Origin of the sequence: Planctellipticum variicoloris (assembly GCF_030622045.1) — a bacterium.
Classification (GTDB): Bacteria; Planctomycetota; Planctomycetia; order Planctomycetales; family Planctomycetaceae; genus Planctellipticum; species Planctellipticum variicoloris.
In genome coordinates this window covers 5,650,530-5,708,200 of the sequence record NZ_CP130886.1, presented here as the reverse complement: position 1 = coordinate 5,708,200, position 57,671 = coordinate 5,650,530, and the positions used below count along the sequence as shown (strand labels likewise).

The window sequence follows — 57,671 nt, the reverse complement described above, 5'->3', positions numbered from 1 at the left end:
GCTCGGCGGGCCAGCGGTCTTTTCGGTCCACACCGACCGAATCAGCGAATCCACCCGTAAGGATCTCGAGGCGATCGGCAGGCTTCTGGCTGGCCGGCAGAACAATATTGTCGTCAGCGGCCATACGTCTCGCGAACAATTGCCGGGGGATTCTCCGTTCAAGGATCCGTTTGAACTCAGCTTTGCCCGCGCCCGCAAATGCGCCCAGTTCCTGATGGATCAGGGGATTTCCCCCACGCGGATTCAGGTTGTCGCCATCGGCGACAGCGAGCCGAAAGTCATCAGCCGGCTTCCGGAGGCGCAGCAGCAGAATGATCGTGTTGACGTATTTGTCGTAGATACCTATACCACCGCAGATTCCAAGGGCAACAATCCAGACCAGTCGCCGGCAGCGCCGGCCGGCGCGGCCGCGTCGCCAGCCGAAAGACCGTGACCATGAAACTCGGCGGAAAGACGATTCTGATTGTCGCCCTGATCCCGGTCGCTATGCTGCTCTCCGCGGGACTGACTTACCTGATGGTCGCTCCAGCCGCGGGGGCCGCGGCGACGACGGAGGGGGATGATGCGGCGGGAAAGGAAGAGGAGGCCGTCGATGTTCCGTCCGACGCCACGGTGGAAGTCCTGATCGACAACTTCAACTGCACGAACAACCGGGCCGCCGCCGGCTCGACGATTCACGTGAGCTTCAAGGTCGTCTGCATCGTTCAGGATCGCCAGAATCTGGCCTTCGAGGAACTCGCCAACAAGACGCACAAGACCCGCACCCGGCAATCCATCGAACGAATCATCCGCAGCGCCGCGCTGGAAGATCTGCACGACCCGAATCTCAGCACAATCCGCAGACAGATTCGCGAGGAAGTCAACAAGGTGGTGGGCAAGAATTTCGTCGCGGATGTCGCAGTCAGCGATATTCGCCTCATCGAACAATAACACGGATCGGAATCCCCGGTGGCTGGCTCCGACGAACTGCTGACGCCCGAAGAAATCGAGGCGCTGATGTCCGCAGCGCGGGGTGAAGATCCGCCGCCGCCCGCCGCTGCGGCCCCGCCGGCCGCCGGCAAGTCCGACCTGCTCAATGCCGACGATATTTCGGCGCTCTTTCAGCAGACCCCGGCCGCTCCGCCGGCCAAATCGCCCGCGCCGCCGGTCGCCGCCCCGTCCGATCTGTTGAGCGCCGACGATATTTCTGCACTGTTTTCGGCCCCGGCCGCCCCGCCGCCGAAACCGGCCGCGAAGCCCGCGCCCCCCCGCAAGCCGCCGGCTCCCAGTCCCGCCGAAGCTTCGCTGCGGCAGGCCGAGCAGCACCTGGCGGCCGCGGTCGCTCCCGACGTCAGAGCCCCCCGCGGTCTGCCGCCGGAATTGGGCGAACCGCGGAAGTTCGAGTATGCCAGTTTCGACTCGTCGGACTCCCGGTCCGAAGCGGTCCGCCAGCTCGGTTCGCTGCAGGATGTCGAGCTCGATCTGCGCGTAGAACTGGGGCGGACGGAACTGCTGATTGAAGAAGTCATGAAACTCCGCGAAGGGTCGGTCGTCCCGCTCGACAAGCTTGCGGGCGACCCTGTGGACATCTTCGTCAACGGGCGGATGGTCGCCCGCGGCGAAGTTCTCGTCCTCAACGACAATTTCTGCGTCCGCGTGGCGGAGATTCTCACGCCGGAGATGTAGTGGAGGGAATAGCGAGTCGGGAATAGCGAATAGCCGGAGACTCCTGTTTGAGTTGCTGTTCCCTTTTTGCGGAATCAACAGCCCGCAATTCAGGTGCCCGGCTCCGGTCGCTGCAGCGCAGTTGCCGGGGTCTCTGCATTCGGGGGGGACGCCGGCGGATAGCGCTGGATGAATTCCCGAGCCACATCACCAGCGTCGAGAGTGAGGTGCGCCGTCTTTACTCCGTGGACGACACTCCGACATCTTCGAAGACCCTCACCCTGACCCTCTCCCACTGAAGACAGCGGGAGAGGGGACAAGATGAATTGACTCGCTGTTCCTGAATTGATGCCGGTGATTTAGTGGGAGAAAGAGGACGCGGAGCGTCCGAAGAGGCGTTCCCAGGCGGAGCCTGGGCTGCGCGAAATCGTCAATTGTTGGCGGTCCCGGTTGATCCGGCTTTTGTTCCTGGAAGGACGGGGAGGGCCTGGCGGCGCTGGGCTGTCAGCGACTTGCCTAAGTGGTCGTCGATCCACGCGAGCAGGTCGCGATGCCGCACGGCGTTCAGGGCTTCGCAGATCTTTTCCTCGCTGATCCGCACGACCGACGCGGCCATCCCCAGAATCAGTTTCGTAAAGCCGCCGCGGCTGTGCTGGCCCTGCAAACGCTTGCCCTTGCCGATCAGCGATTCCAGCACTTCGCTGCTGGCCGGCAGACTCTGTCCGGGGAGCACGCCGCTCGACTGCTCGCTCACGAACTCCACCAGCCGCGCCGCCGCACGCTCACCGGCAGGCGTTCGGGCCACCGTCTCCAGTTGCCGGCGCAGCGTCTCGCCGGCGGCGGCGTGGTAGCCCGCCACGCGCAGGAACTCCAGCATGTGGTCCTTGACCGCCTGCAAGTCGTTCCAGTCCACGAGCGCCTCCCGGAAGTCGCGGATCCAGCCGAACTTCTCCTCGAGCCGCGTCAGGTCGAGACCCGCGGGACGTTCGGCCGCGGGCGTGTCGATCAGCCGCAGCATGCGGGCGCCCCAGCCGATCAGCGGCCCCAAGTTCAAGTAACGCCCTTTGACTTTCTGCGTGGGGGGAGCAAGGTGTCCGAGTTCCGTCTGCTTCACCCGTGGCTGCGTCTGCCCGCAGTGTTTGACGAACGCGATCCACCGCGGATCGGCGAGCAGTTCGTGCTTGAGCACGATCGCCGTCTTGTGGGCGATGTCGTGCAGCACCTGCGTCGTCGGGTGCTGTTCGCGGAAACGCTGAGCGCCGCCGAGAAGATCCGAACCCTCGTCGCTGAGGATGGCGGCCGGCACGCCGACCAGCCCGGCCGCAGCCGCGAGCTGCCGCTGGACGATCTCGCCGCTGGATTTTTCGACCGGCTGCAGCGCCAGCAGCGTCAGATCCTGGTGCGTCAGCGGCGCCGTCAGCGCTTTCCACGCCGACAATCGCAGCCCCGCGATGACCAGACACTTCCGCGACCCCAGTTGCAGCGTGTGGTCGACGAGGAACACCCAGTCGGCGGCGAATTCCTTGGGCCGCCGCAACTCGTGCAGTCCCAGCCGCAGCAGCCACGCTTCCGCAGTATTGGCCGCAGGAGCCCCCCGGAACTGGGGCAGGCTGTCCCGCAGCAGTTCGACCACCGCCCGGCAGCCGCGAAAGCTGACCGCTCCGGCCAGACAGAACTGCAACGTCAGGCCGATGGCCGCTGCCGAATACGCATGATGGGCCGGTCGGACGGCGTCCGGGAGGGGGCCAGGGGCTGCGTCGGCGACCCGGTCAGCGCCCGGATTTTAAGGCGGCGATCTCACGTTCCAGGTCCGCCGCGCGGCGTTCGGCCGCGGCGGCCCGCGTGCGCCACATCGCGCGGCTCTTCTCGACGGCGCGGGTCTGGTTCTGCAGGAGCTTGCAGGTTCGCTTCCACTGGCCGGACTTCGCCTTCCACCGATTGCGACTCCGCTCGAAGAACCGCACCAACTTGCCCGCCGGCGACGAATACCGGGCGACGGCTGTTTCGCTGGTTTCGCAGGTCATGACGTTCCTCCTTGAACAAAAAGCCCAGTGGAACAAAAACGCGACGATTCGCCGAGGCCAATTGCCCCTGAAAACGACGGATTTCGCGCAGCCCAGGCGGAGCCTGGGAACGAGGGATTTCGACATCCGGCCGTGGAATTGTGACGTTTTTCGACGCTCATCGGTCTTTGGGCGGCTGACATCGCGGGCAGTAGAACGTCGAACGCTGCGCCTGAACGATGCGTTCGATCGCCGTTTTTCTGCAGGTTGCGCAGGGCTGTCCGGCTTTCATGTAGACGCGGTGGACGTTCTGGTAGCCCCCGGCTTTGTTGAGAGCGTTGCGGTACGTGCCGTCGCCGAGCGTGGAGCCTTCGTGCCGGATGGCGTCGTTGAGAACGTCCTGCGCGGCCTGATGCAAGCGACCAATTTCGCGGGCTGTGAGCTGGTTTGCGGGACGGGCGGGGCCGACTTTGGCGACGTGCAGGATCTCGCTGGCGTAGAGATTTCCGATCCCCGCCAGGCAGGTCTGATCGAGCAGGACGACTTTGATCGGCCGGGATGTCCTTTTGCAAAACCCCAGCCAGTGCGTCAGCGGGGCGGTCAGGGCGTCCGGTCCCAGCGAGCCGGCGAGTGCGGACTCCAGTTCTCCCCGTTCGAACAGCCGGACGGTTCCCAGCCCCCGACGGTCCCAGAACCAGAGGCGGTCGAATTCCCCCCGGCCGGCGAATTCCCATTCCAGGCGGAGGTGTTCGACGTCGGGGGGATCGGCCAGGACCATCAGGCCCGTCATTCGCGGCTCAATCGCCAGGCTCGCCCCATCCTGCAGGTCCAGCACGACCCGTTTTCCCAGCCGGCGGACCTCGGAAATGGTGTTTCCGGTCATTCGCCGGGTCAGTTCCGGAAGGTCTGGACGGAGCGAAAGGGGTTTGCAGCGGCAGCCGCAGTCGCGGAATCCGCGGATTTTCCGGCCGGTGACGTGTTGACGAATGCCGCGGACCATCGTTTCCACTTCGGGGAGCTCTGGCAATATTCCCTCCGGCGTCGTCTGGCGAAGATTTGCGGGTGGCGCGCGGCCGATGGGCCGACGCAACCCGTTGTTCGGGAAGGCATTCTAGCAGGTGTGACGTTTGTCGGGAGGCGGGAGGCCGGGCGTTTGGGGATCTGGGGCAATTCCAGGAAACTCCTTGACGCCAGCCCGACGCGAAGGCGATTCTATGGAGGAGATTCCCCTCGGAGCGTTCTGCGCCCGTACCAGTCGACTGGCAGCCTCAAAGGAGCAGCCACATGGTCCCTCGCGACCACAACTTGCCCATTCTGTCTAAGTTCCGCGCCACAGCCGGTCGCAAGTGGATTGCGGCGTCGCTGTTCGCAGTGGCCAGCTCGTCGGGAATGGAGTCCGTTCTGGCTGCGACGCCTTTGATCGATGACACGGTCGCGGCACACGCGGCGGCTGGCGAATTCGGCCTGGCGACCAACGTCGCCTTGTCGACACCCGATTCCGCCAAGCAGTCTCAGCTCCTGCAGATGATTGCCAGTCGGCAGGCCGGCGCCGGCGAACGCGATGCGGCATACGCCACAACGCGGCGGATGCCCCAGGCGGAAGAACGCGGCCGGGCGGCTCAGTCGCTGGGCGGCGGCGTGCAGGCGGACTTTACGTCGCTGATGACGCTGATTCAGGATAACACCAGCGGGATGTGGGAGCAGGTCGACGGCGAAGGGGGGACGATGACCCCGTTCATGACCGGCGTTCGCGTCGATCCCAAGGGCCTGCTGGCGAAAATCTCCGAGCAGGAAATGACCGGCGAGCTGGCCGCTCTGAGCGAGCGCGTCCGGGACGCCGCGATCAACGAAGATATGGCCCGGCCGAGCAAGTTGCGGCTGATTTCGTTGCGTCGGCTGGAACAGGCCGTCGCCGATTCGCTCGACCAGGGCCAGTCGGTGCCGGAGTCGATGGCCCGGATGGCCGGCCTGACCCGCGTGACGCACGTGTTCGTCGCCCAGGGCGAGAAGGACGTGATCCTTGGCGGTCCGGCCGAGGCGTGGCAGTACGACGAGAAAGGTCAGATTGTCGGCGTCGAATCGGGTCGCCCCGTGCTGAACCTCGACGACTTCGTCGTGGTGTTGCGGGCGTTCCTGCGAGGCCAGAATGACTTTGGCTGCTCGATCAACGTTCGCGAAGAGGGTGTGAAGGCTCTGTCGCAGTACGTCGAAGCGTCGCAGGCCAAGGGGCCGCTGGCTCCGGGGGCTCTGCGCGGCTGGACGAAGAATCTGCAGGATAAACTGGGTCGGCAGGACGTGGTGGTCTGGGGCATTCCGGCAGACAGCCGGGCGGCTCGCGTCATCGTCGAGGCCGACTACCGGATGAAGCTGATCGGCATCGACAAGCTCGACGCCGGCAAGGAAATCCCGAGCTACTTCGACCTGCTGACGCTTTCGCAGCAGAAGAACGTGTCGACGATGGACGCGTTGCGATGGTGGCTGACGATGAAGTACGACGCCGTGCTGCATTCGGCCGACCGGACGGCGTTTGAGATTCAGGGATCGTCGGTGCTGTGCCAGTCGGAGAACCAGCTTCTGACCGCCGAAGGGAAGCACTTGCCGACCGGCAAGTCGGAGGCGACGAACCGGCAGTTCGCGCAGAATTTCACGCAGCACTACAACAAGCTGGCGGCGCGGGACGTGGTCTTCGCGGATACTCAGAACGTGTTCGACCTGGCCCTCGTCGCCTCGCTGATCCACGAAGACAAGATCGCCACTCAGATCGGCTGGAACTTCGGCTCGCTCGGTCCGAATGGCGACTACCAGGCCGCGCACTACCCGGCCGCCCGCGAAATCGATTCGGTGGTCAATCACCGCGTCTACAACGGCAAAGACATCGTGGTCCAGGTGGCGGGCGGCGTGAGCGCCGATGTCCGCTCGGTCCTGAAGGACGCCGCGGTGAATCGCGAAGCTCCGGAGCTGGCGGCCAAGAAGGTCGCCGCGGCGGCTCCGCAGTTGCCGGTCGGTCGCTGGTGGTGGGACGCCAAGTAACCCCACGGCCCGAATCTGCCGAAATCTCCCTGCAGCCCGCGACTCCCCTTGGATTCGCGGGCTGCAGGCTTTGGATGGCCGCCCTCAACCCGAAACAGGCTGAAGACTTAGGCCGATGGGCCGACGTTGCCCCGTTTGGCGCGGGTTTGCTACACTTCGCCGACGTTTCCCGGAACCTCGCGCCCGCGCGGCGTGTCTGACGGGAATCTCAACCGATCCGTTCGACAGACTTGTCGCGAGTTTCAGTTTTATGGCGACTTTGACCCAGGCCGACCTGATTCCTTTGAACAGGGCCTTTGAAGAGAGTTCTCCCGGCGACCTGCTGCGCTGGGCCAAGGAGACGTTCGGCGATCGCGTGGCGACATTGTCGGCGATGCAGATGGCGGGGAGCGTGGTCTGCCACATGCTGCACTCGCTGGACCTGAATGTTCCGGTCCTGTTCGTCGACACGGGGGTTAACTTTCAGGAGACGCTGGAGACGCGCGACCGGATCGCCCGCGAATACGGCCTGCAGATCATCACGCTGATGCCGCGACTGACGATGGAAGAGCAGACCAAGCAGCTCGGCGTGCTGTACCTCGACCACGAAGGACAGAAGACCTGCTGCCACATGCGGAAGAACGAGCCGCTGCTGACGGCGAAGGGACGCTACGACGCGCTGATCGGCAGCCTGCGCCGCACGGACGGCGGCCGGCGGGACAGTTGCCCGATTCTGCATCTCGACGTCGAAATGAACTGCCTGCGGATCAATCCGCTGGCGAACTTTACGAACGAGCAGCTCGACGCCTACATCGCCGAGCACCATGTGATCGTCAACCCGCTGCATTATCAGGGGTTTACGACGATCGGCTGCAACCGCTGCACGACGCCGGTTCTGCCGACGGAGCCGAAGCGTGCGGGCCGGTGGCGGCATCTGGGTCCGTGGTCGGTCTACTGCGGCATCAACCCGACCGACCGCGAAGGGGGGGCCGGCATCGCCATCGACCTGCCGCAGGACACGATCGACAAGCTGCTGGGCCGGATGACGGATTTTGCGATTTAGTCGAGAGACGAGAGTCGAGAGTTGAGAGCCAGACAGGGGATGCTGGTCTGGCACCGGTGCCGTTTCCTGCGCTGCAATGTCGAAGGCGGGATGTCGACAGGGAGTTGAGTCTCGGGGGACGGCGTGGGGATGCAGCCCTGCCTGCAGATCTTTTCTCACTCGCCACTGACCACTTTTCACTCTTCTCTGCGAGCGTGGGGCTCGGGTGCAGTCGACCGCAGGTGGTCGAAGCTCGTCGCCGGGAGATCGCTGCATTTCACCTCCGGCGACCTTGTCCGTCCTCTCCGGCGTTGAGATGTCATACGGAATCGGGAGGGGGTCGACGGACCGTCGGCGGACGAGGACGTCCACCGTACGGGCCCGATCCCCGAAGCCCGCTGCTCCCCTCTTGATCGCCATCCCGCGTTCATCCATGCTCGTTGACGGCTTTTGCTGCCTGACGATCTGCCGGGACGCTGCGAGAGGGGGACGACGCGATGCTGAAGTGGGGATTGTTTCTGGCTGGGGTGCTGACCTGCACTGCGTTGCCGGCGGCCGAGCATAAGAACGTGGTCGTCTTTGTGGCGGACGATCTGGGGATGCAGCTCGGGTGCTACGGCGACGCTCAGGCGAAGACGCCGAACCTGGACCGACTGGCCCGCGAGGGGGTGCGGTTCGAACAGGCGCACTGCACGACGGCGAGCTGCAGCGCGAGCCGGTCGGTGATTTTGACCGGGCTCTACAATCACGCCACCGGGCACTACGGGCACGCCCACGCCGACGGGCACTTCAGCACGTACGAGAGCGTCCGCACGCTGCCGGTGCTGCTGAGCGAGGGGGGCTATCGAACCTGCTCGATCGGCAAGTATCACGTCGCCCCGGAGTACGTCTATCACTTTGACGCCTACCTCAATGAAGGGGTTTCGGGCGGACGGAACGGCGTGCGGATGGCGCAGAACGCCGGGGAGTGGATCAAGGAGGACGATTCGAAGCCGTTCTTCCTTTACGTCTGTTCGACCGATCCCCACCGGGCGGGGGCGTCGAGCTTTGCGAACGAGAAGGATTATCCGGGGCATACGCCGGTGAAGTTCGAGGCGAAGTCGCTGACGCCGCCGAACTGGCTGCCGGATCAGCCGGAGGTCCGCCGGGAGATGGCGGAGTTCTACGAAGCGATCGCCCGGCTCGATCAGGGGGTGGGGGCGCTGATGACCGTGCTGGAGGAGACGGGTCATGCGGACGACACGCTGGTGCTGTTTCTGAGCGATAACGGCCCTCCCTTCCCCGGCGCGAAGACCAATCATTATGAGCCGGGCTCGCGGCTGCCGCTGATCGTCCGCAAGCCGGGACTGAAGCAGGCGGGAGCGACGACGCAGGCCCGCGTGACGTGGGCCGATCTGACGCCGACGATTCTCGACTGGTGCGAAGTCCAGCCCGGTCCGGGCGTGCCGCTGCGACCGTCGGAGAACACGGGGGAGCGGAAGACCGCCGGCAAGCAGCAGTACCGGAATCATGGGAAGTCGTTTCTGAAGGTGCTCGACGATCCGGGGACGGACGCGTTCGACGAGATTTTCCTGTCGCACACGTTCCACGAAGTGCAGATGTATTACCCGATGCGGACGGTGATCAGCGGGCGGTACAAATACATCTACAACGTGGCCCACCAGTTGCCGTATCCGTTTGCGAGCGACCTTTACGCCAGCCCGACCTGGCAGGGGGTGCTGGCCCGCGAGGACGACCAGCAGATGTACGGCCGGCGGACGGTGCAGCAGTACGTCTTCCGGGCGCAGCACGAGCTGTACGACCTGGTTTCCGATCCCGACGAGATTCACAACCTGGCCGGGGAGCCGGAACAGGCCGAGCGGCTGAAGGGGCTGCAGGAGAAGCTGCAGCGGTGGCAGAAGGGGACGGGGGATCCGTGGGTGACGAAGTGGGTGTATGAGTGAGGGGGAGAATAGCGAGAAGCGAATAGGGAATAGCGAATAGTTGGAGTCTGCGGGGCTGCTTACGAATCCGTTCCGGGCTTCAACGATGGTGGATTTTGATTCTTACCGACCGGATCATGAGGAGCTGCAGCTTGTCGGCTTGTGGGGAGCGCCGTTTCTGTTTCCGCCGATCGCGACGCTGATTTATGCGGCGACCGCCCGCGAGCTTGGCCCGATTGCGCTGATCTTCGCAATGACGATCGTGATCGACGCCCTGGGGCTGTTCATTCCGCTGATGATCGCGGGGTGGTGGTGCGGGCGGTGGTCGGATCGGCTGACGGAGCGGCTGCGGGTGTCGCCGTACTGGGTGCTGCTGGCGCTGGTGGTGCTGCTGGATGCGGGGGTGGCGGTGGGGCCGTGGTGGGTGGTTCAGGTTCATGATCTGCTGTGGTAGCGGCAGGGTCAGTCGCATTGAGGGGTGACTGGTCACAAATCTTTCCCGCGACGCTAGAATTCGGTTTTCGCAGTACGTTGAGGATGGACTCGGATGCTGATCGCGGATCGCACATTTGTACCGGACGAGTTTCTGCCGGACGAGCTCCGCGTGATCGAGAATCCGCAGACGGCGCTGCCGGCCATCGCCAAAGATCCCGGGTTGATGCGGCTGATTGAGGATTCCGTCCGGGGGATACCGACCCGCCACGATCTCTTCCGGGCCGACGCTCGCGAGCTGACATTGCCGTCGGAATCGGTGCATCTGGTCGTCACATCTCCTCCCTATTGGACACTCAAGGAGTATCGTGATTCGTCCGGACAGATGGGACATATTGCCGACTATGAGGAGTTCCTGAGTGAACTCGATCGCGTCTGGCAGGTCTGCTTTGATGCGCTCGTCCCGGGTGGCCGACTTGTCTGCGTGGTCGGCGACGTGTGCCTGTCGCGTCGCAAGAACAACGGTCGGCACATGGTGATGCCGCTGCATGCGTCGATTCAGGAACACTGCCGGGCGATTGGCTACGACAATCTTTCGCCGATCATCTGGCATAAGATCGCCAACGCGGTCTACGAAGCCGAAGGGAATGGCGGGGGATTTCTGGGGAAGCCGTACGAGCCGAACGCCGTCATCAAGAATGATATCGAGTTCATCCTGATGGAACGGAAGCCGGGCGGCTACCGACAGCCGACAGTGGCGACGCGAGTGCTGAGTCTCATTTCAGAAGCGAACCATCGCGAGTGGTTCCAGCAGATCTGGACCGGGCTGACTGGGGCTTCGACACGCAATCACCCGGCCCCCTATCCGGTCGAATTGGCCGAGCGGCTGGTGAGGATGTTCAGCTTTGTGGGGGATACGGTGCTCGATCCGTTCCTCGGGACTGGGAGCACGACGATGGCTGCAATGCGGAACGGCCGGAACTCAATCGGCAGCGAAATCGATTCGACTTACCTGGCGCAGGCCCGCAAGCGGATCAATGCCGCGACGGATATCTTTACCTCGGTGACGGTCAACGTGCATGGATAATCTCGATCAACGCGTCAGCAAGGCGATCCGCCACTTCTGGTTGACGCGAGGCAGCCAGGCAAAGCGTCAAGGAACCGCTTCCGGACTGCGCGACGCCGGGCTGCGGACCGCCGTGACCGGCGGCAAGCATCTGGATGGATTCGTCGTGCTATGTCGCACGCTGCTACTGGAGGCGGGACTTACAGACGCCGAAGTCTTTTGGCAGAGCCGGTTGGAGCTGCCCGGATACTTTCGGGCGGAGAAGAACTGGGATCTGCTGGCGGTTGTCGACGGAAAGCTGCTGGCCGTGGTCGAGTTCAAGGCCCAGGTTGGTCCATCATTCGGGAACAACTTCAACAATCGAGCTGAAGAGGCGGTGGGCAATGCCACGGATTTATGGGCAGCCTATCGCGAGGGGGCCTTCCAGCCATCGCAACGTCCCTGGCTCGGGTATGTCTTCCTGCTGGAGGACTGCCTGAAATCGCAGACACCCGTCAAGATGAAGATGCCTCACTTTCCGGTCTTCCCGGAGTTCCGCGAGGCGTCCTATGTCCAGCGCTACCAGATCCTGCTGACGAAGCTCCTCCGGGAACGCCTTTACGACGGGACCAGCCTGATTCTTTCGACTGAGGCCGGCGGGAAGAAGGGTGAGTTCTCCTGTCCATCGGAGGAGCTCAGCTTCCGGGCCTTCGCCGCGGGACTGTCGGCTCATGCGGCGACATACGCGCGGTTGAGGTCGTAGCGAACGCGCATGAGCGGTCGGCGGCTGCCCCATCGCCGCCGAATCCGGTATCCACGCCCAACCCAGCTCTGAGTCGGCACGAACCGGCTGTGCCGGGTAAAGTGTTGTGGAACTTTTCTTTCGAATGTTGAACGAGATTCTCCGCATGCTGCATCGCGATTGCCGGGTGATGATCCGCGTGGCGGCGCTGCTGGTGTGCTGCGAGCCGCTGATGGCTCAATACGATCCGACGGGGCCGGAACCTGTCGGAAAACTGCGGGGGGCGTTGGTTCTGCATGGAGGCGGACCGGTTTCGGAGGAGGTCCGCGAGACGTTTGTGGAGCTTGCCGGCGGAACGAAGGCGAAAATTTCTGTCGTGGTCGCCGACGACGGCGACGGGCAAGCCATCGAATGGAAGGTTGCAAAGCCGGGATCGATGGAAGTCGTGCGCGTGGCTCTTCCGGCCGGAATTGTGCAATCGGAGATGGTCGCGTCATTGGCTGAGGCGACCGGAGTGTGGTTCCAGAATGCGAACCCATCTGCCCTCTTGGCCGGTTCTGGCGGCCGGGACATGGAAGCTGCCGTTCGCGATGTCATCCAGCGCGGCGGCGTTGTCGGCGGCACGTCGACGGGAATTGCCTTGTCCCGTTTTGTCTCGCGGGAAGACGGCGACGATCGGCAGGGACTGGACCTGCTGCCGGGAGCGATCGTCGCCCCCCAATTCCTGGAACAGAACTCGCGGGACCGGCTGGTGCAGATCGTAACAGCTCAACCGGATCGAGTCGGTTTCGGGATTCCGGAGGAGACGGCCCTGATTCTTCGCGGGCGGAAATTGGGGGTGATCGGCAAATCGGAAGTCATGGTCATCCTCGCCGCGTCGTCACAGCGACCCGTGCGAATCGATCGACTCGCGGCCGGACAAGAGGCCGATCTGGTGGCTCTCAGCCGGGCGGCTCGGGCGCGTTCACGGTCGCCGTTTCCGCCGGCTGATCCCGCGCCTCCGCAGGTGCAGAGCGGGTCGCTGGTCATTGTCGGCGGCGGCGGGATGCCGTCCGGTCTGGTGAAACGCTTCATCGAACTGGCCGGCGGTCCGGATGCACCGCTGGTTGTAGTTCCCTGCACGGAGCAGGAAGTCGTGCTCAGCGACAGTTTTGTGGAGACGCTTCGGGACGCCGGCGCCACCGACGTCTCGCTCCTGCATACCAAGGATCGCCGGAAGGCTTCGAGCGACTACGATTTCCTGGCGCCGCTGAAGCGGGCGCGGGGCATCTGGTTCGGCGGCGGTCGGCAGTGGAATCTGGTCGATTCTTACCAGAACACGACGGCCCACAAGCTGATGCACGACGTGCTGGCCCGCGGCGGGGTGATCGGGGGTTCGTCGGCGGGGGCGTCGATTCAGGGGGACTATCTGCCGCGCGGCAATCCGCTGGGAAATCGCGACATCATGGCGGAAGGCTACGAACAGGGGCTGGGGTTCCTGACGGGGGTCGCCATCGATCAGCACTTCACGCAGCGGGGTCGGTTCGCGGACATGTCGTCACTGATCAAGACGTATCCGCAACTGCTCGGCATCGGGATCGACGAGGGGACGGCGCTCATTGTTCGTCGGCACGAGGCTGAAGTCGTCGGCAAAGGAAATGTCGCGTTCTACGATGCCCGTCGTCAGGACGCCGACGATGATAAAGACTACGTTTCGGTCGGAGCGGGACAGCGATTTGATCTCAGGTCCCGTCGCGTGGTAGAGGCGGTCAGGGAATAGGGAGTCGTGAATCGCCAGAGAAGAGAGCGGATCGCCCGAAACGCCGGTGTCTGTCTCTGTTCTGGCTCTCGACACTCGACTCTGGTCTCTCGACTTCCCCTACAACCTCCCGCTGCGAAAGATGCCGTAGACGAGCCACATTGCCAGCAGGCTCGACAGCAGGTAGATCGGCACGCTGACCCAGAAGGTGTTGGTTCCCGCCGGGATGAGAATCGCGGAGGCCAGGATCAGCGCGGCGACGACCATCCCCACCACGAGCCGGTTACTGGCCCGTTCGAGTTCGAGGATCAGATAATCCAGCCCGCGGTGATCCAGGTGGACCTGCAGGTCGTCGTTGGCCAGTTTCTTGAGGGTCTTGCCCAGATGGACCGGCAGGTCGTGCAGCGAGCCTGCCAGCATGCGGACGTCGCGGAAGACCCGCTCGGCCATCTTCCGCGGCTGATAACGGTCCTTGACCAGCTTTTCCACGAAGGGCTGCAGATACCCGGCCAGATTGAACTCCGGGTCGAGGCTGGCCCCGATTCCTTCCAGCGTCACCAGCGCCCGGATCAGGAGCATCAGGCTGCCGGGGCAGCGGATGTGGTGCGTCGACATGATGCCCACAAAATCCGACAGCAGCCGGCTGACGTCGATCCGTTCGAGCTCGACGCCGTAATAGTTGGCGATGAAGTCCCGCATGTCGATTTTGAGGAGCCCCATATCGATTTCGCCGCGCGGCTCTCCGAGATGCAGCACCACGTCGACGGCGGCATCGGCGTTCTGGTTGGCGATGGCCTGGAGCAGGTCGACGAGCTGTTCGCGGGTTTCTTCGTCCAGCATGCCGATCATGCCGTAGTCCAGCAGGCAGACCCGGCCGTTTGGCAGAATCCGGATATTGCCGGGATGGGGATCGCCATGAAACATGCCGAACTCGAAGGCCTGCTTCATGAAGATCCGGGCGCCGTCGCCGGCGATCTCGGCCGGCGATCTCGGCAGCTTCAAGAGAGCGGCGCGATCGTTGATATTGGCTCCTTCGACGAATTCCATCGTCAGGACCGCCTCGGTCGTCAGGTCCCAGTAGACTCGCGGGACGTACAGAATGTCGTTGTCCTGGAACAGCCGGGAGAACTCTTCCATCGTCCGCCCTTCGCGGGCGAAGTTCATCTCCCGACGGATCGTGCGGGCGAAGTGATTGACCAGCCCGATCGGGTCGAAGATGCGCGATTCCGGAACGTGCCGATCGAGCAGCAGCGCCAGCTCCTGCATCAGGCTGATATCGCGTTCCACGTCCCGGACCACGTCGGGCCGGCGGATCTTGATCGCCAGCGGCGTGCCGTCGAAGTGCCGCGCCCGGTGGACCTGACCGAGCGAACCTGCCGCCAGCGGCTCGGTTTCAAACTCGGCGAACAGCGTGGACGGAGACTTTTCGAACTCGTGCTGCAGGACCTGCACGGCCTTTTGAGGACCGAAGGGGGGAACGCTCTCCTGCAGTTTTTTCAGTTCGGTCAGCATGTCGGGAGGGACGACGTCCGGGCGGGTGCTCATCACCTGGCCGAATTTGATGAATGTCGGTCCGAGCGCCTCGAGCGTCAGCCGGATCCGCTCCACGGTCTTCAGTCGCGGGGTCGGGGCTTCTTTGCGGCGAAACAGGAAGCACCGCCAGCGTTTCCAGGCTGAGCGAAGGCCGATCCGGTCGACGACGTCGCCGAAACCGTGATTGAGCAGTACGGTGACGATCTGTCGCGTTCGACCGATGTTGCGCAGCAGCCGGAACGGGTGGCTTTCCAAGACTCTTTCTCCACAGATGTTGACTGACGAATTCTACAGGAGACGGAGACTCCTCGCATCGCCTGCCAGGAACTGTCTCTCTGCGGTTGCCGGACGCATTGCAACTCTGCGACACTGGGGTAGAACGCTCTTGTGTCCCAGCAGGAGACCAAAGCGATGTCCACGAAATTTGCCATCAATCTGCCCGTCGTCACGCCGGTTGCAGAATCCGCCGGCGCGGAGACTCCGGAATCCGCCGAGCGGACCGAGTTCCCGGTCACCGGGATGACCTGCGCCGGCTGCGCCGCGCGGATCGAGGGGGCGCTGCGGGCTCAGCCCGGCGTGATCAACGCGGGGGTGAACTTCGCCACCTCCCGCGCCACCGTGGCCTTTGACGGCAGCCGCACCAGCGTCGGTCGGCTCGCCGGGGCAGTGGAGGGCCTGGGATACGGCGTCGTCCTGCCCGTCTCCGCCGAGGACAGCGACCTGTCCCCGGAGGAACAACAGGAGCAGGCAGAGGCCGCCCTTGCAGACGACCTCTGGCGCAGGTTCCTGGTCTCCGCAATCTGCGCAGCGCCGGTCATGGTGATCGCCATGTCGCACGGCCTGATCCCGGCGTTCAACCATCCCGCCTTCGCATGGCTGCAGCTTGTTCTCAGCCTCCCGGTCATTCTCTACGGCGGCTGGCCCATTTTTCGCTCGGCCGGGCTCGCCCTGCGGCACGGCGGCTCCGACATGAATGTCCTGGTGGCCCTTGGCACGATGACCGCGTTCCTCTGGTCCACGGCCGTGCTGCTGGCGCCTTCGCTTGCCGGGGCCGCACACGCCGGACATGGCGCGGAGGCCCCCGTCTACTTCGAAGCCGCCGCCGCGATCATCACGCTGATCCTCCTGGGACGTTTGCTCGAATCGCGGGCGAAACACCGCGCCGGCGACGCCATCCGCAAACTCCTCGGCCTGCAGCCCCGCACGGCACGCATCATCCGTGACGGCGTCGAACAGGACTGCCCGATTCGCGACGTCCGCGTCGGAGACATTGTCGTCGTCCGCCCCGGCGAGAAGGTCCCGGTCGATGGCGTGGTCATTTCCGGATCGTCCAGCCTCGACGAGTCGATGCTGACGGGAGAAAGCCTGCCGGTCGCCAAGCAGATCGATGCCCGCGTTTATGCCGGCACGATCAACGGGACCGGCGCGTTTCAATTCGCCGCGGAACGCGTCGGCCGCGACACCGTGCTGCAGCAGATCGTCCAACAGGTCCGCGACGCCCAGGGGTCGAAGGCTCCGATCGCCCGGCTGGCCGACGTTGTGGCGGGAGTGTTTACGCCGATCGTGCTGGTCCTCGCCCTTGTGACCGGCATCGCCTGGCTGATTCTGGGACCGTCCGGACAGCAGGTCTCGTTCGCCATTCACACGCTGGTTGCCGTGCTGATCATCGCCTGCCCCTGCGCGCTGGGCCTCGCCACGCCGACCGCGATCCTGGTGGGAACCGGCCGTGGCGCGGAACTGGGGGTGCTGTTCAAGAGCGGCGCCGCCCTCGAACACGCCCATCGCCTGACCACGATCATCCTCGATAAGACCGGCACGATCACCACCGGCCAGCCGACCGTGACCGACATTGTTCCTGTCGGCAGCGTCAGCGAATCCGAGCTGCTGCGGCTGGCGGCCTCGGCGGAGCAGCTCAGCGAACACCCGCTCGGCGCCACCATCGTCGCCGCGGCCCGCCAGCGCTCGCTGGAGCTCACCGCGCCCGCCGATTTCCAGTCGCTCACTGGCCGTGGGATTTCCGCCCGCGTCGAGGGCCGTGAGATCCTGATCGGCAACGTCGCGCTGCTGAGAGAACGCTCAGTCGAGTCTTCCGAGCTGGTGAACCAGGCCGAACGTCTCGCCGCCGAAGGCAAGACGCCAATGTTCGTCGCCATTGACGGACAGCCCGCCGGCCTGATCGCTGTCGCTGATCCTCCCCGTCCGGAAGCGGCCGAGGTCATTCAGCAGCTCAAAGCACTGGGAATCGTTCCGGTCATGCTGACCGGCGACAACTCGCGGACCGCTCAGGCCGTTGCCGCACAGGTCGGCATCGAACGGGTGATCGCCGAGGTCCTCCCCGCGCAGAAAGCTGACGAGGTCCGCCGGCTCAAGCAGACCGGGCAGACGGTCGGCATGGTCGGCGACGGCATCAATGACGCCCCCGCACTGGCCAGCGCCGACGTCGGCCTGGCGATGGGTTCCGGGACCGATGTGGCCATGGCCGCCGCGGATATCACCCTTGTCGGCGGACGCCTGGAATCCCTGTTGACGGCGCTCCGGCTGTCGCGGGCGACGCTGAGCATCATCCGCCAGAATCTGTTCTGGGCCTTCGGTTACAACGTGGTGGCGATTCCAATCGCAGCCGGCGCACTCTACCCGCTGACCGGCTGGCTCCTCTCGCCAATGCTCGCCAGCGCGGCGATGGCGTTCTCCAGCGTGTCGGTCGTCCTCAACAGCCTGCGGCTCCGACGAGCGGAATGACTCACTCCGTCCGGCCGAGAACTCGCTCGACTCCCTGAGTAACCAGCAATTGCGCCACCGTGACGCCCAGTTGTGCGGGGGCGCTGACGAGTCCGCTGGCCGCCGCCGTCCAGCGGTGGCTGCCATCCAGCGGCAGCACGACCGCCTCCAGAAACAGCCGATCTCCTTCGATCCGCGTGCTGACTCCCAGCGGCGCATGGCAGCCGGCCCGCAGCGTGGCCAGCAGGCTCCGTTCCGCCAGCACGCGAGTCAGCGTCGCGCAATCCGTCAATTTTTCCAGCAGCCCCCGCAGTTCGACGTCGTCGGTGCGGCATTCCACGCCGATCGCCCCCTGACCGACCGCCGGATACATCGCCGGCGGCTGCAGCACGGCGGAGATCCGCCCGCTCCAGCCCAGTCGCGTCAGCCCTGCGGCGGCGAGAATCAGCGCCTCGTAGTCGCCGGCGTCGAGCTTCTTCAATCGCGTGTCGACGTTCCCCCGCACTTCCGACAGCACCAGATCGGGCCGCAGCATTTTGAGCTGGGCCTGCCGCCGCGGACTGCCGGTCCCGACCCTGGCGCCTTGAGGCAGGGCATCCAGCGTCGGCGCCAGCGACGAGCCTTGCGGCAGGATCAGGGAATCGAACTCCGGCGCGCGCGGCGGAACCGCCCCCAGTGAGAGCCCCTCAATGACATCCGTCGGCAGATCCTTCAGGCTGTGCACCGCCAGGTCGGCCCGGCCGTCGAGAATGGCCGCCTGCACTTCCCGCGTGAAGACGCCGAAGCTTCCCAGCGCCCGCAATGTTTCCGTCTGGACTCGGTCGCCGGTCGTGGAAACTTCGACCAAGACCACTTCCCGGTCCGGAACGACCTGCCGCAACAGATCGGCAATGTAGTTCGACTGCCAGAGGGCAAGCTGACTGGCGCGGGTGGCGATGCGAAGCGGGGCGGGACTCATCAACGGCTCGACGACGAAGTGACCGGAAACGGACGGTTTGACCGTCAGGAATTTATAGCCTGCACAGTAACGTCAGCCCCGCCGGGAGGAAACCGCATCAGGCATGTCGCCCCAGCCCGCGGGCGATCGCCGCCACGAAAACCCGACGGACCCCGGCGTCTTTCAGGGCGCGGGCGGCCGCCTGAGCGGTCGAACCGGTCGTTAGAATGTCATCCACCAGCAGAACCGTTCGCCCTGCAATATGGGCCGGCTGGCGGCAGCGAAAGGTCCCCCGCTGCTGCTGCCGACGGACCGTCGGCGACGCTCCGGCCTGCCGCGGCGTCCGGCGGATCTTGGCCAGCGCCGTGCTGCGAACGGGAATCTGCAGGTGTGCGGCCAGCCTGCGGGCGATCGTCTCCGGGGCTGAGTGCGGCTGCTGGTACCGGCGCGTCCAGTGGGGCGGGACAGGAATCACACAGGAGAACCCGATCTCCCGCATCTGGGCTCCACTCCGTTCCCAGACGAGATCCGCCAGCACGCGGGCCATCGGTTCGCCCCACGCGGACTTGGCCCGCAGACACGCTTCCCGCAGCTTCCCCTCATAGACGTTGAGACGATAGACAGCTTCGAATACAAACCGGTCATCCCGGCAATATGGGCAGCCGCTCGACGTGTCGGCGAACGGTCCCGCCGGAGCGCCGCACCGCTGGCAGTCCTGCAGCACGGGCGGCGCCAGTTCGGCCCGGCACTCCGCACAGAGGGAGGTCGTCCACCAGTCCGTTTTACGCCGCGACGACGGCAGATCGCACAGGCACAGAACGCAGGCCGGCGGATAGACGAAGTCGACGGCGGAATCCCAGACGCTTCGGGCGGGCCGCCAGAGCGAATGGGCCGTACGGGAGAGTATCGCAGGCATGCTGCCTCCGAAAATCCGGGGGACTCGCGTTACCGCCAGGAAATCACCCGCTAGGATACCGGCTCGTCGGACCGGTCAGTAGAGGCAGGTTCGAACACAGTCTTGAACGGGTGGCCGGGGCTGGAGCGTCTTCGCGAAGCCCCGGAGCGCCGAACCGGGGCTTCCCTGCGGTCTGGCCCGACGTCCAAAGTTTCAGTCTCAATCAGGTCGATAGCGCCGCATGTCGGATTCGGTCATTATTGTTGGCGGCGGTCTCGCCGGTCTGGCCGCCGCGGCGGGTCTCGCCGTGCATGGCGTGCAGTCCGTGGTGCTCGAATCTCGCCCGCGGCTGGGTGGGCGGGCCAGTTCGTTTCAGGATGCGGGCTCGGGAGAGTTCGTCGACAACTGCCAGCACGTGGCGATGGGCTGCTGCACGAACTTTCTGCACTTCTGCCGGCTGACCGGCCTGGCGCCGTACTTCCGGGCGGCGGAGTGTCTGCACTTCATCGGTCCCGACGGCCGGGACCACCGTTTTGCGGCCGATCGCCTGCCGGCGCCGCTCCATCTGGCGCGGGCGTTCGCCGGGCTGTCCTATCTGGGCTGGAGCGACAAACTGGCACTGGCGCTGGGCCTGCGCGCCCTGGCCGACCCGGCGGCCGGCGTGGAACGTGGCGAGACTTTCGCCGCGTGGCTGGAGCGTCATCGACAGCCGCCGCGGGCCGTGCGTCGTTTCTGGGAAGTCGTGCTGGTCAGCGCCCTGAGCGAAACGCTGGACCGGATCAGCGTGCCGATTGCGCGAAAGGTCTTTGTCGACTCGTTCCTGACCAACGCCAACGGCTGGACGGTCGAGATTCCGACGGTCCCGCTCGACGACCTCTATTCGGGGCCGCTGCTGCAGTGGCTGATCGGACAGGGGGTGGAAGTCCGGGTCTCGACCGGCGTGGAGCGCGTACATGTGGCAGACGACGGGACGCCGTCCGTGGAGCTGCGCTCGGGGGAGAGACTCGTCGCGAAGGACGCGATCGTGGCCGTTCCGTTCTTTCGCGTGCTCGATCTGCTGCCGCCGGTTCTGGCCGACGATCCCGCGATCCGCGGCGTTTCCGAACTGGAAGCCGCTCCGATCACCAGCGTGCATCTGTGGTTTGACCGTCCGGTCACCGATCTGCCGCATGCAGTCTTCGTCGACCGCCTGGTTCAATGGGTTTTTCAGCGGGAACGCCTGGCCGTCGAGGGGTCTCCCAGGAGCTGGTACTGCCAGGTGGTGATCAGCGCCAGCCGGATGTTGGCCGGGCAATCCCAGGCTGATGTTCTCCGGCAAGTCCTCGCAGAACTGTCTCAGGTCTGGCCGGCGGTCGCACAGGCGGCGCTGCTCCATAGCCGGCAGGTCACCGAACGGCGGGCGGTTTTCTCGCCGCTGCCGGGGAGCGAAGCCCTGCGGCCTGCGCAGCAGACGCTCGTTCCCGGCATCCAGCTTTCCGGGGATTGGACGCAGACCGGCTGGCCTGCGACGATGGAGGGGGCTGTTCGCAGCGGTTATCTGGCGGCGGAGAATATTCTTCGTCGTCGCGGTCAGTCTGACTTGCTCCTGCAGCCCGATCTCCCCGTTTCGCCTCTGTCCCGCGCCCTGCTGCCAATTTGCGACCCCGACCTGGCGGATAAGAGATCCTGAATGACTTCGGACATCGGCGACGAGTCGGCCCATCACAACGCCCTGCCGACGGCTTCGATTGTCGCACTTCAGCAGCGCGCGCGGCTGTTGCGAACTGTCCGGCAGTTCTTCGACGATCGCGGTTACTGGGAACTGGAAACGCCGCTTCTGTCGCATGACATCGTGGTCGATGCCTGGCTGGAACCGTTCGTCGCCGACTGGCTGCCGGAGCCTCAACGGTGGGCCGCGGGCGGTCAGCCCCTCTACCTGCAGACCTCGCCCGAGTTCGCCATGAAGCGGGTTCTGGCCGCCGGGGCGACGGCGGTCTGGCAGATCTGCAAGGCCTTCCGCAACGGCGAAGTCGGCCGGAGGCACAATCCCGAATTCACCATGCTGGAGTGGTACCGTGTTGGCGACGACCACCACGCCCAGATGCAGGTGACCGAAGACCTGGTGCGGAGCGTCCTGCAGGCGGGCGTTTCCGTTCGAAACGGATCGGAGTCGACGGCCGTTCGACAGGGCTGCGAGCCCGCCCCCTACGAACGTCTGACGTACGACCAGGCATTTCTGCGACACGCCGGTCGAACCGTCCTCGACGCCGCGCAGACGGATCTGGCTGCCTTGGCACTCAGACGCGGTCTCGTTCCGCCCCCCGGTCTGGCGGACGACGATCGCGACGGCTGGCTCAATTTTCTGCTGGCGGAGCTGGTCGAGCCGCAACTGGGACGCGACCGGCCGACGTTTCTGCTCGACTACCCGGCGTCGCAGGCCGCACTGGCGAAGACGCGTTGCGACGTTCCCGGCGGACCGGCCGTCGCCGAACGGTTCGAGCTGTACGTCGACGGCATCGAACTGTGCAATGGCTACCACGAGCTGACCGACGCCGGCATTCTGCGGCAGCGAATCGACGAGCAGTCGGCGCTGCGGTTCGCCGCGGGATTGAGGCCGCTTCCGCGGGAGAGCCGGCTCCTGGACGTGATGGAAGCCGGGCTGCCGGAATCGTCGGGCGTGGCGCTGGGGCTCGATCGACTGTTCATGCTCGCGCTGGGCTGCACGTCGATCGACGAGGTCCTCGCGTTTCCGCTGGCCCGGGCCTGACGCCTGACTCGCTAGAAATCAAGGCGGGGACGCCTGGTTCTCCGAACCCTGCGTCCCCGCCCGACATCAGAGCAGGCAGCGGTCTCTCAGGTCGCCCACGCGCTCGTGAACTCCGATGATCAAGAAGTGGGCGGCGCGAGGTCGCCCACCCTGGCCCGGAACATCGAAGTCCATCGAGTTCCGCAGTGCATTGGCCGTGCCGCCAATTCCTTCCCAATGTTCGCGGCGATCGCCTGGGAGGATGTAACGTGCTTTTCAGAAACGACTTGCGACTCTCGCGAAATCCTTGTTCGCGGAGTAGCGTTTGCCAGACGACGTTCAGACATCGCATGCGGCGCGCCAGCGGAATTGGACAAATCGGTCTGTCCGCCCGATTCAGCGCCGCCGCCACGTCGAGTCGAAAGACCTCCGGCGACGGTTCACTGTGACGGGGCCAATTGCCGCGAGACGCAATCGCGGGATATGATTGCTGTGTGGTCGCCTCGTCGCAGAGGCGAGCGACCCCCCGTCCGTCGGCTACCTCGCCGGACGCCCCGGCTCTTCAGGATTTCCCGACTGATGGCTTCTTCCGATTCTGGATCCAGTTCGTCTGCCCCGCCCGAACCGCCGCGCAAACCTGCACCCCGCAAGCCGGAACGCGGTCCGGCGAGCAATGTGTTCTGGTTCCTGATGATCGGAATTGTGATCTCGGCTCTGGTGTTCTCCTTCGGGGGGCGCAACCGGAACGGGCAGGAATTGACCGTCAGCGAATTCAAGGACCAGATTCGCAACGGAACCCTGAACCCGACGAACGTCTACGAACTGGAAATCACTCCGGCCTCAATCACCTTCCAGGATCTGCCGCGACAGCCCTCCAATTCCAAGGCGACGCCGAAGACCTTCACCGTCCACACGGTGGGACTTCGCGATGAGTCCCAGAAGTCGATCATCGACCTGCTTGAGGCCAACAAGATCAACTACCGCGGCGCTTCGCAGCCGCCCGACTGGCAGCAGGTGGCTTATCTGCTGATCGTCCCGGTCATGTTCCTGGTCTTTTTCCTTTACATCTTCCGTCGGATGAGCGGGCCGGGGAGTGCAATGTCCTTCGGCCGCAGCCGAGGGCGGATGTATGCCCAGGAAGACCTCGGCGTGACCTTCGCCGACGTCGCCGGCATCGACGAACCGCTGGAAGAGCTGCGGGAAATTGTCGAGTTCCTCCGCAACCCGGCAAAATACCAGGCGCTCGGCGGACGAATTCCTCACGGCGTCCTCCTCGTCGGCCCTCCCGGGACCGGCAAGACGCTGCTCGCAAAAGCTGTCGCGGGCGAAGCGGGCGTGCCGTTCTTCAGCCTGTCCGGCTCGGACTTCGTCGAGCTGTTCGTCGGCGTGGGCGCCTCCCGCGTGCGGGATCTGTTCGCTCAGGCCGTGCAGAAGGCCCCCAGCATCATCTTCATCGACGAAATGGACGCCATCGGCAAACGCCGGGGCGAAGGCGGTCCCGGCGGCCACGACGAACGGGATCAGACCCTCAATGCCCTGCTGGTCGAGATGGACGGGTTCTCCTCCGAGCAGAGCGTGATCGTCATGGCGGCGACCAACCGTCCCGACACGCTCGACCCCGCCCTGATGCGGCCGGGCCGGTTCGATCGCCACGTCGTCGTCGATCGTCCCGATATCAAAGGCCGCGAAGCGATTCTTGTCGTACATGCCCGCCGGGTGAAACTCGATGACGGGGTGAACCTCAAGCACCTGGCCCGGTTGACCCCCGGCTTCGTCGGGGCCGACCTGGCGAACCTCGTCAACGAAGCCGCCCTGCTCGCCGCCCGCAAGAATAAAACCAGCGTCACCGCGGTCGAGTTCGAAGAGGGAATCGAACGCGTGGTCGCCGGCCTCGAAAAAACCACCCGGATCATTCCCGACGAAGAGAAGCAGCGGGTCGCGTACCACGAGATCGGCCACGCGCTCGTCGCCTGCACGCTCCCCAATGTCGACCCGGTCCACAAGGTCTCGATCATCCCCCGCGGGATCGGCGCTCTGGGCTACACCATGCAGCGCCCCGAGGAAGACCGGCAGCTTATCACCAAGACCGAACTGCAGAACCGGATCTGCGTCCTGATGGGAGGCATCGCCGCCGAGGACATCATCTACCAGGAAGGCTCGACCGGTCCGTCCAACGACCTGCAGCGGGCCACCGATCTGGCCCGGCGAATGGTCACCGAGTTCGGCATGAGCCCCAAGCTCGGCCGGGTCCACTACAGCGAAATTGTGCGCTCGCCGTTCCTGGGTGGAGCGAACTCCACCGGCGATCATCAGCACAGCGAGGAGACGATTCGCGAGATCGATCTGGAAGTCCGCCGGATCATCGATCAGGCCTACACCACGGCTCATGAAATCCTGCTTTCCCGCAAGCACGTCGTCGAGCACCTGACGCGGGATCTGCTGGAAAAGGAAGTCATGAACGCCGACCAGATCGCGGCGATCCTCAACCAGTACCGGACCGGACCGCAACTGAAGCCCGGCACGTTTGTTCCGGGGAAGACCGTGGAGGAGACCGTCATCGATCGCGACGCCCCTCCGCTGGGCGAAGTCGTTCAGGGGGGCTGAACCCGCCGATTGTTCCGGATCGGCAGTGGTGCGATGCCCCTTGAACGGGCACAATTCCTGAGAACGCACGCGTCGCCCGCGGTCTGCGAGGCGACCGGCTGCCACACTCGGGGATGCTCATCATGTTGCGCTGGTGCCTGGTCTTCACCCTGTTCGCCGTTGGCGCCGCCCGCGATCTCCACGCGGCGGAACGGCTCAACGTCCTGTTCCTGATCGCCGACGACCTGAACTGTGACTTGCAGTGCTACGGTCATCCCGTCGTCAAGACGCCTCACATCGACGCTCTGGCGAAGCGCGGCGTACGGTTCGAACAAGCCTACTGCCAGTTCCCCCTCTGCAGTCCGAGCCGGAGCTCGTTCCTGACCGGGCGGCGTCCCAACGCCACGCAGATTCACACCAATCCGGGAGGGGCGCGGTTCTCCACCCAATACCGCCCCACGCCCCACTTCCGCGACTTCATCCCCGACACCGTCACCCTCCCCGAACTGTTCAAGAACAACGGCTACTTCTCGGCACGCGTCGGCAAGCTGTATCACTACGGCGTCCCGGGTCAGATCGGCACCAGCGGACTCGACGACGACAAGTCCTGGAACTTCGTCGTGAATCCCGCCGGCCGCGACAAAGCCGAGGAAAACAAGATCTTCACGCTCACTCCCGGCAGCTACGGCGGCACGCTGAGCTGGCTCGCCGCGGAAGGCGCCGACGAAGAGCAGACCGACGGACTGGCGGCGACCGCGGCGGAAAGCCTGCTGGAAGAGCACAAGGATCAGCCGTTCTTTCTGGCGGTCGGCTTCTATCGGCCGCATACGCCCTACGTCGCGCCGAAATCCTATTTCAAAGGCTACCCCACGTCCGGCATCACGCTGCCCGAACTTTCGGCGGACGACAAAGAACGGGTGCCGCCGCTGGCCTACGCCAGCGCGAAGAAAGACCAGGAAGCGCTGTCCGACGATCTGCGTCGCGAGGCGATCCAGGCGTACTGGGCCTCGATCTCATTTATGGACGCTCAGGTCGGTCGCGTTGTCGCCACTCTCGACCGGCTCGGGCTGGCCGACAAGACCGTGATCGTGATGACCAGCGACCACGGTTATCACATGTACCAGCACGGCCTCTGGCAGAAAATGAGCCTGTTCGAAAACTCGGCCCACGTCCCCCTGATCATCGCCGCCCCCGGCGCTGCGGCGAACGGCAAGTCGACGCCGGCTCTCGCCGAACTGGTCGACCTCTACCCGACGCTCGCAGACTTGTGCGGCCTGAAGGCGCCCGACTATCTCGACGGAGTCAGCCTCCGCCCCGTACTGCAGGACGCGCAGGCCACCGTCAAACCGGCCGCATACACACAAGTGCGACGCGGTAAGGTCGACGGCTACAGCGTCCGCACTCCCCGCTGGAGGTTCACAAGCTGGGACGCCGGCAGGAAGGGAGAACAGCTCTACGACCTGCAGGCCGATCCGCAGGAGGCCCGCAATCTCATTAACGACCCAGCTCACAAGGACACGGTCGCGGAGCTGCGAAAATCGATCGCCGACTATGCAGCGAGTGCAAATCCCGAGGACAGAAAGCAACGCTGAGCAATTCGCGATCACCGTCTGCTCATCGGCGGCAGCCGCTCGAGAAACGCGTCAAACGCCACCCGGTATTCTTCGGGTTGCGGATCGTTGTGGTGACCGCCGGGAACGCGAAAGAAGGTCTTCTCGCCCGGCGCCGCTTCGTAGAGCTGCTGCCCGTGCGCAAACGGAATGACTTCGTCCGCGTCGCCGTGACTGATCAGCACCGGCCCCGGGTAGTTGCGGATCTTTTCCAGCGAATTCATCCGGAACGTCATCATTGAGCCGGTTGGCAGCCAGGAAAAATGGTGCTTGGCTGCCGCCGGCAACGAGGTAAACGTGCTCGCCAGCACCAGCCCCCGGGCCCCGTCCTGGGCCAGGTCGACCGCCACCCCTCCGCCGAGCGAGACGCCCATCAGCGTCACGTCGGACTCCGCCACGCCCGCCCGTCGGGCGAGCCAGGTCCGTGCGGCGCGGGCATCCTGCAAAATCCCCGCCTCGGACGGCTTCCCCTCGCTCCGACCGTAACCGCGATAGTCGAAGGCCAGGACCGCCAGACCATGCCGCTGATTCAGAATCTGCAGCGTCTCGGCGAGACCGGAGATATTCCCCGCGTTTCCGTGGCAGAGCAGCGCCACGCCACGCGGTTCGGGATGATCGACATACCAGCCGTGCAGGCGGGTTCCGTCGGCGGCCGTGAACCAGGCATCTTCGGGAGTCAAACCGTCGGGCTCCCATTCTCCCTGGGGCCAGGCCGCGGGATGGAACAGCAGGCTTCGCTCGACGGGACGGAGTGGCGACAGCGGACCCAGCGAGGCGCAGCCGGCGACTACGAGGCAGCACACAATCAGCGGCTTTGCGGCTTCGCGAGACATGGGAATTCCTGCAACCCCTGAACAGGTCGGTGAATTACTCCCTAAGGCGGCGATCCGTCAATCCCGCGTCGGTTTGGCGGGTCCACGAAAAAACCCCGGCAGGTCGGGGGCTGCCGGGGTTGTCATAATCGCGTTGTGAACCGCGAGGCTGTGTCTGGCTTAGTAACGGCCACCGCCGCCACCGCCGCCATATCCACCGCCGCCGCCACCGTAGCCGCCGCCACCACCACCGCCGTAGCCGCCGCCACCACCGCGGGAACCGCCGCGGGATCCTCCGCCGCCACCACCGCCGTATCCACCGCCACCGCCGCCGCTGCGTTCTTCACGCGGACGAGCTTCATTGACGGTCAGCGTGCGTCCCTGAAAGGGAGCGCCATTCAGTCCTTCAACAGCCTGCTCGGCCCCGTCCGACATTTCGACGAAACCAAATCCCCGTGACCGGCCGGTTTCGCGATCCGACACCACCTGGGCGCGGGTCACGGTCCCGAACGCGGAGAACGCTTCGCGAAGGTCATCCGCGGTCGTCTGGTAGGGGAGGTTTCCGACATAAAGATTCTTAGCCATAGTCATCCTTCTGCGAGCCGAAGCGGCTCCGAGAGAAACCGATGCAATCGAAAGGCTGCCCTGGAACGGGCGTGGAAGAGGGGACCGACCGCAAACCAGACCGTCTCGCGATTCTCACTATTTCCGGTCTCCGCACCCCGACGGCGGCTGACCTCGACGTTTGAATTCCCGACGCATTCCGCCACACCTGCACTCCCCCTCAGGGAGGGCCGCCCAGCACGATCGGGCTGCCGATGAGTGTTGTGTGAGTTCCGTTCGTCGTCTTCCGGGTGGTTCCGCCTATGCCAAACCACTTGACGACGGTTATCGCACGAACACCAGCAAGATTAAAGCCTTTTTTATGGATTTCCAGAAGAATTTCTGAACTCCGTTTCCCACTCCTGGGAACCCGGCTTTTCGTGCGTTACAGCCTGCCAGACAGGGGTTTTCTGCAATCGACGACGCCCGTTTCACACCTCGGAAATCACGCGCACGGTCCCTCCCAGACACCGCTCGATTCCCGTCAGTGTCCCGACGCGCAACGCGCCCATTTCGTCGATGCCGGCGCAGACCCCCTCAATTACCCGGTCACCTGCCGTCACTTGGATTCGCCGCCCGGTCAGAACACAGTGGCGACTCCACTCGACCGGCCAGTCGATGTCCCCGACCGCCAGCCGCTGACACATTCGATCCAACGCCTGAAGGACACGCGTCAGAATCACCTCTCGGGCTGTCGCCCCCCCCGACTCGTCACACAGGCTTGTCGCGAGAATCCGAATCGCGTCCGGCGCACCCGTCAACGAATTATTCACATTCAGGCCGATTCCGATCACCAGCCGGTCCGCAACGCGATCGCTCGGCTCCAGCAGAATCCCCCCGAGCTTCCGTCCCCGGCAGAACACGTCGTTCGGCCACTTGACCCCCACGGGCAGGCCGGGAAACAGTTCTCCCAGCGCCTCGCAGACGGCGACGCCTGTCGCCAGGGAGACTTGCGGCCAGGCGGCCTCCGGCAATCCCCAGGCACTGGGGGCCAGCAGAACGGAAAACGTCAGCGAGCCCTCACTCGACCACCACGCATTCGTTCCCCGCCCTCGCCCGGCCGTCTGCCGATCCGCCCAGAAGAGTCGCGGCAACTGGTCGGCGGCGACGTCCGCCGCCTGCTGCAGCGCCAGCGTATTCGTCGACACGACCTCCGGCAGCCACTCGACCGACCGCAGACACGTCTGTTCGACGAGATCATTGAGAGCGGACTCGTGCTCCGCGGGGCTGCCAGTCATCGTATGTTCCGCCCCGACTTCCGGGGCTTCGCGAACACGCTCCAGCCCCGGCCACCCGACTGCACGAATCCCGTTCTCACGGCCAGTCCATCAGGCATACGTAATGAGCAGATCGCCGGCGCTGACCTGCGTGCCGGCTTTGACCAGCACCTTGTCGATTCGCCCGTCCCGTTCCGCCTGGACGTTGGTCGCCATCTTCATCGCTTCCAGCGTCAGCAGCTTCTGCCCCTTCACGACCGCAGCGCCCGCCTGAACTCCGATCGTCACCACCATCCCCGGCATGCTGGCCCCGACGTGATTCGGGTTCCCCGGATCCGCCTTCAGATTCGACGGCCCCGTCGCCTCCAGCGACTTGTCGACGACGGTCACGTCGCGCGGCTGCCCGTTCAGCTCGAAAAAGACCGTCCGCTTGCCGTCCGAATGCGGATCGCCCAGCGTCAGGAACTTCACGATCAGCGTCTTGCCCGGCTCGATCTCGATCGAGATCTCTTCCCCGGGCTCCTGCCCGTAGAAGAAGACCGGCGTCGGCAGACCGCTCGTGTCGGAGTACTTGTGCGTGTGGGCGGCGTACTCTTCGTAGACCTTGGGATACAGCAGCCAGGTCACCACGTCGCGGTGTTCGGGTTCCCGCTTGAGAATCCCCTTCACCTTGTCTTTCGCAGCGGCAAAGTCGGCCGCCGGCAGGCTCGCTCCCGGCCGGCCCTTGACCGGCTTCAGGTCCCCCAGAATCCGCTTCTGCACCTTCTTCGGGAACCCCCCCGGCGGTTGCCCCATCCGGCCGCCGATCAGGTCGATGACCGACTCGGGGAAGGCCAGTTCGCGGCTCTCGTCCAGAATGTCGGCCGAGGTGTAATTGTTGGCGACCATGAACAGGGCCATGTCCCCCACGGACTTCGAACTGGGAGTCACCTTCACGATGTCGCCGAAGAGCTGATTGACCTCGGCATAGACCTGGCAGACCTCGGGCCAGCGCTCGGCGAGTCCCAGAGCCTTGGCCTGCTGATACAGGTTCGTGTATTGCCCCCCCGGCATCTCGTGCTGGTACAGGTCGCCCGTCGCCGGCAACATGACGGTCTCGAACGGCAGGTAATAGTTCCGGACCGCTTCCCAGTAGCGGGCGGCCGCATCCAGCTTGCTCGTTTCCAGCCCGGTGTGTCGGCGGGAGAAGCGCAGCGCTTCGACGATGGCGTTCAGATTGGGCTGCGAGGTGCCCCCCGACATCGGCGCCATGGCGGCGTCGGCGATGTCGAGGCCGGCCTCGCTCCCCATCAGGATCGACGCCCCCTGAATCCCCGCCGTGTCGTGCGTGTGGAAGTGGATCGGAATCCCGATTTCCTGCTTGAGCGTCTTGACCAGCAGTTCGGCGGCCTGGGGCTTGCACAGGCCGGCCATGTCCTTGATGGCCAGGATGTGCGCCCCCATCTTCTCCAGCTCTTTCGCCAGCTCGACGTAGTACTTCAGGTCGTACTTCGGACGCTCGGGATTGAGAATATCCCCTGTGTAGCAGATCGCCGCTTCGCAGATGCCCCCCGCCTTCTGCACGGCTTCCATCGCGACCTTCATGTTCGGCGCCCAGTTGAGCGAATCGAACACGCGGAAAATGTCCATCCCCGCCTGGGCTGCCTCTTTGACGAACTCGCGGACGATGTTGTCCGGATAGTTCGTATAGCCGACCGCATTCGACGCCCGCAGCAGCATCTGGAACAGGATGTTGGGGATCTTGCTCCGCATGTCCGCCAGCCGCTGCCAGGGACACTCTTTCAGAAACCGCAGCGAGGTGTCGAACGTGGCTCCGCCCCACATTTCCAGCGAAAAGAGCTGCGCACAGTCGCGGGCGTAGTAATCGGCAATCTGCAGCAGATCGTGCGTCCGGAAGCGGGTCGCCAGCAGCGACTGGTGTGCATCGCGGAACGTGGTGTCCGTGATCAGCAATTGCCGCTGCTTCAGAATCCACTGCTGGAATTTTTCGATTCCCAGTTCTTTGAACTTATCGCGGCTGCCGGCGGGCGGAGCGACGTTCAGATCGACGTCGGGAACCGGGGCGGGGGCGCGGTTGATCTTCGCCACCAGGGCCGCGGGAGTCGCCTTGGCGCCGTTGACGATCGTTTCGCCCAGGAACGTCAGCACCTTCGTCGCCCGGTCCTTGCGGGGGGCAAACTGGAACAGGGACGGCGTTTCATCAATGAACCGCGTGGTGAAGCCCCCCGACAGGAAGCGCGGGTGCGTCATCACCTTCACAAGGAACGGAATGTTGGTCTTCACACCCCGGATGCGGAACTCCTGCAGGCAGCGTTCCATCCGCCCGGCGGCGTCCTGAAACCGCCGGCCGCGGACCGAGACCTTCACCAGCAGCGAGTCGTAGAAGGGATTGACCACCGCCCCGGAGAATGCACTTCCCGAGTCGAGCCGGACTCCCACTCCTCCGCTCGATCGGTAATGCGACAGCCGTCCGTAGTCGGGCATGAAGTTGTTGGCGGGATCTTCCGTCGTCACCCGGCACTGGATGGCGAACCCGTTCGTGCGGATGGCGGACTGGTCGGCGAGATCGATCTCCGGATCGCTCAGCGGCGTCCCCTGGGCGATCAGAATCTGCGACTTCACGATATCGATGCCGGTCACTTCCTCCGTGACCGTATGCTCGACCTGAATCCGCGGATTCACTTCGATGAAGTAGAACTTGTGTTCGTCGGTGTCGTAGAGGAACTCGACCGTTCCGGCGTTCTGATAGCTGACCGCCTTGCCGATCTTCAGGGCCGACTCGCAGATTTCGTTGCGGATTTCGGGCTCCAGGAATGGAGCCGGAGCGATCTCCACGACCTTCTGGTGCCGCCGCTGAACGGAGCAGTCGCGCTCGAACAGGTGAACCAGGTGCCCGTGCTGGTCGCCCAGCAACTGCACCTCAATGTGCCGCGGACGGGGAATGAACTTCTCGACGAAGATGTCCGGGCTCCCGAACGCCGTCAGGGACTCCCGCTGGGCCTGCTCGAACAGCCCGGCGAATTCCTTCTGGGTCTGGACGACGCGCATGCCGCGTCCGCCCCCGCCCTTGGCCGCTTTCAGAATGATCGGATAGCCCAGCGAGGCCGCCAGTTTCTCGCCATCCTTGATGCTGGCGATCGGCGAGGAGCTGCCTCCCAGGACCGGGACGCCCGCCTTCCGGGCGATCTCGCGGGCGGTGATCTTGTCGCCGAGCTGATCGAGTACGCGGGCGCTGGGGCCGACGAACGTGATTCCGGCGTCGACGCAGGCCTGCGCCAGGGCGGGGTTCTCCGAGAGAAAACCATAGCCGGGATGAATCGCGTCCGCGCCGCACTGCTGGGCGATCCGGATGATCGCGGGGATGTCGAGGTACGCCCGGATCGGCTCGCCCGGCTTGCCGATGACATAGGCCTCGTCCGCCTTGAACCGGTGCAGGGCGTAGCGGTCTTCGAACGTATAGATCGCCACCGTCCGCACCCCCAGCTCGTGGGCGCTCCGGCAGACGCGAATGGCAATCTCACTCCGATTGGCGACGAGCAGCTTCTGAATGCGTGGCATGGGTGTCGTTCGGCAGGGGGAGCAGGCGAATTCGAGCATCCCCGTCACAGCCGGGGACGCCGTACCATACCCCACCCCTTCACCGCCCCGCAAATGTGCCCGAACGCCGAATTGTCGGCCGGCCGGGCAATCCGCAATTCCGGCAGGGTCACTCGTTGCCGACCGCCGGGGTGGATTCCAGAATGTCCTGGGAAACCTGGTCAGCCGTCGCCTCGAAGTCCGCCGGCGATTCCATCGTCCGGACAACCGTCCCTCGACCGGTCAGCGCGACTTTTTGGCCGGTGCGCCGGTAGACGGCGTCCTGAATACCGGCCGCGTTCCGCTGGTCGGGCTCAAGCTGCAGTTGCACCAGTTCTCGGGGCGCTCCTCCCGAGTTGCCGTAGTGCTCGGGCGGCAGGTAGATCGTTCCGGACGAAAAGTCGACCGCGAAGGCGATCACCCCCGGAATCAGAAAAAAGAGGCAGCCCAGCCCGTCCAGCAGCACGATCGACGGGTCGATCCGACCGGAATTCGGCTGTCCCCTGCGTTCCGGATGCAGCAGATAGCCGCAGCCGGTGGCAGGAATTCCGACAGCCAGAACCAGCGCGAACAGAACCCCGTTCCGCCAGACTCGTCGATCCCGCATGCGCTGCCTTCCTGAAGAAATCGCAATGGGCTGCCGTTCCCAGACGATCTGCAGGGGCCCGCGACGTCGCTCTGACGACGTCCCGTCAGTCGGTGGAATCTCCCCGGAGTCTCCGGGGAGGCGGCACGGTAGTGAATCGCCGCCCGACGCTCAATGGCAGTCTATGGAGGATGTTGTGTGCCAATGAAGTTCCCGACGTATTGCAGTTCCAGAGACGCCGGCCCCCTCGATCCACTTCGTTCCGGCTCTCGACTCTGGACTCTCGTCTCTCGACTCCTCCGTTCGACTGCTCTTGTCCGGCTCCGATTCCGAGTGCTAACATCCGGCCGTGTCTGCAGTTCCGAAGGCAAGGATGCTTCCATGACGCGCGGCGGCCGTTTCTCCTTCGGGATTGCGGCAGAGGACTTGCGTTCGCTCTCTCCCCGGCGGATTTGCCTGATCAAGCCCAGCGCGCTGGGTGACATCGTGCAGACCCTGCCGTTGCTCCCCGTCCTGCGCGCAGCATTTCCACGAGCCGAAGTCACCTGGGTCATCAACCGGGAGCTGCGCGGCCTCGTCGATGGTCACCCCGATCTGGCGGGCGTCATTCCGTTTCATCGTCGGGGGACCGCCCGAGACTGGTTGACTCTCTTCGGCAGCTTGGCTCGCAGCCGGTTTGATCTCGTCCTCGACCTGCAGGGACTGCTGCGAACCGCCGTGATGACCGCTGTTACCGGCGCCCCGATCCGCGTCGGCCTGCAAACCGCGCGCGAAGGCGCCCACCTGACCGTCAACTGCACAATCCCCGACACAACACGCCAGGTTCCCGCCCATGCCCGCAACTGGCGTCTGGCCGAGGTGCTTGGTCTGGGCGATCATCCCCGACAGACAATCATCGCGACTTCCGCGGACGACGACGCCTGGGCCAGTCAGCAGCTCGGGGGCTTGCCGCGCCCCCTGCTGGCGTTTCATCCCGGCGCCCGCTGGGAAACGAAGCGCTGGCCGGTGGAACGCTTTGCCGCCGTGGCGGCCAGGGCCATGCAGTCCTGGGGAGCCGGAGTCGTCATTCTGGGGAGCCCGGCTGAACGACCGGACGCCGAATTGCTGCAGCAGCAGATCGCGGGACTCGTCCCGCGCGGCCTCGTTCGCAACCTGACCGGTTCGTCGACGCTGAAACAACTGTCCGCATTGCTGAGCCGGGTGGATGTTGCCGTCAGCAACGACTCGGGACCGATGCATCTGGCCGCCGGGCTGGGGACTCCCACGCTCGGCATTTTCACCTGTACCAGCGCGGTCCAGTCAGGGCCTCCCGGACCAGCGCACGAACTGGTTTCAACAACCGTCGACTGCGCCGCCAGTTATCGCAAGACCTGTCCGCACCACGGGGCGCGGAAGCATTGCTGCCACGCCGAACTCGACGTGGAGCGGGTCTGGCGCGGACTGCAGAGACTTATCGAACGGAATGCCCTGGCTCCGTTCCGTTCAACGCGGGCCGCTTGAGCGGGCGATCTGATCCATCGGGCGCGGCGCCGGCGTAATCAGATAGGCGGAAAGCCGCCGGCCGTACGAACTTGCCGGGTCGGCGACCTGCCTCACCTGCCAGCCGCTCCCCGTTTCCGCCTGAATGTTGATTTCCCGCCGAGTCCATTCGACGACGAGATAACGGGCCTCTTCGCTGGAGTCCCGCGCATTCAGGTGCTGGGTCAGTCCCGGATCCCAGCCCTCGGTGACAACCAGTTCCGCAGCCGGCCAGCAGCTTCGCAGCAGCAGACGAAGCTGGACCGGCGGAGGGGCCTGGGGAGAAATGACCGAAATCCGCTGCACTTGCGGCAGATCCGCCAGCCTCTGGCGAAATCGCGGCAGGCGTTCGGAACCGGGCTCCCGCCGGAGTGCGGTGCGGATGCACTCGACGGACTGACCGACCAGCGTGCAGAACAGGATCGCCATCAACAGCGGGCGGACCTGCGGCTCCTGCCAGGGGCGGTCGTTCGAGAAGGGCCGAGTCGCCAGAGCCCCGCCGATCAGAATCCCGGCGAAGACGACGCCCCCGACCAGCGCGACCAGCCACCACCGATCGGTCCACGACAGAGTCAGCAGACCCGCCGTGATGGCGATCGCCGTCGCCACTCCCCCCGCCGTCGCCTGGCGGTCGAGGACGGCTTCAACGCCTACTCCCGCAAGAATCATGAGCGGAATAATCGTCAGCGGTTCGACGAGTCCCGCGCTCAGCGGAATCGACGCGCCGACGCCGGCCATCCAGAGGCGGATTGCGACCGCCACGACGCCCCAGATCAGGGCCAGGTGATACAGCTCGCGCCGCGATTCGTGTCCCTTCCGCCGCCAGTCGGAACTGATCTGCCAGAAGCCGAGAACCGCCCAGCCGGCGACCCAGGTCTGCAGAATCAGCCAATGGTCGAGTCGCCCGCGCGCCGACAGCATCGCTTCCTTCAAGTACAAGGAGATCGACCGTCCGGGGGGCGTTGTCGGGAGTCCGGTCCACCAGCTCTGCTGGAACGACCAGCCGTACTGCTCGGACATCATCAGGCTCCACCAGCTCGCCACCGGAACTCCGGTGATCACCAGCAGCAGCCAGCTCCGAAACTGCCTCTGAAAAGAGGCTCGGGGGCTTCGTCCGGAGATCGGCACGGCGGTCGTGCGCTGTCGAACCCACGGAAAGACGACCGCATGAATCAGCAGGATCCCCGCCAGAATGATCGCCAGCGGACCGGCCGCCAGCATGCACAGACCCCACGACAGCCCGGCCCCCAGCAGCGACCACGAGACGATGCCGAACGGGATCTGCAGATGCCGCAGGAACAGCCAGACCGTCAGACAGGCCGTGAGAGTTCCCAGAGCATCCGGCGATGCGGAGCGGACTTGCGTCAGAACCTGCGGATGCAGACAGAATCCCAGCGCCGCCAGAAACGCGAGCCGGTGACCGGCGAGCTGGCTGATCATCCGGTACAGACACCAGACGGCCAGCGCGGACCAGAGATAGGAGGGGAGAAACGGAGCGACGCGGCGAGTTGCCCCCAGAGACTCCATGCTGGTCGCCACCAGCCACGCCTGCAGCGGCGGTTGAAACAGCAGCGACTGGCCGGCCTCGCCGAATCCCGGTCGCAGCGCGTCGTCGATGTCGTGACTGGCGAGCACGTCCAGCGCCCGCAGCCCCCACAAGGCGCTGCGCGTATCGGGAACGCATTCCGCCAGCGCGAGCAGACCCGGCAGCGTCGCCCCTAGCAGCAGCAGCGGTCGCAGCATGGCCGACCGTCGCAAGACGACGAACAGCGGCTCCGGTCGCGGCGCCGCCAGCGCGAGCAGGCGCTGGTCGCCCGCCAGTTCGAGGGATGGTCGCGGGACCGATGAAGGCGAGGCGCCGGCCGAATCTTCGGGCTTCGGCCTGCTCAACTCCGGCGAGCCGTCCGTCACGTCTGATCCCCGGCAGGTTGCGACCGTTTCCAGGCAATCACATCATCGAGGATATCGCTGAGCGACCGGCTGGGCTGCATTCCCAGCGTGGTTCGCAGCCGGGTCAGATCGGGGACCCGCTGGCGAACATCCTCGAAGCCTTCGCCATACGCTTCGCGATAGGGAATGTACCGGATCGCCAGCCCCGGATGCACCTTCGCGATGATCTGCTCCGCCAGACCGCGGATCGTCACCAGTTCGTCGCTGCCGATGTTGAAGACTTCCCCGTGCGCCGCCGACGACTCCGTCAGCCGAAACACGCATTCCACGACTTCCTGGACATGCCCGAAACAGCGGGTCTGACCGCCGTCGTCGTAGACTTCCAGCGGCCGGCCTGCCAGCGCCTGGTCGACGAAGCGGGGGATCACCATCCCGTAATGTCCGACCTGCCGCGGCCCGACGACGTTGAAGAATCGCCCGATCACAACCGGCAACTGAAACTTGCGGTGATAGGCCAGCGCCAGAAACTCGTCGATCGCCTTCGAGCACCCGTAAGCCCAGCGGGCTCGCGTGGTTGCTCCGAAATGCAGATCGTCTTCTTCCGTCCAGCGTTCCTTGGGGTTTTTACCGTAGACTTCGCTGGTCGAGGCCAGGAAAACTCGCTGGCGCCCCTGGACCGCCTGCCGCAGCAGCAGCTCGGTGGGATAAATATTGGTTTCGATGGTCCGGACCGGGTCGTCCGCCACCAGCTTCACGCCGACCGCGGCGGCGAGATGATAAATCACTTCGCTCCCCGCCATGACTTCCGTCAGCAGGAGCGGGTCGGTGATCGACCCGACGCGCAGGCGAAAGGCGGGATGGTTTGCGACCGCCGCCAGATTCTCGCGGGAACCGGTCGACAGGTCGTCGAGAACGGTGACCTCGTGGCCGAGATCCAGCAGTCGTTCGGTCAAGTGACTCCCGATAAAACCGGCGCCGCCGGTCACCAGACACCGAGCCATCCGCTCCGTCCCTCTCGTCGCCAAGGCCTGGGGGCGGTCGAAATGACGCCCACCCGGGTTCCGCGCAGGCGGGACCACCTCGGACGGCCAGTACGATACCGCGCTGGCCGGGCGCGGAGTAGGGCGAACCTCCGTGCGGTGCCGAGGTTGGGTTTGCGACAAGCGACTGATCAGTTGCCGCCGATGCGATATTCCACCGGTATCGAGCTGCCCTTGGCCGCCCGTCGGATTCGCGTCACAATGGAAGACGCCGACCTGACCGCCGCGTTCCTCCCCGCTCCGTAACCCCGCTCTGCGACTGAATTCCTGCTCATGCAACGCACGCTGCTCAAGGCGAAAATCCACCGCGCCACGGTGACCGATGCCAACCTGGAATACGAGGGAAGCGTCACGATCGACAGCCGGCTCCTGGAACTGGCCGATATCGTCGAATTCGAGCAGGTGCATGTGTACAATATCACCAACGGCAACCGCCTGACCACCTACGCGATCTCGGGACCCGCCGGGTCGGGGACGATCTGCATCAACGGGGCCGGCGCCCATCTGGTCCGGCCGGGCCATCTCGTCATCATTTGCTCCTATGCGCAATTTGCCGAGTCGGAACGGTCCAGCCATCTCCCCCGCATCATCCATGTGGACGAGCGCAACCACCCGCGCGAGTGAGCCTTCCGTGATTGCGCGATAAGCTGCGTCCGCGCTGCGCCGGTTGACTTTCCACTCGGCCTGCTCTAGCTTGCCAGCACGTTCCGATGCGCGCTGCGGGCTACCTGCGGACAGCGTTCGGACTTTCGCCCATGACGCTGCTTCTGTCGAGTGAAAGGGTTTTCCCTATGGGACGTCCGGTTACGCTGTTCACCGGCCAATGGGCCGATCTCAAGCTGGAAGACCTCTGCAAGAAGGCGCGCGACTTCGGCTACGATGGCCTCGAACTCGCCTGCTGGGGCGACCACTTCGAAGTCGACAAGGCCCTCTCCGACGACACCTACTGCGCCCGCAAGCGCGAGCTGCTCGAAAAATACGACCTGCAGGTCCACGCGATCTCGAACCATCTCGTCGGCCAGGCCGTTCTCGACACGATCGACGGGCGGCACAAGTCGATTCTGCCCCCCTACGTCTGGGGCGACGGCAAGCCGGAAGGCGTCAATCAGCGCGCCATCGAAGAAATGAAGAACACCGCGCGGGCCGCGCGCAAGCTCGGCGTCGGCGTCGTCAACGGCTTCACCGGCTCCAGCATCTGGCACTTGATTTACGACTTCCCCCCCACGCCGAAGTCGATGATCGACGACGGATTCAAGCTGCTCGCCGACCGCTGGAATCCGATTCTCGACGTCTTCCAGGAGTGCGGCATCAAGTTCGCCCTGGAGGTCCACCCGACCGAAATCGCCTTCGACATCTACACCGCTCAGCGGTCGCTGGAAGCGCTGGACAACCGCGAAGAATTCGGCTTCAACTTCGACCCCAGCCACCTGATCTGGCAGGGCGTCGATCCGGTCGAATTCATCCGGGCCTTCCCGAATCGCATCTATCACGTCCACATGAAAGACGCCAAGGTCACCCTCAACGGCAAGACCGGCATCCTCACCAGCCACCTCTCGTTCGGCGATCCCCGCCGGGGCTGGGATTTCCGGAGCGTGGGCCGGGGGGGCGTGCAGTTCGAAGACATCATCCGCGCCCTCAACACCATCAAGTACGACGGCCCGCTGTCGGTGGAGTGGGAAGACATGGGGATGGACCGCGAGCATGGCGCCCGCGAGGCCTGCCAGTACGTCAAGAACGTCGACTTCCCCCCGTCAGGCCGGGCCTTCGACGCGGCCTTTGCGGAATAGTTTTCGAACGCACGACCCGTTTGTGTGAGACCTGTCGCCCCGCAGGAATGATCCTGCGGGGCTTCTTGTTGCGCCGGGTATGTTGTGTTTCAGGGGCGATTGAGGGGGGCGGCCCGTTTCAGTGGGCGCCGTCCGCCAATCGCCTGCACCTGTTCTGCACGGTACGATGAATAACGTGGTCTCCGTCTCACGGTGAGCCTCCCTGCAACGCTGGCAATACACCGGCTCGAAGTTCATTGCCAGGTCATGCTTGCCGGAAGGCCACCGGGGGGGGACGGCGTTGGCCGCCGCCAGATCGGGCGTGGTGACTGGGATCAGGGATCTAGAACTTCTTCGAATTTCGAGCTTCGGACATAGGATTGAGGAGCCTCGATGGGTTTGCGGATTGTCTTCATGGGCACCGGCCGCCTGGCGTTGCCGGTCTTCGAAGCCCTTTGCGCCTCGAACCATACCGTCGCGGGCCTGGTGACGCAGCCCGATCGAACGGGACGTGGTCACCATCACCACGTCAATCCGCTCAAAGAGCTGGCGCTCGCCCGCGGTACGTCGGTCTTTCAGCCGGACAATATCAAGACGCCCGAGTCGGTGGCGCTGCTGCGGGAGTGGCAGGCCGATCTGCAGGTCGTCGCGGCCTACGGCCAGATTCTCTCCGCCGAAGTCCTGCATTTACCGCGATTCGGCACGATCAACGTGCATGCGTCGCTGCTGCCGAAATACCGCGGCGCGACTCCCATTCATGCGGCGGTGCTCAACGGTGACGCCGAGAGCGGCGTGACGATCATCCAGCTCGAACCGAAGCTCGACGCCGGCCCGATGCTGGGAGTCGTCCGGACGCCCATCGGCCCCGACGACACGACCGGCGATCTCGAAGCCCGGCTGGCCGAGCTGGCCGGCCCGCTGACGCTGCAGGTGATTGGCCAGATTGAGGCCGGGACGACGACACCCGTCCTGCAGGATCCGGCCCTCGTCACCCGAGCCGGCAAACTGACCAAACAGGACGGTCGAATCCCGTGGAATCGGTCTGCCGTCGAGGTGGAGCGTCACGTCCGCGGCATGCAGCCCTGGCCGATGGCTTTTACGACGGTGCATCTCGCCGGCCGCCCCCCGCTGCGAGCCCTCGTCCAGCGCGTCCGGGTCGCCGATGCCGACGGTCCGGGAGTGCCGGGAACCGTTGTCGAAGCGACGGCCGAACGCTGCACGGTCCAGTGCGGAACCGGGAGAATCGACCTGGTGCAGGTCCAGCCCGACGGCAAACGACCGATGGCCGTGGCCGAGTTTCTGAGGGGCTACCGGCCCGCCTCCGGCGATCAATGCGAATAATCGGCTCGAATTCGAACAACCGATGATTCGGCCGCGAAAGTTCGTGTTGTGGACGCCAACCACGCGCGGTAGCGTTTTTGAGAGAGGTGCACCTCTTCCGGAGACGAGTTCATGCGGGGCAGCCGACAGTTGTCGGTCAATGAGTTCAGTCTGCAAGTCGTGCGGCCAGCATGCTTTGCGGTCGTCATGCTGGCTGGCGGATGGCTTTCGTCGCCGGTCTCCGCGGACGAACTGGCGACCGCTCGCGAGCACCTTCGTCGCGGGCGCTACGAGGAATCTCTCGAAGTCTGCGCCGACTTGTTGAAGTCCGACCCGGCCAATGCCGCAGCCGGGCTGACTCGGCTTCACTCCCTGCGGGCGCTTGGCCGCGACGAGGAAGCCCTGGCGAGTCTTCGATCGGCGATCGAGTCTGATCCCGGCTCCGCCGACCTGCTCGCGGAACTGGCCCGACTGCACTGGGACCACGGTCGACTGGACGATGCGGCGAAGGCGGCGGCGGCGGCGTTGGAACTGGCCCCGGACCAGTTGCGCGCCCGTCTGATTTCCGCCGATCTGGCCGCCGCGCGGGGTCAGCTCAAGGAGGCCGAAGACGGCTATCGCTGGTTCGTGCAATACTACAACCGCATCCAGCCGACGGCGGCGGAGGATCTGCTGCTGGTCGGGCAGGGGGCGGCGGAGTACGCCCGCTGGAAGTCGGTGTCGCAAGTCTTTGATTTCGTGGTGAACACCGTCTGCCGGGACATTGAGAAGTCTGATCCGCTCGCCTGGGAGGGGCGCTGGCTGGCGGGTTCGCTGCTGCTCGAAAAATACAATCGGGCCCAGGGGATCCCCGAGCTGCAGGCGGCGCTGGCGATCAATCCGCAGGCGGCCGACGTCCATGTCCTGCTGGGGGAGTCGGCGCTCGATCAGCGGGAGTGGTCGAAGGCGACGTCGCACGCCGACGCGGCTCTGGCCATCCATCCGGAGCATCCCGCCGCGCTCCGATTGAAGCTCGATGTCGCGCTCTCGACCGACGCCCGGGACGCCGTCCCCGGTCTGCTCGATCGACTGCTGGCCGCGAACGGGAGCGACCAACGGAACCTGGCGCGACTGGCGGCGTGGAACATCCGGCTGCACGGCCCGCCGGCCCCCGAGCGCTGGTCGAAGCTGCTCGAACACCTCGACCACATCGCCGACTGGCAGGTCGATGCGACTTCCGAAGTGGAACCGGTCTTCGTTCGCGTGGCTCGGCAGAGTCCTCATCCGGGAGTCTTTCTGTCGGAACTGGCCGGCTGGCTCGAAGACTGGCGAAAGTTCCGCCTGGCGGAAGATCTTTATCGTCGCGCAATCGTCCTGATGCCCCCTCTCGCCCAACCGCGAACCGGGCTGGGGATGCTGTGCATGCAGACGGGGCGCGTCGACGAGGCCCGCAGCCTGCTGGATGCGGCGTTCAAGGCCGATCCCTACCATCTGAAAGTCAGCAATCTGCGCAAGGTCATTCGCGTCCTCGACGACTACAAAGCGGTCACCACCGACCACTTCGTCATTCACGCCGACTCGCAGCTCGATCGTCTGCTCGCCCGTTACGCCGCCGAGTACCTGGAAGAGACGTACGCCGACCTGACGGCCCAGTATGGCTTCGAACCTCCCCAGCGGACGCACATCGAATTCTACAACAACGCCCGCGGACTTTCGGGGCACCAGTGGTTCAGCGCCCGGATGGTCGGACTCCCCTGGATTCAGACGATCGGCGCGTCGACCGGGTTGATGATTGCAATGACCTCGCCGACCTGTCTCGAGCGGCCCCTGCACTGGGGGCGGGTGCTGCGCCACGAGTTCGTGCATGTCCTCACGCTGCAGCAGACCGAATTCAACATTCCGCACTGGTTTACCGAAGCCCTGGCGATGCGGGCCGAAGGGACTCTCCGGCCGCTGGAATGGGACCGCCTGCTGGCGGAGCGCGTTGCGGCCGGGAAACTGCGGAATCTGGAGACGTTGACGGAAGGATTCGTCCTGGCCGGGTCGAGCGAAGAGTGGAATTTCGCCTATTGCCAGAGCGCCCTCTACGCGGACTACATGGTCCGGCGGGGGGGCGAGGAGTCGCTCGTCAAACTGCTCGACGCCTACCGTCGCCAGCAGACCACGGCGGCTGCGATTCACGAAGTTTTCGGCGTCGACCTGGCGGAGTTTGAAGCGGGTTACCGGACGTATCTGCAACAGCTCGTCGCCGGTCTGGAGGCCGTGGAACCGCGCGAGGAATCGCAGTCGCCCGCCGAGATTCAACGGGCCTATCGGGAGCAGCCCGATTCGCCCGAAGCCGCCGCCAGCTATGCCGGCCTGCTCTGGCTCGCGAAGAAACGGGACGAGGCGAATCAGGTTGCGCTCAAGGTGTTGAAGGATCATCCGGCACAGCCCAGGGCGGCGCTGGTCGCCGCCCGAGCCGCCATCGGAGCGGAAGACGCGCCGGGCGCCGTCGAGATCCTGGAGCGGGCGCTCGACCGCAACGCCCCTCGACGGGACATTTTGTCGCTCCTGCTCGAACTACAGCTTGCTGCTAAAAACTGGGAGGTCGCCCGGGAACTGTGCGAACTCGGCCAGCAGAAGTTTCCCCGATATCCCGACTGGTGGCGGGGGCGGGCCGCCATCGCTCTGGAACTGAAAGATCGCGCCGGACTGAAGACGGCCCTGCAGTCCCTGCTGCCGCTGGAGCCCGACGACCCGATCATTCGCCTGAAGCTGGCTGAATTCGCGCTCGCCGAAGGTAACGCCCGCGCCGCCCGGGCCTACGCGCGCGATTCGCTGCTGATCGACGTACTCGATGCGGAAACTCATCGTGTTCTCGCGGAAGCGGCCGTCCAACTGAAGGACCACCGGCGGGCCGTTCAGGAGTACGAAACGGCGCTGGAACTGAAGCCGGGCAGCGCCGACTGGAACTACGAACTGGCGCGACTGTATGCCGCCGACCAGCGAGTTCGCGATGCCAAAGACCGTCTGTTCGAGGCGATCAAACACGATCCGCAGCACCAGGGCGTTCGAAGTCTGCTCGCTCAATTGCGCGGAGAAGAGTAGACTGGAGCGGACGGTGCTTTGTCGTCTCTCATCTCACGTCCCAGCAGGATTTTCCCGATCGTGGCTGACAGCCCGGCTCTCTCGTTGCGCGATCTGCAGGAACTGATCCGCCGGATGTATGGCGCCAAAGACGCCGCACGCGGGGTCGACGGCACGTTCATGTGGCTGATGGAGGAGGTCGGCGAGCTGGCGGCCGCGCTTCGTGAAGGGTCGCACGAGGAGCTCGCTCTGGAGTTCGCCGACGTGCTGGCCTGGCTCGCGACGATCGCCAACGTCGCAGGCGTCGATCTGGACGCCGCCGTCCGCAAGAAGTACGGAAACGGCTGTCCGGGTTGCGGACAATTCGCCTGCGTGTGCGATCTCAGCGAAAAACCTTGACCGTTCTGCAGTCGAACGAACGGGGAACGATTCCATGCCGGCCCGCTGCAACGTCTGGTGCTTCGCTCTGTTCGTCGCCGCACTGCAGGCGTTCGCTTCAGCAGCGGATACGGCGGCGATCAACCAGGCGATTGCGCGCGGACGCGCCGTCCTGAAGCTGCAGTTTATCGACGCTCCGATCGGCGTCCTGGCCGCCTATGCGCTCGTCAAAACGGGGGAGCCGGTCGATGCGCCAATCGTACAGGCTGCGGTCAATCGCATCGTCTACCAGGTCCAGGCGGGAGAGTACACCAGCAGCAATAATCCTCAGCATCACATTTACGAGGCCGCCATCTCTTTGCTGCTGCTCGAAGCCACGGGGCCTGAGATTCACCCTTTCGAAATCGACGCGATCACGCAGTATCTACTGGCCCGTCAGAACGAAGCGGGCGTCTGGTACTACCCCAATCATCCCACGAACATCGGGGACACCAGTATCTCGCAGTACGGAATTCTTGGTCTGTGGGCGTCCGCCCGCATGGGCCGCGACATTCCCCGCGATGTCTGGGACCGCGCCGGACGCTGGCTCCTTTCGACGCAAAGGAGCGACGGGGGGTTTGTCTATCATCCGCACGAAGGCATGAGCCCGACGTTTTCGATGACCGCCGCCGGCACCGGCAGCCTGATGATCATCCGCCTGATGCTCCACGGGCAGAGCCGGCCGGCCGAGGCGCCGCTCGAAAAAGTCGAAGAGAAGCGTCCCGAGGACGCGGCGGCGCCGCCAGTCGCCGTTTCCGTCGCGATTCCGGGTCGCAAGCGCTACGGGATTCTGGAACCGGTTGCTCCCGTGGAAGAGCCCAAGAAGGCTGCGGGGGGGGCTCGATCGGGCGTTCCCCGCCTTTCCGCCAGCGAACTCGACAGTGCGATTCGCAAGGGAATCAGCCTGCTCGATCAGACGATCGTTGAGGGTCGGTATGCGCCGGGGACCTGGACCTGTTACTCGATGTACAGCATCGAACGAATCGGCGCACTGCATGGTTCAGCAAAGCTGGTTGACGTCGACTGGTACGACCGCGGCGCCGAGATTCTGTTTGCCGCGCAGCGGGGAAATGGCGAGTGGAGCGACAGCAACGGACCGACCTCCTCGACCAGTTTTGCACTGCTGTTTCTGACGAAGGCGACCGGCTCTGTCTTCAAGCCGTTGCCGAGGATTCTGGGGGGTGGTCTTCTCGTCGGCGGGCGCGGACTCCCTGCCGACTTGAACAACGCCAGATTGAACGGTGCAGACGTCGGGTCCAAGAAGCCCCGCAGCCCGATCGACGAGCTCCTGGCGAACCTGGAGAAAACAGTCGACGTCGAACTGCCGACCCTTCAGACCGAACTGGTGGAAGCGGTGCAGCTCGACCAGGCCCCCGGGATGGTCGGGCAGGTGCCCCGGCTCCGCAAACTGGCCGTCGATCCCCGTCCGGAAGTCCGCCGGACAGCCGTCTGGGCGCTCGCCCGTTCGCAGGACATCAGCGCGGCCCCGCTGCTGATCCGCAGTCTCGCCGATCCCGACGTCGCGGTTGTTCGCGAAGCCAGCTTCGGCCTGTGTATCCTCAGTCGCCGCCCCGAGGGCATGGGACTGGCCATCGAGCCGCTGGAAGGTCTGCCCGAAGACGCCACCGAGGAGCAGCAGTCCGATCATCTGCGAACCTGGCGGGCGGCCGCCATGAAGAAATGGAATGACTGGTACCTCAAGGTCCGTCCCTATGACGAACGGGACGATCGCCAGCAGATACAGACTCGCAAATAGCTCTCGAACCCCCTGATTCGGCTGCAGACCTCAATGGCTTCTCCCCGGGAACCTTCCGTTCGGCCGCCAGTTCTGCGCGTCACCCGCTTCGACCAGGTGATCGCGGGCGTGCTGGCGGTGTTTGCGGCGCTCGTGTTCGCCTTCGGCAGCGTCACGACTGTCTGGCTGACCAACCGCACCACCACCAAAGTGGCGATGGTTCCGGTCGAGCTTGTGGAGCTTCCCGGCGGCGACGAGGACGGCTCGCCCGACGAAACCTTGCGCGTCGACAGCCCCGATCCGGAACGGGCCGATGCGGCCCCCGAGGAGGAGAACGCCGAACAGACCGAGATCGAGCAGTCGCTGGAGACGGTCATCGAAATGTCCGAGGCGGCGACCGAACTGGTGCAGCAGCAGTTTGAGGTCGGCGTGCGCAACGTCGGCGTGGCGGGAAGCGCCAAGGGGACGGGGCGTCGGGGGCTGGGCGTCGGTCCCGGGATCGGCGGCATCCCCCGCGAGCAGCGCTGGTACGTCCGCTTCGGCGATCGGCTCACCGTCGACGAGTATGCCAAGCAGCTCGAATTCTTTGGCATTGAGCTGGGAGTGCTGCTCCCGGACGGTCGACTGGGATACGTCTCCAAGCTGACGCAGCCGGCTCCCGCTGTCCGCTACACCACCAGCGGGGCGGCCGAGCAGCGGCTCTACATGAGCTGGCAGGGGGGCGAACGGCGCAAGGCCGACCTGGAGCTGATCGGTCGAGCCGGGCTGAAAGTTCCGTTCGAGACGACCGTCCTGCACTTCTATCCGACGGAAACGGAAACCATGCTCGCCCGGCTGGAGCACGACTACCTCAATCGGCCGGTGGCGCAGATCAAACGGACCTACTTCGCCGTCGAGCGGGATGGCGCCGGCTACAAGTTCACAGTGACCGGCCAGACGGCCCACACGCCGAAAGTCGCCCGTTGACGCCGACGGGGGCTCCGTCGGGTGCAGCCGTGAATGGGCGGTCGAAGCGTCGGCGTTGCGGACGCCGAGACGATTGTTCGGCGTCTTGAACCCAGAAGCGGACGACGTCGCCCTCTGTCGTCACCCGGCTATCCGGCTCCCCTTGCGTCGCCCCGTCTTCCGCCGGAGAATTTGCGCCTGCTGACTCCGACCGAGATCGGAGCTGAGACTCGCCATCCCTTTTTTGCACCGGGACTTCCGACACATGACCCAGCCCGCTGACCGTCCGCTCGTTCACAATGTCTTCTTCGCGCTCAAAGACGAGTCGCCGGCAGCCATCCAGGCGCTGACCGAGGCCTGCCACAAGTACCTCAAAGGACATCCGGGCGAGTTGTTCTTTGCGGCCGGTCCGCTGGTGCAGGATCTGGCCCGGCCGGTCAACGTCCGCGACTTCCACGTCGCCCTGTGCGTCGTCTTCGCCAACCGCAAGGCTCACGACGACTACCAGACGGCTCCCAAGCACCTGCAGTTCATCGAAGAGCACAAGCCCACCTGGGCCGGCGTGCGAGTCTTCGATTCCTACGACGCATAGCCCGGGACCTCGCGGTTGCGACCAGCTCCCAGGCCGGCGGAAGAGCTTCCGCCGGCCTGATTCTTTCTGGCGGATTCGGCGGTCGCCGGTCGCGTTGCGGCAGAGTTTGCCGGTCGTTCCCCATTCCAGACAGTGAAACCTGAATTCTCAGCAGGACTTCAATCCTGCGACGAAACTGCGATTTGCCGATGCATCCGCCAGGTGCTACCACCCCGACTCGTCGTTTCACCGCCAATCCGGGCCGCTCGAAGTGAGCCGCCGATTGAAGGCGATCGACGCAACGTGACCTGCGGTCAGGTCGGAAAGTGGCGTCACACCATGGCGGCACGGGCGAGTCGATGGACGTGGGGGATTTTGCTGCTGGTCGCCGGGGCTGCTCCCCCGGCCTTCGCTCAGGACGACGGCGACGTCTCACCGAGTGAGACGCGGGCTCTGCTGCAACGTCTCGACAGTCTCGAAGCCGAGGTCAAGACGCTCCGCGACGGAGGCGTGCAGCCCGCCAGCCACACCGCGGCCGCCTTGCCGGATCCCGGCCCCGCGCTCGCGGAGTCTTCGGCAGGCTACTTCCAGACCCCCGCGGCCGCGCCCCCCAAACCCAAGTACCCGACGGTCCAGGTCAACGGCGTCTTCCAGGCAGAGATGGGGTTCTTCAATCAGGACGCCAACAGCCTGCACACCTACGCCCCCCTGCAGAACAACGGCCCGATTCAGAACGGGGCCGATTTTCGCAGGGCTCGACTGAATGCCAGGGGAAGTCTGTCCGAAACCGTCAACTACTTCTTTCAGATGGATTTCGCCTTCTTCGGCCGGCCGACCTTCACCGACGTCTGGGTCGAACAGACCGAAGTTCCGCTGCTCGGCGCCGTCCGCGTCGGCCAGTGGAAGCAGCCCTTCAGCCTCGAAGTCGTCAGCAGCTTCCGCTACACGACCTTCCTGGAACGCTCGGTCCTGTTTCAGGCCTTTACGCCCTTCCGACACCTGGGCGTCGGCTTCTATGACAAAAACGAAGATCTCACCGCGACCTGGGCGGCGTCGGTCTTCACCACCGGCCAGGACCAGTTCGGCGATTCGATCGCCAATGCGGGCGGCGTCGGCACGGCCGAGCGCATCACCTGGCTCCCCTACTGGGACGAAGCTTCAAATGGCAGATGCTATCTGCACGCCGGGCTCGGACACTACCTGAATGCTCCCCCCAATCATTCCACGTCGTTCCGCACCATTCCGGAGCTCTACATCGGGCAGAACGCGGCCGGCGCCGTCGGCACCAGCCAGCAGCCAGCTCCCGGCGCCTTCAACGGAACGCCTCCGCTCGTGAATACCGGGGCGCTGACCAACGTCAATGTCTTCAACGTCATCGGCAAGGAAGTCCTGTGGGTCAACGGCCCGCTGTCATTCCAGAGCGAAGCGATGGCGAACTTCGTGAGCCAGTCGGGCGGGTCGACGGCGACGCTGTGGGGCGTTTACGGACAGGTGGGTTACTTCCTGACCGGCGAGCATCGCCCCTACGACCGTAAGGCGGGAGCCATCGACCGCGTGATGCCCTTCCACGACTTCGATCCCCGCGGAGGCGAAGGGGGCTGGGGAGCTTGGGAATTGGCCGGGCGGATCTCGTACCTCGATCTCAACGACAAAAACATCCGCGGTGGAACGCTCAACGACTACACCGTCGGCGTGAACTGGTTCATCAACCCGAACTGGAAAATCGCGTTCAACTACATCCGCGCGAACTCGAAGTACCAGGCGCCCGGGCAACCCTACTACGGCCCCAGCAGCACCAACATCGTCGCCATGATGTGCCAGATCGACTTCTAACCCGCCGTGGGCGGGGCCGCTGCCGACTTGGAGATGGGTTGGGCGTAGATGGCCTGGACGGCGGCGGTGAGTCGGCGATTCCGATCCACTACCCACCACCCACTATCCACCTACTCTTCCAGTTCGACGTTCCAGTAGGCGTCGCTGAGGAACTGCTTCCAGCTCTTGGGCGACGTCTTCGGCCAGGCGTATTGAGGATGCCAGGCGGGACGGATTGGCGTCGTGGCCAGATTCATTCGGGCCTGGGTCGGCGTGCGATTGGCTTTGCGACGATTGCACTGCACGCAGGCCAGGACGCAGTTGACCCACGTCGACAGGCCGCCGTGCGACCGCGGGACGACGTGGTCGATGGTCAGTTCGGTGGTCCCCGGACGGCTGCCGCAGTACTGGCAGGTGAACCGGTCGCGCCGGTACAGGTTCCGCCGGGAGAACGGCACCGAGCCGCGGTGCTGCCGGTCGTACCGCGTCAGTGAAATGACTTCCGGCACCCGCAGTCGGAAACCGACTCCCTGGATGAACGGCTCGTCGTCCGCGGGGATCAGGCTCGCCCAGTCGGCCCACGAATAGAGCTGGTAGTCGTGATCGACGATCCGGGCCGTCCCGGCGCAGACGAGGCTCAGTGTGCGGGCCACGGGGACCACGCCCACCGGCTGCCAGCAGCGGTTCAGCACCAGCGTCGGACGTTGCAGGACTGCGGTCACGGTTCAATCCCTTGAGAAACGTCGACTCCCGTGGCGCTCGTTGTGGAGACAACGCCAGCGGAGACGTTCCGTGTGCAAGGAGCCCCGGACCGTCCTGCAGGTTCGCCCGTCGGGATAAACACGTCCTTATGGCGTACCACAAATTCTTCCCGGACGCCACGCTGCCGGCCCCGTTCCAATCCCGTCGCCGACCAGGATTCACGGAAAGTTCGCGGATTCACCTCGTTCCCAGGCGGGAGCCTGGGAACGCAATCTTTGGACGCTCCGCGTCCTCTTGGTGGCGCCTCGTCGGAGGTCAGGCGGACGAGGCGGAGCCTCGGAAGAGGGCGTTCCCAGGCGGGAGCCTGGGAACGAGGAAAAAATGGAAGACCTGCCGGACGCATCCAGCGCCGCATTCCCGCCACTGACCACTGACCACTGACAAATCCCAAAGAACCAATCACCAACTCCTCCCGACCTATCATCCCCCGCGCCGAGTCTCTACAGTGGATCTGCGGAGCGGGCTGGACGACCGCTGCGGGACCGCGAGGTTCCGGGGAGGAAAGTCCGGGCTTCACAGGACACGGTGGTGGGTAACGCCCACCGTCCGCAAGGACCGGGACAGTGCCACAGAAAACAAACCGCCGATCGACCGTCGCAAGACGGGCGAGGTAAGGGTGAAACGGTGCGGTAAGAGCGCACCAGCGGGCCGGGCGACCGGTCCGGCTCGGTAAACCCCACCGGAAGCAAGACCAAGCAGGAGGCAGAGCGCGGTTCGCCGCGCCACGGGTCGGTCCGGCCCGTACCCAGTCTCCGGGTAGGTTGCTCGAGGCGGCAGGCAACTGCCGCCCTAGAGAAATGGTCGTCCTCGACAGAACCCGGCTTACAGGCCCGCTCCGCGTTTTTTCGTTGATCGTTGATCGTTGATGGTTGATCGTCGATGGTTGGAAATCGGAGGCTCCGGCATTCCATTCCGGCCATCAACGATCAACCATCGACCATCAACGATTCCCCCCCCTCCCGCTGGCAAAGACCTGCCGCACGCATCAGAATGCGTGCATGCTTTGTCCTTGCAGGGGAGGTTCGCGGATGTCCTGGTTCACGCGCTCGGTCTGGCTCTCGGCACTACTGGTCACGGTCGCGGCGAACGCCGCCGAACCCCTCAAGCTCTCCCTGCGCGCAAAAGAGCAAGTCGGCCCCGCCGTCCAGGGCTGGAACGCGGTCGAGAAGCCGGCCACGTGGGATCCCGCCAGAACCGCCCTTGTCATCTGCGACATGTGGGACAAGCACTGGTGTCCCAATTCGACCCTGCGCGTCGGCCAGATGGCGGGCCGCATGAACGAAGTCGTCGCCGCCGCCCGCAAGCAGGGGGTGCTGATCATCCACTGCCCCAGCGACACGCTCGACTTCTACAAAGATCACCCCGCCCGCAAACGGGCTCAGGCGGCCCCGGTTGTTGAAGCGAAACGACCCCTCGAACGCTGGTGCCGGATCGATCCAGAGCGCGAACCGGCTCTGCCAATCGACGATACCGACGGCGGTTGCGACTGCGACGAACCGGTCAAGAACTATAAAGCCTGGTCTCGCCAGATCGCCGCCATCGAGATCCGCGACGAAGACGCCATCACCGATTCCGCCGAGGCCTATTATCTGATGCGGCAGCGGAGAATCGAGAACGTCCTCGTGATGGGCGTCCACACCAACATGTGCGTCCTCGGCCGGCCGTTTTCCATCCGCCAGATGGTCTACCAGGGACTCAACGTCGCCCTGGTCCGCGACCTGACCGACACCATGTACAACCCGGCGAAGGCCCCCTTCGTCAGCCACTTCACCGGGACCGACCTGGTCGTCGATCACATCGAAAAGTTCTGGTGCCCGACGATCACCAGCGACCAGCTCGCCGGGGGCGAGCCCTTCCGCTTCCCCACCGATACCCGCCCGCACGTCGCCATCCTGCTCGGCGAAGAGGAATACCAGACCGCAACCACGCTCCCCAAGTTCGCCGCCGAACATCTCGGCAAGTACTATCGGGTTACGCTGCTGTTCCTCGACGAAAAGTCCAAGACGAGATTCCCCGGCCTGGAAGCGATCAAGGACGCCGACGTGCTGTTTGTCAGCGCCCGCCGTCGACCGCTGATTCCGGCCCAGATGGAGCTGATCAAGTCGTACGTCGCCGCCGGCAAACCGGTGATCGGCATCCGGACCGCCAGCCATGCCTTCCACCTCCGCAATCAGCCGGCCCCCGCGGGTCTCGCCGACTGGCCGACGCTCGACGCCGACGTCTTCGGCGGCAGCTACTCGAATCACCACGGCCACAACCTCAAGTCGACGGTGTGGCCGCTGGCGGAAGCGAAGGATCACCCGATCCTCAAGGGGATCCCGCAGGCTGAGTTCACCGGTGGCGGCGGGCTCTACCAGACCTCCCCGCTGAAGCCCGGCGCCACCGAACTGATCCGCGGCAAAGTCGCCGGCGTCGAGCAGCAGGAACCGGTCGCCTGGACCTTCACTCGCAAAGATGGCGGCAAGTCGTTCTACACCTCGCTCGGCCACATCGATGACTTCCAGCGGCCGGAGTTCGTGGCGCTGCTGCAGAATGCCATTGCCTGGGCGGCGGACAGCGGAAAGCAGAAAGCGGAAGGCCAGACGAAGACCGACAGCGGCTGGCGAACGCTGAAGGTGCCGGGGACGTGGAATGACCTCGATCCGCAGCGACTGAGGGACTACGACGGCTTTGCCTGGTATCGATGCGGCATCAGCGTGCCCGCGACCTGGAAGAGCCGGTCTCTGTATCTGTATGTCGAAAACGTCGACAACGCCTGCGAGACCTTCTTCAACGGCGTGAAAATCGGCGTCAGCGGCAAGCTCCCCCCCGAGTACGAAAGCGGCCTCGTCTCCAATCAGCACCGCTACGTCGTCCCGCCCGAGATCGTCAAGACCGACGCCCCCAACATCGTCGCCATTCGGGTCTACGATCACGACGGCAACGCCGGATTCAAGGGAATCGCCCCCAGCCTCATCGGCGGCAACGAGGCGATCTCCACGACCGGCGAATGGCAGTTCCGCACCGGCGACGATCTCGCCTGGGCGAAAGAAACGCCCACCGAGCTGCCCAACTTTAACAGCGTGGGGCCGGTTCCCAAGCTCAGCCCGTTCGCGACGGTGATCCGCCGGCAGGTGCAGGACAAGCCGCTGACGCCGCAGCAGTCGATGGACCTGTTCAAGGTCCCCGACGACCTGGAAGTGGAGCTCGTCCTGTCGGAACCGCTCGTCGCGCAGCCGCTGTTCATGAACTTCGACGAGCGCGGCCGGCTGTGGGTGCTGCAGTACCTGCAATACCCGGAACCCGCCGGGCTGAAGCTCCTCAGCAAGGACCAGTGGTGGCGGGCGGTCTACGACAAGGTTCCCGAGCCGCCCCCCCACGGCGTCAAGGGCCGGGACAAGATCACCATTCACGAAGACACCGACGGCGACGGCAAGTTCGACGCGCATAAGACGTTCGTCGACGGTTTGAATATCGCGACGGCGTTTGCGCAGGGCCGGGGGGGCGTATTCGTGCTGAATCCGCCCTACCTGCTGTTCTATCCCGACAAAGATCGCGACGACATCCCGGACGGTGATCCGGAAGTCCTGCTGACCGGCTTCGGCCTCGAAGACACGCACTCGGTCATCAACAGCCTCCGCTGGGGTCCGGACGGCTGGCTCTACGCCGCCCAGGGGAGCACGGTCAGTGCCAACGTCAAACGTCCCGGCGAGAAGAACGGCGTCTTCACGCAGGGCCAGAACATCTGGCGCTACCACCCCGAATCGAAGCGGTATGAAGTCTTCTCCGAAGGAGGCGGCAACGCGTTCGGCGTGGAGATCGACGCCGACGGGCGGATCTTCTCCGGTCACAACGGCGGCAATACTCGCGGCTTCCACTACATGCAGGGAGCCTACTTGCAGAAGGGCTTCGGCAAGCACGGCTCGCTGGGCAATCCCTACTCGTTCGGCTACTTCCCCGCGATGGAGCACGGCGACTACGCCCGCTTCACGCACAATTTCGTCGTCTACGAAAGCGGCGCTCTGCCTGAGAGATACCAGGGAAAAATCTTCGCCGTGAACCCGATCACCAGCCACGTGATCATCAGCGAGCGGATTCCCGTCGGCAGCACGTTCAAAACGAAGGACGTGGGGATGGCGATCGAATCGGCCGACTCCTGGTTCCGCCCGGTCGACATCAAGGACGGCCCCGACGGCGCGCTCTACGTCGCCGACTGGTACGACGGTCAACTTGCCCACACGGCGAACTACCAGGGAGGCATCGACAAGGATCACGGGCGAATTTATCGAATTCAGCGTCGAGGGTTGAGCGTTGAGCGTCGAGAGCCGGAGAAGAAGCCGATGGATCTGGCGAAGCTTTCGACGCGGGAACTTCTCGATCGGTTGGATTCGCCGAACCGCTGGCTGCGGCAGACGTCTCTGCGCCTGCTGGAAGATCGTCCGGCTCAGGAGGTTGCTGCGGCGACGAAGCTGGATCCGCAGTTTGCGCCGGAGCATTCCCTCGAAACCATCAGCCTTACAGCGGTCGACGGCCGTCTCGCAGCCGATGAAGCTCTCGCCCTCAAGGCACTCACACAGGCGAAGAATCCAACCGTTCGGGAGTGGACCGTCCGGCTCCTCTGTGACAACGGAAAAGTCTCGCCCGCGCTGGCGGGTGCGCTGGCCAGCGCTGCCCGGACCGAGGCGAACATTGAAGTCCTCTGCCAGCTTGCCTGCTCGGCCAAGCGACTGTCGGCGGAGCAGGGGCTGCCGGTGGTCAACAATCTTCTGCACCGCTCCGAGTTCATCGACGATCCCCGGTTCCCGCTGCTGGTCTGGTGGGCGCTCGAAGTCCAGGTGCTGCCGGCTCACGATGCCGTCCTGGCGCTATTCAACAATCCCGACCTGTGGCGCGAACCGCTCGTCGAGAAGGAGATCCTCCCCCGGCTGATGCGGCGGTTCGCCGCGACGGGCAAACGCGAAGACCTCGCCATCTGTGCGAAGCTCCTTAAGCTGTCCCCCGGCAAGCCGAGCACGGAGGCTCTGATGCGCGGGTTCGAAGAAGCCTTCCAGGGCCGGTCCCTGACCGGCGTCCCCCCCGAACTGGTCGAGGCCCTCTCCAAAGCGGGCGGCGGCTCGCTGTCGCTCAAGATCCGCCAGGGGGACGCCCAGGCCATCGAAGAGGCCCTCGGGCAGATCGCCAACGAGAAGACGCCGGCCGGCAAGCGGATGGAATACATCCAGCTCTTCGGCGAAGTGAAGCATCCCCCCGCGGTCAATGTGCTGCTCGATGTACTGGGGAAGACCTCGGACGACGGCGTCAAAGCCGCCATTCTGGGTTCGCTGCAGGCGTATAACGACGACCGGATCGCCCCGGCGGTGCTCAAGCAGTACGGCCAGATCACGGACGACGTCCGCTCGGTCGCCCAGTCCCTGCTGGTCAGCCGGAAAAACACGGCTCTGGCGCTGCTGGAAGCGGTCGAGCGAGGCGAGATCAACGCGAAGGCGCTGCCGGTCGAGACGGTCCGCAAGCTGACCGCCCATCGCGACGAGCGGGTCGCTGCACTTGTCAAAAAGCTGTTCGGCAACGTCGAGGGGGCCAGCACGGCGGAGATGCAGGCCCAGTTCGAACGGGCGCTGGCCGCCATCAACGCGGGGGGCGGCGACCCGTACATCGGCAAGCCGCTCTATCTGCAGAGCTGCGGCAAGTGCCATCAGCTCCACGATCAGGGAGGTCAGATCGGCCCCAACCTGACCGCCTTCAAACGGGACGACAGCCGGACGATGCTGCTGAGCGTGATCAACCCGAGCGCTGAGATCCGCGAAGGCTTCGAGAATTTGCTGGCGGTGCTGGACGACGGCCGGATCGTGCAGGGCTTCCTGGTCGAACAGGACCCGCAGGTGGTCGTGCTGCGGAACACCGACGGCCAGACAATCGCGGTGGAACGCTCCGAGATCGACGAGCTCGTCCCGCAGAAGAAGAGCCTGATGCCGGAGGGGCTCCTCAAAGACCTGACCGAAGACCAGATCCGCCACCTGTTCGCGTACCTGCGCTCGACGCAGCCGCTGAATAATTGAGCGAGAAGGAGTAGGGTGAGTCGAGTCTTCGAGGCTCACCACTTCGTACTCGTGAGCTTGATGGACCGGTGCCATGCCCGACTATCGGCGATGGTATGGTCCTGGCGGAACGTATTTCTTCACGCTGGTCGCACAGGATCGACGCAGTATTTTTAACGACAACCGCGGCCGCTCTTGCCTGCGTTCAGCCTTTCGACGCGTTCGTCAACGCCGTCCGTTTCAGACAATCGCGATCGTCGTTCTGCCCGATCACCTGCATGTCATCTGGCAATTGCCTCGCGGCGATGATGGATTCTCAATTCGGTTGGGGCTCTTCAAGGAACAGTTCACACGCCGATTTCTCGCCGATGGTGGAACAGAAGGAAGCCGATCGGATTCGAGAGCCAGACGTCGCGAACGCGGCGTCTGGCAGCGACGTTTCTGGGAACATCTCTGTCGGAATGAAGACGACCTCTCTGAGAAGGTCAACTACATCCACTGGAACCCCGTGAAGCACGGCCTGGTACGGCACGTAGCGGATTATCGCTGGTCGTCTTTCCGCAGGTTCGTGAGGCTGGGACACTATCCGAAAGAGTGGGGCGGCGCAGACGAGGCTCGGCGATTTGATCACTGGGAATGGGAATAAAAGAAGTCACGGATGGTGAGCCTCGAAGACTCGACTCACCCTACTTCGCCAACGCCTTCCACAGTCCTGCCCTGATCCCAGAAATCCTCTCTTCGCCCTTTTTTTCGAAAATTCTTGGCAATTGCTCTTGCACTCCGCCGGAACCAGTGTCAGCGCGTTCCCTTGTCGGGTATGAGGCGGGCTGGATCCACGACGCGGATGGCCGCGTTGCTCGAGCGCACACGTCGGACAAGCGGGCCGGGTCAGGGCCCGAACCGGGCTTCTCTTCCGAGGGGCTCGCGGGGGCGCACCTCGTGTGCGCGGATACTTGGCGTCAAGTCCTCCCGACGTGTGACCGCACGGGGTTGACCTGATCGAAGCCAGCCGAAAACCGCGGCGGAGGGAACGGGGCACGACGCCCCACCCCCGCCGCGTCCGGCCGGACAACAATCAAATTCACCGTATTCCCATCGCGAACTCATCGAGTCCCGCGCAGCGCGATCGTGCGCGCAATCATTGCTGCGCTGCGGTTCTCTCCACATTCCTTCTTTCGCCCCTCCGGGGCTCTGACGCCTCAACCTCACTCGATCGACTCCGGGCTCACGCCGCGGGGCTATGACTCTTCCGCCCCTCCGGGGCTGGGACAACTGGCCAGCATCATTCTTTGATTCTCATTCTCTGGCTCTCGACTCTAAATCACCGGCCACGAATGTGAGGCGCGCGGCAGAGCGGAGGGATTGCAGTGGAAACGAGATGGGGAACCCTTACCTTGGAGGTATCACAACTCCAAACCAAGGAAGGAGTTCCCCATGGAAGGCATTCTTTCACCCCGGGCG

General features: G+C 64.6%; 43 protein-coding genes and 1 other RNA gene (2 of these 44 cut by a window edge). 30 read left to right on the top strand and 14 right to left on the bottom strand.

Annotation, left to right across the window (positions count from 1 at the left end):
* The 3 genes in view from SH412_RS22245 to fliN are tightly spaced (at most 18 nt apart) and all read left to right on the top strand, a layout consistent with a single transcriptional unit that may run on beyond the window.
* Positions 1–433, top strand: the 3' portion of a protein-coding gene (locus SH412_RS22245; protein WP_336520225.1) for an OmpA/MotB family protein. The gene continues 350 nt to the left of window position 1, outside the view; only the last 433 of its 783 coding nucleotides appear in the window; its start codon lies beyond the left edge, outside the window; it ends in the stop codon at positions 431–433.
* A 2-nt stretch (positions 434–435) separates the two neighbouring features.
* Positions 436–930, top strand: coding sequence for a hypothetical protein (locus tag SH412_RS22240; RefSeq protein ID WP_336520224.1), 495 nt, complete (start codon positions 436–438; stop codon positions 928–930).
* Positions 931–948: 18 nt separating this feature from the next.
* Positions 949–1,665 carry a flagellar motor switch protein FliN gene (fliN, locus tag SH412_RS22235; protein WP_336520223.1) on the top strand — a complete coding sequence of 239 codons (717 nt, stop codon included), beginning with the start codon at positions 949–951 and terminating at the stop codon, positions 1,663–1,665.
* A gap of 409 nt (positions 1,666–2,074) precedes the next feature.
* Here fliN and SH412_RS22230 read toward each other — a convergent pair whose 3' ends face one another.
* The 3 genes from SH412_RS22230 to mutM all read right to left on the bottom strand — a co-directional run bounded on the left by SH412_RS22230 (position 2,075) and on the right by mutM (position 4,674).
* Positions 2,075–3,325 (bottom strand): hypothetical protein, encoded by a 1,251-nt coding sequence (locus tag SH412_RS22230; RefSeq protein WP_336518718.1) that lies wholly within the window; start codon positions 3,323–3,325, stop codon positions 2,075–2,077.
* 88 nt (positions 3,326–3,413) lie between these two features.
* Positions 3,414–3,668, bottom strand: coding sequence for a hypothetical protein (locus SH412_RS22225; RefSeq protein ID WP_336518717.1), 255 nt, complete (start codon positions 3,666–3,668; stop codon positions 3,414–3,416).
* A gap of 157 nt (positions 3,669–3,825) precedes the next feature.
* Positions 3,826–4,674 carry a bifunctional DNA-formamidopyrimidine glycosylase/DNA-(apurinic or apyrimidinic site) lyase gene (gene mutM / locus SH412_RS22220; RefSeq protein WP_336520222.1) on the bottom strand — a complete coding sequence of 283 codons (849 nt, stop codon included), beginning with the start codon at positions 4,672–4,674 and terminating at the stop codon, positions 3,826–3,828.
* A 257-nt stretch (positions 4,675–4,931) separates the two neighbouring features.
* Between mutM and SH412_RS22215 the strand changes: the two genes are divergently transcribed.
* The 7 genes from SH412_RS22215 (at position 4,932) to SH412_RS22185 (ending at position 13,598) form a co-directional block, all read left to right on the top strand.
* Entirely contained in the window at positions 4,932–6,677 is a 1,746-nt protein-coding gene (locus SH412_RS22215) for a DUF1598 domain-containing protein (protein ID WP_336520221.1), read from the top strand.
* Between the two features lie 250 nt (positions 6,678–6,927).
* The gene (locus tag SH412_RS22210) at positions 6,928–7,719 is read left to right on the top strand and encodes a phosphoadenylyl-sulfate reductase (RefSeq protein ID WP_336520220.1); all 792 of its coding nucleotides are present in this window, start codon (positions 6,928–6,930) and stop codon (positions 7,717–7,719) included.
* Between the two features lie 476 nt (positions 7,720–8,195).
* Entirely contained in the window at positions 8,196–9,641 is a 1,446-nt protein-coding gene (locus tag SH412_RS22205) for a sulfatase family protein (RefSeq protein WP_336520219.1), read from the top strand.
* An 85-nt stretch (positions 9,642–9,726) separates the two neighbouring features.
* Complete coding sequence (locus tag SH412_RS22200) at positions 9,727–10,074, top strand: hypothetical protein (protein WP_336520218.1); 348 nt, start codon at positions 9,727–9,729, stop codon at positions 10,072–10,074.
* A 93-nt stretch (positions 10,075–10,167) separates the two neighbouring features.
* Positions 10,168–11,139, top strand: coding sequence for a DNA-methyltransferase (locus SH412_RS22195; protein ID WP_336520217.1), 972 nt, complete (start codon positions 10,168–10,170; stop codon positions 11,137–11,139).
* The gene (locus SH412_RS22190; protein WP_336520216.1) at positions 11,132–11,860 is read left to right on the top strand and encodes a PaeR7I family type II restriction endonuclease; all 729 of its coding nucleotides are present in this window, start codon (positions 11,132–11,134) and stop codon (positions 11,858–11,860) included. The genes SH412_RS22195 and SH412_RS22190 overlap by 8 nt, the downstream gene beginning before the upstream one ends.
* Before the next feature lie 145 nt (positions 11,861–12,005).
* Complete coding sequence (locus tag SH412_RS22185) at positions 12,006–13,598, top strand: cyanophycinase (protein ID WP_336520215.1); 1,593 nt, start codon at positions 12,006–12,008, stop codon at positions 13,596–13,598.
* Positions 13,599–13,697: 99 nt separating this feature from the next.
* On the opposite strand, the gene SH412_RS22180 is transcribed toward SH412_RS22185, so the two are convergent.
* On the bottom strand, positions 13,698–15,365 hold the full coding sequence (locus tag SH412_RS22180; protein ID WP_336520214.1) for an ABC1 kinase family protein: 1,668 nt from the start codon (positions 15,363–15,365) through the stop codon (positions 13,698–13,700).
* A 156-nt stretch (positions 15,366–15,521) separates the two neighbouring features.
* Between SH412_RS22180 and SH412_RS22175 the strand changes: the two genes are divergently transcribed.
* On the top strand, positions 15,522–17,849 hold the full coding sequence (locus SH412_RS22175) for a heavy metal translocating P-type ATPase (protein WP_336520213.1): 2,328 nt from the start codon (positions 15,522–15,524) through the stop codon (positions 17,847–17,849).
* Between the two features lies 1 nt (position 17,850).
* On the opposite strand, the gene hemC is transcribed toward SH412_RS22175, so the two are convergent.
* Both hemC and SH412_RS22165 read right to left on the bottom strand, forming a co-directional pair.
* Positions 17,851–18,786 (bottom strand): hydroxymethylbilane synthase, encoded by a 936-nt coding sequence (hemC, locus tag SH412_RS22170; RefSeq protein WP_336520212.1) that lies wholly within the window; start codon positions 18,784–18,786, stop codon positions 17,851–17,853.
* A gap of 97 nt (positions 18,787–18,883) precedes the next feature.
* Positions 18,884–19,681 carry a ComF family protein gene (locus tag SH412_RS22165; RefSeq protein WP_336520211.1) on the bottom strand — a complete coding sequence of 266 codons (798 nt, stop codon included), beginning with the start codon at positions 19,679–19,681 and terminating at the stop codon, positions 18,884–18,886.
* Positions 19,682–19,901: 220 nt separating this feature from the next.
* Between SH412_RS22165 and hpnE the strand changes: the two genes are divergently transcribed.
* The 4 genes from hpnE to SH412_RS22145 all read left to right on the top strand — a co-directional run bounded on the left by hpnE (position 19,902) and on the right by SH412_RS22145 (position 26,560).
* Positions 19,902–21,329: a hydroxysqualene dehydroxylase HpnE gene (hpnE, locus tag SH412_RS22160; protein ID WP_336520210.1), complete on the top strand. Its 1,428-nt coding sequence runs from the start codon at positions 19,902–19,904 to the stop codon at positions 21,327–21,329.
* Entirely contained in the window at positions 21,330–22,406 is a 1,077-nt protein-coding gene (epmA, locus tag SH412_RS22155; RefSeq protein ID WP_336520209.1) for an EF-P lysine aminoacylase EpmA, read from the top strand.
* Positions 22,407–22,964: 558 nt separating this feature from the next.
* Complete coding sequence (ftsH, locus tag SH412_RS22150; protein ID WP_336520208.1) at positions 22,965–24,989, top strand: ATP-dependent zinc metalloprotease FtsH; 2,025 nt, start codon at positions 22,965–22,967, stop codon at positions 24,987–24,989.
* Between the two features lie 122 nt (positions 24,990–25,111).
* Positions 25,112–26,560 (top strand): sulfatase, encoded by a 1,449-nt coding sequence (locus tag SH412_RS22145; RefSeq protein ID WP_336520207.1) that lies wholly within the window; start codon positions 25,112–25,114, stop codon positions 26,558–26,560.
* 11 nt (positions 26,561–26,571) lie between these two features.
* Here SH412_RS22145 and SH412_RS22140 read toward each other — a convergent pair whose 3' ends face one another.
* From SH412_RS22140 to SH412_RS22120, 5 genes are all read right to left on the bottom strand, one after another.
* Positions 26,572–27,411 (bottom strand): alpha/beta hydrolase, encoded by an 840-nt coding sequence (locus SH412_RS22140; protein ID WP_336520206.1) that lies wholly within the window; start codon positions 27,409–27,411, stop codon positions 26,572–26,574.
* Positions 27,412–27,570: 159 nt separating this feature from the next.
* Positions 27,571–27,975: an RNA recognition motif domain-containing protein gene (locus tag SH412_RS22135; protein WP_336520205.1), complete on the bottom strand. Its 405-nt coding sequence runs from the start codon at positions 27,973–27,975 to the stop codon at positions 27,571–27,573.
* 449 nt (positions 27,976–28,424) lie between these two features.
* Positions 28,425–29,231 carry a biotin--[acetyl-CoA-carboxylase] ligase gene (locus tag SH412_RS22130; RefSeq protein ID WP_336520204.1) on the bottom strand — a complete coding sequence of 269 codons (807 nt, stop codon included), beginning with the start codon at positions 29,229–29,231 and terminating at the stop codon, positions 28,425–28,427.
* A 90-nt stretch (positions 29,232–29,321) separates the two neighbouring features.
* The gene (locus tag SH412_RS22125; protein ID WP_336520203.1) at positions 29,322–32,768 is read right to left on the bottom strand and encodes a pyruvate carboxylase; all 3,447 of its coding nucleotides are present in this window, start codon (positions 32,766–32,768) and stop codon (positions 29,322–29,324) included.
* Positions 32,769–32,916: 148 nt separating this feature from the next.
* Complete coding sequence (locus tag SH412_RS22120; protein WP_336520202.1) at positions 32,917–33,393, bottom strand: hypothetical protein; 477 nt, start codon at positions 33,391–33,393, stop codon at positions 32,917–32,919.
* Positions 33,394–33,753: 360 nt separating this feature from the next.
* Here SH412_RS22120 and SH412_RS22115 point away from each other — a divergent pair, with 360 nt between their 5' ends.
* Positions 33,754–34,872, top strand: coding sequence for a glycosyltransferase family 9 protein (locus SH412_RS22115; RefSeq protein WP_336520201.1), 1,119 nt, complete (start codon positions 33,754–33,756; stop codon positions 34,870–34,872).
* Here SH412_RS22115 and SH412_RS22110 read toward each other — a convergent pair.
* Positions 34,855–36,801 (bottom strand): ArnT family glycosyltransferase, encoded by a 1,947-nt coding sequence (locus SH412_RS22110; protein ID WP_336520200.1) that lies wholly within the window; start codon positions 36,799–36,801, stop codon positions 34,855–34,857. The genes SH412_RS22115 and SH412_RS22110 overlap by 18 nt on opposite strands.
* A complete protein-coding gene (locus SH412_RS22105; RefSeq protein WP_336520199.1) occupies positions 36,798–37,781 on the bottom strand; it encodes an NAD-dependent epimerase/dehydratase family protein in 984 nt (327 codons plus the stop codon). The genes SH412_RS22110 and SH412_RS22105 overlap by 4 nt, the downstream gene beginning before the upstream one ends.
* Before the next feature lie 153 nt (positions 37,782–37,934).
* Here SH412_RS22105 and SH412_RS22100 point away from each other — a divergent pair, with 153 nt between their 5' ends.
* From SH412_RS22100 to SH412_RS22055, 10 genes are all read left to right on the top strand, one after another.
* Positions 37,935–38,066 (top strand): hypothetical protein, encoded by a 132-nt coding sequence (locus SH412_RS22100; RefSeq protein WP_336520198.1) that lies wholly within the window; start codon positions 37,935–37,937, stop codon positions 38,064–38,066.
* 27 nt (positions 38,067–38,093) lie between these two features.
* Positions 38,094–38,444: an aspartate 1-decarboxylase gene (gene panD / locus SH412_RS22095; RefSeq protein ID WP_336520197.1), complete on the top strand. Its 351-nt coding sequence runs from the start codon at positions 38,094–38,096 to the stop codon at positions 38,442–38,444.
* Positions 38,445–38,611: 167 nt separating this feature from the next.
* On the top strand, positions 38,612–39,607 hold the full coding sequence (locus tag SH412_RS22090; RefSeq protein ID WP_336520196.1) for a sugar phosphate isomerase/epimerase family protein: 996 nt from the start codon (positions 38,612–38,614) through the stop codon (positions 39,605–39,607).
* 372 nt (positions 39,608–39,979) lie between these two features.
* Positions 39,980–40,927: a methionyl-tRNA formyltransferase gene (gene fmt, locus SH412_RS22085; RefSeq protein WP_336520195.1), complete on the top strand. Its 948-nt coding sequence runs from the start codon at positions 39,980–39,982 to the stop codon at positions 40,925–40,927.
* A gap of 111 nt (positions 40,928–41,038) precedes the next feature.
* Complete coding sequence (locus SH412_RS22080) at positions 41,039–43,975, top strand: tetratricopeptide repeat protein (RefSeq protein ID WP_336520194.1); 2,937 nt, start codon at positions 41,039–41,041, stop codon at positions 43,973–43,975.
* Between the two features lie 114 nt (positions 43,976–44,089).
* On the top strand, positions 44,090–44,353 hold the full coding sequence (locus tag SH412_RS22075) for a MazG nucleotide pyrophosphohydrolase domain-containing protein (RefSeq protein WP_419555824.1): 264 nt from the start codon (positions 44,090–44,092) through the stop codon (positions 44,351–44,353).
* Between the two features lie 34 nt (positions 44,354–44,387).
* Entirely contained in the window at positions 44,388–46,127 is a 1,740-nt protein-coding gene (locus SH412_RS22070; RefSeq protein WP_336520192.1) for a HEAT repeat domain-containing protein, read from the top strand.
* A gap of 33 nt (positions 46,128–46,160) precedes the next feature.
* Positions 46,161–47,072 carry a hypothetical protein gene (locus SH412_RS22065; RefSeq protein WP_336520191.1) on the top strand — a complete coding sequence of 304 codons (912 nt, stop codon included), beginning with the start codon at positions 46,161–46,163 and terminating at the stop codon, positions 47,070–47,072.
* A 244-nt stretch (positions 47,073–47,316) separates the two neighbouring features.
* The gene (locus SH412_RS22060) at positions 47,317–47,643 is read left to right on the top strand and encodes a Dabb family protein (RefSeq protein WP_336520190.1); all 327 of its coding nucleotides are present in this window, start codon (positions 47,317–47,319) and stop codon (positions 47,641–47,643) included.
* A gap of 318 nt (positions 47,644–47,961) precedes the next feature.
* Positions 47,962–49,455: an OprO/OprP family phosphate-selective porin gene (locus SH412_RS22055; protein WP_336520189.1), complete on the top strand. Its 1,494-nt coding sequence runs from the start codon at positions 47,962–47,964 to the stop codon at positions 49,453–49,455.
* Between the two features lie 110 nt (positions 49,456–49,565).
* Here the strand turns inward: SH412_RS22055 and SH412_RS22050 are convergent, their stop codons facing one another.
* Positions 49,566–50,156 carry an HNH endonuclease gene (locus SH412_RS22050; protein WP_336520188.1) on the bottom strand — a complete coding sequence of 197 codons (591 nt, stop codon included), beginning with the start codon at positions 50,154–50,156 and terminating at the stop codon, positions 49,566–49,568.
* 495 nt (positions 50,157–50,651) lie between these two features.
* Here SH412_RS22050 and rnpB point away from each other — a divergent pair.
* The 4 genes from rnpB to SH412_RS22030 form a co-directional block, all read left to right on the top strand.
* An RNA gene (rnpB, locus tag SH412_RS22045) (RNase P RNA component class A) lies at positions 50,652–51,037 on the top strand.
* Positions 51,038–51,224: 187 nt separating this feature from the next.
* Positions 51,225–56,231, top strand: a complete 5,007-nt coding sequence (locus tag SH412_RS22040) for a PVC-type heme-binding CxxCH protein (RefSeq protein WP_336520187.1) — start codon at positions 51,225–51,227, stop codon at positions 56,229–56,231.
* A gap of 73 nt (positions 56,232–56,304) precedes the next feature.
* Positions 56,305–56,856, top strand: coding sequence for an REP-associated tyrosine transposase (locus SH412_RS22035; RefSeq protein ID WP_336520186.1), 552 nt, complete (start codon positions 56,305–56,307; stop codon positions 56,854–56,856).
* 788 nt (positions 56,857–57,644) lie between these two features.
* A protein-coding gene (locus tag SH412_RS22030; protein ID WP_336518647.1) for an IS630 family transposase crosses the window boundary here: on the top strand, positions 57,645–57,671 show its start. Its footprint extends 1,005 nt past the window's final position; the window shows 27 of its 1,032 coding nt (coding positions 1–27); the start codon lies at positions 57,645–57,647; its stop codon lies off the right edge, out of view.

Bases quoted from the DNA above. Each gene is read 5' to 3' on its own strand.
- epmA (WP_336520209.1), top strand. From the start codon at position 21,330: ATGACTTCGGACATCGGCGACGAGTCGGCCCATCACAACGCCCTGCCG.
- SH412_RS22210 (WP_336520220.1), top strand. From the start codon at position 6,928: ATGGCGACTTTGACCCAGGCCGACCTGATTCCTTTGAACAGGGCCTTT.
- SH412_RS22055 (WP_336520189.1), top strand. From the start codon at position 47,962: ATGGCGGCACGGGCGAGTCGATGGACGTGGGGGATTTTGCTGCTGGTC.
- SH412_RS22225 (WP_336518717.1), bottom strand. From the start codon at position 3,668: ATGACCTGCGAAACCAGCGAAACAGCCGTCGCCCGGTATTCGTCGCCG.
- SH412_RS22195 (WP_336520217.1), top strand. From the start codon at position 10,168: ATGCTGATCGCGGATCGCACATTTGTACCGGACGAGTTTCTGCCGGAC.
- SH412_RS22060 (WP_336520190.1), top strand. From the start codon at position 47,317: ATGACCCAGCCCGCTGACCGTCCGCTCGTTCACAATGTCTTCTTCGCG.
- SH412_RS22145 (WP_336520207.1), top strand. From the start codon at position 25,112: ATGTTGCGCTGGTGCCTGGTCTTCACCCTGTTCGCCGTTGGCGCCGCC.
- SH412_RS22165 (WP_336520211.1), bottom strand. From the start codon at position 19,681: ATGCCTGCGATACTCTCCCGTACGGCCCATTCGCTCTGGCGGCCCGCC.
- panD (WP_336520197.1), top strand. From the start codon at position 38,094: ATGCAACGCACGCTGCTCAAGGCGAAAATCCACCGCGCCACGGTGACC.
- SH412_RS22240 (WP_336520224.1), top strand. From the start codon at position 436: ATGAAACTCGGCGGAAAGACGATTCTGATTGTCGCCCTGATCCCGGTC.
- SH412_RS22185 (WP_336520215.1), top strand. From the start codon at position 12,006: ATGCTGCATCGCGATTGCCGGGTGATGATCCGCGTGGCGGCGCTGCTG.
- SH412_RS22135 (WP_336520205.1), bottom strand. From the start codon at position 27,975: ATGGCTAAGAATCTTTATGTCGGAAACCTCCCCTACCAGACGACCGCG.
- SH412_RS22200 (WP_336520218.1), top strand. From the start codon at position 9,727: ATGGTGGATTTTGATTCTTACCGACCGGATCATGAGGAGCTGCAGCTT.
- SH412_RS22130 (WP_336520204.1), bottom strand. From the start codon at position 29,231: ATGACTGGCAGCCCCGCGGAGCACGAGTCCGCTCTCAATGATCTCGTC.
- SH412_RS22140 (WP_336520206.1), bottom strand. From the start codon at position 27,411: ATGTCTCGCGAAGCCGCAAAGCCGCTGATTGTGTGCTGCCTCGTAGTC.
- SH412_RS22080 (WP_336520194.1), top strand. From the start codon at position 41,039: ATGCGGGGCAGCCGACAGTTGTCGGTCAATGAGTTCAGTCTGCAAGTC.
- hpnE (WP_336520210.1), top strand. From the start codon at position 19,902: ATGTCGGATTCGGTCATTATTGTTGGCGGCGGTCTCGCCGGTCTGGCC.
- SH412_RS22175 (WP_336520213.1), top strand. From the start codon at position 15,522: ATGTCCACGAAATTTGCCATCAATCTGCCCGTCGTCACGCCGGTTGCA.
- SH412_RS22190 (WP_336520216.1), top strand. From the start codon at position 11,132: ATGGATAATCTCGATCAACGCGTCAGCAAGGCGATCCGCCACTTCTGG.
- SH412_RS22125 (WP_336520203.1), bottom strand. From the start codon at position 32,768: ATGCCACGCATTCAGAAGCTGCTCGTCGCCAATCGGAGTGAGATTGCC.
- SH412_RS22035 (WP_336520186.1), top strand. From the start codon at position 56,305: ATGCCCGACTATCGGCGATGGTATGGTCCTGGCGGAACGTATTTCTTC.
- SH412_RS22215 (WP_336520221.1), top strand. From the start codon at position 4,932: ATGGTCCCTCGCGACCACAACTTGCCCATTCTGTCTAAGTTCCGCGCC.
- SH412_RS22070 (WP_336520192.1), top strand. From the start codon at position 44,388: ATGCCGGCCCGCTGCAACGTCTGGTGCTTCGCTCTGTTCGTCGCCGCA.
- SH412_RS22040 (WP_336520187.1), top strand. From the start codon at position 51,225: ATGTCCTGGTTCACGCGCTCGGTCTGGCTCTCGGCACTACTGGTCACG.
- hemC (WP_336520212.1), bottom strand. From the start codon at position 18,786: ATGAGTCCCGCCCCGCTTCGCATCGCCACCCGCGCCAGTCAGCTTGCC.
- SH412_RS22115 (WP_336520201.1), top strand. From the start codon at position 33,754: ATGACGCGCGGCGGCCGTTTCTCCTTCGGGATTGCGGCAGAGGACTTG.
- SH412_RS22090 (WP_336520196.1), top strand. From the start codon at position 38,612: ATGGGACGTCCGGTTACGCTGTTCACCGGCCAATGGGCCGATCTCAAG.
- SH412_RS22105 (WP_336520199.1), bottom strand. From the start codon at position 37,781: ATGGCTCGGTGTCTGGTGACCGGCGGCGCCGGTTTTATCGGGAGTCAC.
- ftsH (WP_336520208.1), top strand. From the start codon at position 22,965: ATGGCTTCTTCCGATTCTGGATCCAGTTCGTCTGCCCCGCCCGAACCG.
- SH412_RS22065 (WP_336520191.1), top strand. From the start codon at position 46,161: ATGGCTTCTCCCCGGGAACCTTCCGTTCGGCCGCCAGTTCTGCGCGTC.
- fmt (WP_336520195.1), top strand. From the start codon at position 39,980: ATGGGTTTGCGGATTGTCTTCATGGGCACCGGCCGCCTGGCGTTGCCG.
- SH412_RS22075 (WP_419555824.1), top strand. From the start codon at position 44,090: ATGTATGGCGCCAAAGACGCCGCACGCGGGGTCGACGGCACGTTCATG.
- SH412_RS22120 (WP_336520202.1), bottom strand. From the start codon at position 33,393: ATGCGGGATCGACGAGTCTGGCGGAACGGGGTTCTGTTCGCGCTGGTT.
- SH412_RS22205 (WP_336520219.1), top strand. From the start codon at position 8,196: ATGCTGAAGTGGGGATTGTTTCTGGCTGGGGTGCTGACCTGCACTGCG.